The 57,671-nt window shown below is 36.4% G+C and carries 55 protein-coding genes, 5 tRNA genes and 1 CRISPR repeat array (1 of these 61 running past the window's edge); of the genes, 16 read left to right on the top strand and 44 right to left on the bottom strand.

From position 1 onward, the window contains the following. From rpoB to hemB, 26 genes are all read right to left on the bottom strand, one after another. On the bottom strand, positions 1–3,914 hold the 5' portion of the coding sequence (rpoB, locus tag ACHJH3_RS07255; protein ID WP_407064237.1) for a DNA-directed RNA polymerase subunit beta. 226 nt of this gene lie to the left of the window's left edge; only the first 3,914 of its 4,140 coding nucleotides appear in the window; the start codon lies at positions 3,912–3,914; the stop codon falls past the left edge of the window. 117 nt (positions 3,915–4,031) lie between these two features. Then, the gene (gene rplL / locus ACHJH3_RS07250; RefSeq protein WP_169940612.1) at positions 4,032–4,406 is read right to left on the bottom strand and encodes a 50S ribosomal protein L7/L12; all 375 of its coding nucleotides are present in this window, start codon (positions 4,404–4,406) and stop codon (positions 4,032–4,034) included. 20 nt (positions 4,407–4,426) lie between these two features. Further along, on the bottom strand, positions 4,427–4,909 hold the full coding sequence (rplJ, locus tag ACHJH3_RS07245) for a 50S ribosomal protein L10 (RefSeq protein ID WP_407064236.1): 483 nt from the start codon (positions 4,907–4,909) through the stop codon (positions 4,427–4,429). Positions 4,910–5,012: 103 nt separating this feature from the next. Further along, on the bottom strand, positions 5,013–5,717 hold the full coding sequence (gene rplA, locus ACHJH3_RS07240) for a 50S ribosomal protein L1 (RefSeq protein WP_169940616.1): 705 nt from the start codon (positions 5,715–5,717) through the stop codon (positions 5,013–5,015). A 63-nt stretch (positions 5,718–5,780) separates the two neighbouring features. Further along, a complete protein-coding gene (rplK, locus tag ACHJH3_RS07235) occupies positions 5,781–6,206 on the bottom strand; it encodes a 50S ribosomal protein L11 (RefSeq protein ID WP_169940618.1) in 426 nt (141 codons plus the stop codon). Between the two features lie 10 nt (positions 6,207–6,216). Then, the gene (gene nusG / locus ACHJH3_RS07230) at positions 6,217–6,747 is read right to left on the bottom strand and encodes a transcription termination/antitermination protein NusG (RefSeq protein WP_169940620.1); all 531 of its coding nucleotides are present in this window, start codon (positions 6,745–6,747) and stop codon (positions 6,217–6,219) included. A 13-nt stretch (positions 6,748–6,760) separates the two neighbouring features. Next, complete coding sequence (secE, locus tag ACHJH3_RS07225) at positions 6,761–6,940, bottom strand: preprotein translocase subunit SecE (RefSeq protein WP_169940622.1); 180 nt, start codon at positions 6,938–6,940, stop codon at positions 6,761–6,763. 14 nt (positions 6,941–6,954) lie between these two features. Then, positions 6,955–7,030, bottom strand: a tRNA-Trp gene (locus ACHJH3_RS07220). 11 nt (positions 7,031–7,041) lie between these two features. Continuing rightward, positions 7,042–7,215, bottom strand: a complete 174-nt coding sequence (rpmG, locus tag ACHJH3_RS07215) for a 50S ribosomal protein L33 (RefSeq protein ID WP_172201359.1) — start codon at positions 7,213–7,215, stop codon at positions 7,042–7,044. 53 nt (positions 7,216–7,268) lie between these two features. Continuing rightward, positions 7,269–8,468: an elongation factor Tu gene (gene tuf, locus ACHJH3_RS07210; RefSeq protein WP_169940626.1), complete on the bottom strand. Its 1,200-nt coding sequence runs from the start codon at positions 8,466–8,468 to the stop codon at positions 7,269–7,271. 85 nt (positions 8,469–8,553) lie between these two features. Further along, positions 8,554–8,628, bottom strand: a tRNA-Thr gene (locus tag ACHJH3_RS07205). 132 nt (positions 8,629–8,760) lie between these two features. Then, a tRNA-Gly gene (locus ACHJH3_RS07200) sits at positions 8,761–8,837 on the bottom strand. 8 nt (positions 8,838–8,845) lie between these two features. Then, positions 8,846–8,930: transfer RNA gene (locus tag ACHJH3_RS07195), tRNA-Tyr, on the bottom strand. A gap of 54 nt (positions 8,931–8,984) precedes the next feature. Next, positions 8,985–9,060, bottom strand: a tRNA-Thr gene (locus tag ACHJH3_RS07190). An 85-nt stretch (positions 9,061–9,145) separates the two neighbouring features. Further along, positions 9,146–9,757: a response regulator transcription factor gene (locus ACHJH3_RS07185; RefSeq protein ID WP_407064235.1), complete on the bottom strand. Its 612-nt coding sequence runs from the start codon at positions 9,755–9,757 to the stop codon at positions 9,146–9,148. 10 nt (positions 9,758–9,767) lie between these two features. Further along, positions 9,768–10,424 carry a DUF5416 family protein gene (locus ACHJH3_RS07180; RefSeq protein ID WP_407064234.1) on the bottom strand — a complete coding sequence of 219 codons (657 nt, stop codon included), beginning with the start codon at positions 10,422–10,424 and terminating at the stop codon, positions 9,768–9,770. Next, positions 10,424–11,842 carry an HlyD family type I secretion periplasmic adaptor subunit gene (locus ACHJH3_RS07175; RefSeq protein ID WP_169940630.1) on the bottom strand — a complete coding sequence of 473 codons (1,419 nt, stop codon included), beginning with the start codon at positions 11,840–11,842 and terminating at the stop codon, positions 10,424–10,426. Before ACHJH3_RS07175 ends, ACHJH3_RS07180 begins: the two co-directional genes overlap by 1 nt. An 11-nt stretch (positions 11,843–11,853) precedes the next feature. Further along, positions 11,854–13,986 carry a type I secretion system permease/ATPase gene (locus tag ACHJH3_RS07170; protein WP_407064233.1) on the bottom strand — a complete coding sequence of 711 codons (2,133 nt, stop codon included), beginning with the start codon at positions 13,984–13,986 and terminating at the stop codon, positions 11,854–11,856. A gap of 4 nt (positions 13,987–13,990) precedes the next feature. Further along, on the bottom strand, positions 13,991–15,922 hold the full coding sequence (locus ACHJH3_RS07165; RefSeq protein WP_407064232.1) for a bifunctional diguanylate cyclase/phosphodiesterase: 1,932 nt from the start codon (positions 15,920–15,922) through the stop codon (positions 13,991–13,993). Further along, positions 15,922–16,542, bottom strand: coding sequence for a transglutaminase-like cysteine peptidase (locus tag ACHJH3_RS07160; RefSeq protein WP_169940637.1), 621 nt, complete (start codon positions 16,540–16,542; stop codon positions 15,922–15,924). Before ACHJH3_RS07160 ends, ACHJH3_RS07165 begins: the two co-directional genes overlap by 1 nt. 82 nt (positions 16,543–16,624) lie before the next feature. After that, complete coding sequence (locus ACHJH3_RS07155; protein WP_407064231.1) at positions 16,625–17,983, bottom strand: TolC family protein; 1,359 nt, start codon at positions 17,981–17,983, stop codon at positions 16,625–16,627. A gap of 135 nt (positions 17,984–18,118) precedes the next feature. Then, the gene (locus ACHJH3_RS07150) at positions 18,119–19,369 is read right to left on the bottom strand and encodes a (Fe-S)-binding protein (RefSeq protein ID WP_407064230.1); all 1,251 of its coding nucleotides are present in this window, start codon (positions 19,367–19,369) and stop codon (positions 18,119–18,121) included. Continuing rightward, on the bottom strand, positions 19,369–20,730 hold the full coding sequence (gene hemN / locus ACHJH3_RS07145) for an oxygen-independent coproporphyrinogen III oxidase (RefSeq protein WP_407064229.1): 1,362 nt from the start codon (positions 20,728–20,730) through the stop codon (positions 19,369–19,371). The genes ACHJH3_RS07150 and hemN overlap by 1 nt, the downstream gene beginning before the upstream one ends. Next, positions 20,730–21,221: a DUF2603 domain-containing protein gene (locus ACHJH3_RS07140; RefSeq protein ID WP_172201377.1), complete on the bottom strand. Its 492-nt coding sequence runs from the start codon at positions 21,219–21,221 to the stop codon at positions 20,730–20,732. Before ACHJH3_RS07140 ends, hemN begins: the two co-directional genes overlap by 1 nt. A 1-nt stretch (position 21,222) precedes the next feature. After that, complete coding sequence (locus tag ACHJH3_RS07135) at positions 21,223–22,275, bottom strand: ornithine carbamoyltransferase (RefSeq protein ID WP_407064228.1); 1,053 nt, start codon at positions 22,273–22,275, stop codon at positions 21,223–21,225. 63 nt (positions 22,276–22,338) lie between these two features. Then, positions 22,339–23,316 (bottom strand): porphobilinogen synthase, encoded by a 978-nt coding sequence (gene hemB, locus ACHJH3_RS07130; protein ID WP_407064227.1) that lies wholly within the window; start codon positions 23,314–23,316, stop codon positions 22,339–22,341. Positions 23,317–23,379: 63 nt separating this feature from the next. On the opposite strand from hemB, the gene ribA reads away from it, so the two are divergent. The 5 genes from ribA to htpX are packed head-to-tail and all read left to right on the top strand — an operon-like array spanning position 23,380 to position 25,903. Next, positions 23,380–23,949: a GTP cyclohydrolase II gene (gene ribA / locus ACHJH3_RS07125; protein WP_407064226.1), complete on the top strand. Its 570-nt coding sequence runs from the start codon at positions 23,380–23,382 to the stop codon at positions 23,947–23,949. Beyond that, a complete protein-coding gene (gene rsmG, locus ACHJH3_RS07120) occupies positions 23,942–24,490 on the top strand; it encodes a 16S rRNA (guanine(527)-N(7))-methyltransferase RsmG (RefSeq protein ID WP_407064225.1) in 549 nt (182 codons plus the stop codon). Before ribA ends, rsmG begins: the two co-directional genes overlap by 8 nt. After that, a complete protein-coding gene (locus tag ACHJH3_RS07115) occupies positions 24,484–24,684 on the top strand; it encodes a PP0621 family protein (RefSeq protein ID WP_407064224.1) in 201 nt (66 codons plus the stop codon). Before rsmG ends, ACHJH3_RS07115 begins: the two co-directional genes overlap by 7 nt. Positions 24,685–24,690: 6 nt before the next feature. Beyond that, complete coding sequence (locus ACHJH3_RS07110; RefSeq protein ID WP_407064223.1) at positions 24,691–25,065, top strand: hypothetical protein; 375 nt, start codon at positions 24,691–24,693, stop codon at positions 25,063–25,065. Further along, entirely contained in the window at positions 25,052–25,903 is an 852-nt protein-coding gene (htpX, locus tag ACHJH3_RS07105) for a zinc metalloprotease HtpX (protein ID WP_407064222.1), read from the top strand. The genes ACHJH3_RS07110 and htpX overlap by 14 nt, the downstream gene beginning before the upstream one ends. A gap of 44 nt (positions 25,904–25,947) precedes the next feature. On the opposite strand, the gene ACHJH3_RS07100 is transcribed toward htpX, so the two are convergent. The 4 genes from ACHJH3_RS07100 to ACHJH3_RS07085 all read right to left on the bottom strand — a co-directional run bounded on the left by ACHJH3_RS07100 (position 25,948) and on the right by ACHJH3_RS07085 (position 28,633). Then, a complete protein-coding gene (locus ACHJH3_RS07100; RefSeq protein WP_407064221.1) occupies positions 25,948–26,388 on the bottom strand; it encodes a hypothetical protein in 441 nt (146 codons plus the stop codon). Positions 26,389–26,480: 92 nt separating this feature from the next. Beyond that, positions 26,481–27,491 carry an alanine racemase gene (locus ACHJH3_RS07095; protein WP_407064220.1) on the bottom strand — a complete coding sequence of 337 codons (1,011 nt, stop codon included), beginning with the start codon at positions 27,489–27,491 and terminating at the stop codon, positions 26,481–26,483. Next, positions 27,484–27,726, bottom strand: coding sequence for a CmeU family protein (gene cmeU / locus ACHJH3_RS07090; RefSeq protein WP_407064219.1), 243 nt, complete (start codon positions 27,724–27,726; stop codon positions 27,484–27,486). Before cmeU ends, ACHJH3_RS07095 begins: the two co-directional genes overlap by 8 nt. A gap of 1 nt (position 27,727) precedes the next feature. Continuing rightward, positions 27,728–28,633: a L,D-transpeptidase Cds6 family protein gene (locus ACHJH3_RS07085; RefSeq protein ID WP_407064218.1), complete on the bottom strand. Its 906-nt coding sequence runs from the start codon at positions 28,631–28,633 to the stop codon at positions 27,728–27,730. Between the two features lie 133 nt (positions 28,634–28,766). On the opposite strand from ACHJH3_RS07085, the gene ACHJH3_RS07080 reads away from it, so the two are divergent. From ACHJH3_RS07080 to ACHJH3_RS07065, 4 genes are all read left to right on the top strand, one after another. Then, a complete protein-coding gene (locus ACHJH3_RS07080) occupies positions 28,767–29,216 on the top strand; it encodes a copper chaperone PCu(A)C (protein ID WP_407064217.1) in 450 nt (149 codons plus the stop codon). A gap of 1 nt (position 29,217) precedes the next feature. Next, complete coding sequence (locus ACHJH3_RS07075; RefSeq protein ID WP_407064216.1) at positions 29,218–29,685, top strand: hypothetical protein; 468 nt, start codon at positions 29,218–29,220, stop codon at positions 29,683–29,685. Between the two features lie 9 nt (positions 29,686–29,694). Then, positions 29,695–30,240, top strand: coding sequence for an SCO family protein (locus ACHJH3_RS07070; protein WP_407064215.1), 546 nt, complete (start codon positions 29,695–29,697; stop codon positions 30,238–30,240). Positions 30,241–30,471: 231 nt separating this feature from the next. Next, a complete protein-coding gene (locus ACHJH3_RS07065) occupies positions 30,472–31,041 on the top strand; it encodes a gluzincin family metallopeptidase (RefSeq protein WP_407064214.1) in 570 nt (189 codons plus the stop codon). A gap of 82 nt (positions 31,042–31,123) precedes the next feature. Here the strand turns inward: ACHJH3_RS07065 and ACHJH3_RS07060 are convergent, their stop codons facing one another. Next, positions 31,124–33,751, bottom strand: a complete 2,628-nt coding sequence (locus tag ACHJH3_RS07060) for a TonB-dependent receptor plug domain-containing protein (RefSeq protein ID WP_407064213.1) — start codon at positions 33,749–33,751, stop codon at positions 31,124–31,126. Positions 33,752–34,010: 259 nt separating this feature from the next. Between ACHJH3_RS07060 and ACHJH3_RS07055 the strand changes: the two genes are divergently transcribed. The 7 genes from ACHJH3_RS07055 (at position 34,011) to ACHJH3_RS07025 (ending at position 41,672) form a co-directional block, all read left to right on the top strand. Next, a complete protein-coding gene (locus tag ACHJH3_RS07055) occupies positions 34,011–35,000 on the top strand; it encodes a putative transporter (RefSeq protein ID WP_407064212.1) in 990 nt (329 codons plus the stop codon). 241 nt (positions 35,001–35,241) lie between these two features. Further along, a complete protein-coding gene (locus ACHJH3_RS07050) occupies positions 35,242–35,880 on the top strand; it encodes a nucleoside recognition domain-containing protein (RefSeq protein WP_407064211.1) in 639 nt (212 codons plus the stop codon). Beyond that, complete coding sequence (locus ACHJH3_RS07045; protein ID WP_169940683.1) at positions 35,877–36,341, top strand: YjiG family protein; 465 nt, start codon at positions 35,877–35,879, stop codon at positions 36,339–36,341. Before ACHJH3_RS07050 ends, ACHJH3_RS07045 begins: the two co-directional genes overlap by 4 nt. 12 nt (positions 36,342–36,353) lie before the next feature. Further along, a complete protein-coding gene (locus ACHJH3_RS07040) occupies positions 36,354–37,472 on the top strand; it encodes a M20/M25/M40 family metallo-hydrolase (RefSeq protein WP_407064210.1) in 1,119 nt (372 codons plus the stop codon). 178 nt (positions 37,473–37,650) lie between these two features. Beyond that, on the top strand, positions 37,651–38,730 hold the full coding sequence (locus tag ACHJH3_RS07035; protein WP_407064209.1) for a GGDEF domain-containing protein: 1,080 nt from the start codon (positions 37,651–37,653) through the stop codon (positions 38,728–38,730). 70 nt (positions 38,731–38,800) lie between these two features. After that, entirely contained in the window at positions 38,801–40,426 is a 1,626-nt protein-coding gene (locus ACHJH3_RS07030) for a tetratricopeptide repeat protein (protein ID WP_407064208.1), read from the top strand. Positions 40,427–40,706: 280 nt separating this feature from the next. Next, complete coding sequence (locus ACHJH3_RS07025; protein ID WP_407064207.1) at positions 40,707–41,672, top strand: WYL domain-containing protein; 966 nt, start codon at positions 40,707–40,709, stop codon at positions 41,670–41,672. 10 nt (positions 41,673–41,682) lie between these two features. On the opposite strand, the gene csx20 is transcribed toward ACHJH3_RS07025, so the two are convergent. From csx20 to cas6, 13 genes are all read right to left on the bottom strand, one after another. Continuing rightward, complete coding sequence (gene csx20 / locus ACHJH3_RS07020; protein ID WP_407064206.1) at positions 41,683–42,057, bottom strand: CRISPR-associated protein Csx20; 375 nt, start codon at positions 42,055–42,057, stop codon at positions 41,683–41,685. A 6-nt stretch (positions 42,058–42,063) separates the two neighbouring features. Next, on the bottom strand, positions 42,064–43,317 hold the full coding sequence (csx2, locus tag ACHJH3_RS07015) for a TIGR02221 family CRISPR-associated protein (protein WP_407064205.1): 1,254 nt from the start codon (positions 43,315–43,317) through the stop codon (positions 42,064–42,066). A 17-nt stretch (positions 43,318–43,334) separates the two neighbouring features. Beyond that, on the bottom strand, positions 43,335–44,123 hold the full coding sequence (locus ACHJH3_RS07010; RefSeq protein ID WP_407064204.1) for a hypothetical protein: 789 nt from the start codon (positions 44,121–44,123) through the stop codon (positions 43,335–43,337). Then, positions 44,120–45,976, bottom strand: a complete 1,857-nt coding sequence (locus ACHJH3_RS07005) for a TIGR03986 family type III CRISPR-associated RAMP protein (RefSeq protein WP_407064203.1) — start codon at positions 45,974–45,976, stop codon at positions 44,120–44,122. Before ACHJH3_RS07005 ends, ACHJH3_RS07010 begins: the two co-directional genes overlap by 4 nt. Beyond that, positions 45,973–46,395 (bottom strand): TIGR04423 family type III CRISPR-associated protein, encoded by a 423-nt coding sequence (locus ACHJH3_RS07000; RefSeq protein WP_407064202.1) that lies wholly within the window; start codon positions 46,393–46,395, stop codon positions 45,973–45,975. Before ACHJH3_RS07000 ends, ACHJH3_RS07005 begins: the two co-directional genes overlap by 4 nt. Continuing rightward, positions 46,382–47,719 (bottom strand): RAMP superfamily CRISPR-associated protein, encoded by a 1,338-nt coding sequence (locus ACHJH3_RS06995; RefSeq protein ID WP_407064201.1) that lies wholly within the window; start codon positions 47,717–47,719, stop codon positions 46,382–46,384. Before ACHJH3_RS06995 ends, ACHJH3_RS07000 begins: the two co-directional genes overlap by 14 nt. Beyond that, complete coding sequence (locus ACHJH3_RS06990) at positions 47,719–49,101, bottom strand: hypothetical protein (RefSeq protein ID WP_407064200.1); 1,383 nt, start codon at positions 49,099–49,101, stop codon at positions 47,719–47,721. Before ACHJH3_RS06990 ends, ACHJH3_RS06995 begins: the two co-directional genes overlap by 1 nt. A 2-nt stretch (positions 49,102–49,103) precedes the next feature. After that, a complete protein-coding gene (locus tag ACHJH3_RS06985; protein ID WP_407064199.1) occupies positions 49,104–49,646 on the bottom strand; it encodes an RAMP superfamily CRISPR-associated protein in 543 nt (180 codons plus the stop codon). Next, positions 49,643–51,160, bottom strand: a complete 1,518-nt coding sequence (locus tag ACHJH3_RS06980) for a Cas10/Cmr2 second palm domain-containing protein (RefSeq protein WP_407064198.1) — start codon at positions 51,158–51,160, stop codon at positions 49,643–49,645. The genes ACHJH3_RS06985 and ACHJH3_RS06980 overlap by 4 nt, the downstream gene beginning before the upstream one ends. A gap of 176 nt (positions 51,161–51,336) precedes the next feature. Further along, positions 51,337–51,666 carry a hypothetical protein gene (locus tag ACHJH3_RS06975; protein WP_407064197.1) on the bottom strand — a complete coding sequence of 110 codons (330 nt, stop codon included), beginning with the start codon at positions 51,664–51,666 and terminating at the stop codon, positions 51,337–51,339. Positions 51,667–51,933: 267 nt separating this feature from the next. Beyond that, a CRISPR array of direct repeats spans positions 51,934–53,353; the repeat unit is 37 nt; unit sequence GTTTCAATCCCCTAAAACGGGGAAGCTCGAGCGAAAT. Positions 53,354–53,782: 429 nt separating this feature from the next. Continuing rightward, positions 53,783–54,055, bottom strand: coding sequence for a CRISPR-associated endonuclease Cas2 (gene cas2, locus ACHJH3_RS06970; RefSeq protein ID WP_407064196.1), 273 nt, complete (start codon positions 54,053–54,055; stop codon positions 53,783–53,785). After that, positions 54,052–56,247, bottom strand: coding sequence for a CRISPR-associated endonuclease Cas1 (gene cas1 / locus ACHJH3_RS06965; protein WP_407064195.1), 2,196 nt, complete (start codon positions 56,245–56,247; stop codon positions 54,052–54,054). Before cas1 ends, cas2 begins: the two co-directional genes overlap by 4 nt. A 39-nt stretch (positions 56,248–56,286) precedes the next feature. Continuing rightward, positions 56,287–57,099: a CRISPR system precrRNA processing endoribonuclease RAMP protein Cas6 gene (cas6, locus tag ACHJH3_RS06960; RefSeq protein ID WP_407064194.1), complete on the bottom strand. Its 813-nt coding sequence runs from the start codon at positions 57,097–57,099 to the stop codon at positions 56,287–56,289. Between the last annotated feature and the right edge of the window lie 572 nt (positions 57,100–57,671).

The raw sequence follows: 57,671 nt of genomic DNA, 5'->3' as shown, positions 1-57,671 counted from the left end.
ATCTCACCAAATCTTTGACCGCCAAATAGCGCCTTACCGCCGACAGGTTGCTGTGTAACAAGGCTATATGGTCCGGTACTTCTTGCGTGAACTTTTTCATCGACAAGGTGGTGAAGCTTAAGCATATACATGCAGCCGACATTTACTCTCTCTTTTATTTTTGAACCGGTGCGTCCGTCATAAAGCTCGGTTTTACCGTCCATATCTACTTTCGCCATCTCAAAGAGCTTGGCAAATTCTTCAACTCTAACACCTTCAAATATAGGAGTGGCAAATTTTACGCCACTTGCCCAATCTCTTGCGTATTCGATAAGTTGCTCATCATCTATTTTGGCAAGAGTTTTTTTAGCATCCATAAATTTAGAAACCGAAGCGATCTCTATCATTTTAGCGCGAAGCTCTTTAACCCACTCGCCTTTTTTCTCTTCGAAAATTTGATTTATTTGCTCGCCTAAACGATATCCGACAAGACCAAGGTGGCTTTCTAAAATTTGACCTATATTCATACGGCTTGGAACACCTAGCGGATTTAATACTATATCCACAGGCTGCCCGCTAGGAAGGTATGGCATATCAACTTCAGGAACGATGTTTGAAACGATACCTTTGTTACCGTGACGTCCAGCCATCTTATCGCCCACTTTTAGTTTGCGCTTGGTCGCCACATATACTTTTACTAGCTTTACAACACCGCTTGGCAATATATCGTCTTTTTCTAAAATTTCGATTTTGTTATCGTGCTCTTCTTTTAGCTTTTTCTTCTCATTTTGGAAATAGACTTTTAGCTCATCGTATTTTTTCTGAATGTCTTTTGAAAAGCCTTTTACTATGCTGTTTAGGGTAAAACGATTGATATTTTCAAGCTCGGCCTTATCTATCTTTGCACCTTTTTTATACTCTTTTTTGCCTATGGTTTGAGCTGATGTAAGAGTGTTTTTAGAAAGAAGAGAAGTAACCTTTAGCATCTCTTCTCTATCCATCATAAGAAGTCTATCGTGATGCTCTTTTTCTAAAGCCGCTTTTTCCTCTTCGTAAGTTTTATTAGTTCTGCTATCTTTTTCGTGACCTTTTTTGGTAAAAATTTTAACATCTACCACAACTCCTTCCATAGAAGCCGTTGCATATAGTGATTTATTTACCACATGACCCGCTTTTTCACCAAATATCGCTCTTAAAAGTCTCTCTTCAGGAGTTGGTTTAACCTCGCCCTTTGGAGATACTTTTCCTACTAGTATCATGCCGGGTTTTACATGTGTTCCGATCTTGATAATTCCGCTTTCGTCAAGATGCATAAGATCTTCTTCTTTTATGTTAGGAATATCTTTTGTAATCTCTTCAACGCCGTCTTTTAACTCGCGAGCTTCTATTTCTTTTTCATAGATATGCACGCTTGTAAAAGCATCTTCACGTATCATTTTTTCACTGATTACGATCGCATCTTCGTAGTTGTATCCGTTCCAAGGCATAAACGCGATAAGTGCGTTTTTGCCTATGGCAAGCTCGCCACGCTCCATACTAGAGCCATCGGCTATAACTTGCCCTGATTCAACCACATCGCCTTTTTTTACTATCGGATGTTGAGAGAAAGTTGTATTTTGGTTAGTTCTTAAATTTTTCTCCATAGAGTAATGGTCTATGTAAGGACCTACTTCATCTTCACCCAAAATGAAAATATTTTTATTATCAACTTTTTCAACAACGCCCGAGCGTTTTGCCTTGATAGCCTCCCAAGCATCGCGCGCTACGATTCTTTCCATGCCCGTTCCTACGATAGGAGCAGATGAGCGAAGAAGCGGTACTGCTTGACGTTGCATGTTTGAGCCCATGAGGGCACGGTTAGCATCATCATGCTCTAAAAACGGAATAAGCGAAGCAGCAACACCAGCTATCATGCCGGAACAAAGGTCGATTAGCTTAACGTCTTCACGCTTGGCAAGTATCATCTCGCCATCTTGTCTAGCCTCGATCAAGTCTTCAACTATATATCCATTATCATCTATCAAAGTTGAAGCCGGAGCTATAACGCTATTTTCCTCTTGAGTAGCCGTTAGATAAACAATCTCATCGGTTACTTTGCCGTCAACTACTTTTTTATACGGCGCTTCAACAAAGCCAAGGTTATTTACTTTAGCATAAGTTGAAAGTGTGTTTATAAGACCGATGTTTTGACCTTCCGGAGTCTCAACCGGACAAATTCTGCCGTAGTGAGTAGGATGAACGTCACGCACTTCAAATCCTGCGCGCTCTTTTACAAGTCCGCCCTCACCGAGTGCCGATAAGCGGCGCTTATGCGTAACTTCGCTTAGCGGGTTTGTCTGATCCATGAACTGGCTTAGCTGTCCGCCCGTAAAAAATTCTGTTATAGTCGTAGTGATCATCTTTGGATTTACAAGATCATAAGGCATTATCTCTTCGATATTACTGCTTAGGCTTGTAAATTTATCACGGATTGCCTTTTGCATTTTCACAAAGCCAAGGTGAAGCTCGTTGGCTAAAAGCTCGCCGATAGAGCGGATACGTCTATTTCCGAGGTGATCTCTATCATCTATATGTCCTTGTCCGTTTTTAACTTTTATAAGATATTTTGCCGTTTTTATAATGTCTTCGTTTGTTAAAACTGTTACGTATTCAGGAACGTCAAGACCTAGCTTGTGATTCATCTTCATACGACCGACTTGCGTTAGATCATATCTTTCAGGATTAAAGAAGAGATCGTTTACAAATGTTTTTGCAGCTTCCTTTACGACAGGCTCGCCGGGTCGCATAACTTTGTAAATTCTAATCGCCGCAAGGTCGTTTTCATCTTCAACATTTTCAGTTTGCTTAAGAAGCTTTAGAGTCTCGCTATCTGCAATAAATGAGTTTATAATCGCGTCATCAACGCCAGCTGCCAAGTCGTTTGCTATCTCTATACTATCTTGCTCGGCTAAAATTTTGACCAGTTTATTTTCATCAAGCTGCGCAAGAGTATCATAAAGCACCTCTCCGCTCTCTTTATCGATAACAGGAGAAGCTAAAAATCTATTAACCAAAATTTCGGTCGGATACTCAACCCACTTTACGCCCTCGCTTATTATCTTGTCTGCTTTTTTCTTAGTTAGTCTTTTGCCTGCTTCATGAAGCACATTTCCGTCTTCATCTTTTATATCGTATTCGATTCTGCCGACATAATCTTCAGGATTAAACGGAGTTAAAAATTTATTATTTTTAATCGATAGGGTTTGAATAGGGTAAAATAGCTTTATAATATCTTGTTTTTTATATCCAAGCGCTCTAAATAGTATAGTTACAGGAACCTTTCTGCGTTTATTGATACGAACGTATAAAACGTCTTTTGTGTCATATTCAAAATATAGCCAAGAGCCACGATCAGGGATAATCTGAGCCGTGTAAATTAGTTTATTTACTACAGTCGGGCTTTCCTCTTCTTTAAATATAACACCCGGGCTTCTATGGAGTTGGTTTACGACAACTCTTTCAACACCGTTTATAATAAATGAAATTCTATCTGTCATAAGAGGAATTTCGCGTATAAAAATTTCTTGCTCTTTTATATCTTTTACACCGATCTTTTCACCGGTTTTCTCATCTTTTTCATGAACTATGAGGCGAATTTTCATCTTCAAATTTACAGAGTATGTAAGACCTCTTTCCATACACTCTCTGATAGTATATTTCGGTTTGCCGATCTCTGAGCTTACGTATTCAAGCGAAAGTCTATTTTGCGGATCATGTATAGGAAATATTGATTTAAAAACTTTTTCGATACCGCTTTCGCCTTGATTTTCGCTCAAATTTAAAAAATGATCAAAGCTCTTTTTTTGTAATTGTAGTAGGTTAGGAACATCTATCTCTTTAGCAACATTTGAAAAATCAACTCTAAGACGATTTCCTGAGTATAAGCTGTTTAACATGCATCTACCTCGTGGTATAAGTTTGAAAGAAAAGTATTGAGCCACAAATTTGCGGCATCTAAAATTTAATTAAGGAAGCCCGAGAGCTTCCTTCCAAAAATAACAAAATAATAAATATTATTTAAGCTCGACTTTAGCGCCTGCTTCTTCAAGTTGTTTTTTAGCTTCTTCAGCTTCAGCTTTGCTGATTCCTTCTTTAAGAACTGAAGGGGTTTGCTCAACTGCATCTTTAGCCTCTTTAAGACCAAGACCGGTAAGAGCTCTAACAACTTTAATAACGTTGATTTTCTTATCTCCGCCGTCAAGTAAAACAACGTTAAATTCAGTTTTCTCTTCAACTTCTGCCGCTGCTGCGCCGCCTGCTGCGCCTGCTACCATAACCGGAGCTGCGCTTACGCCAAATTTCTCTTCAAATTCTTTTACTAATTCGCTTAGCTCTAATACTGAAAGATTAGAGATAAATTCTAGTACATCTTCTTTAGTAATTGCCATTTTTAAATTCTCCTAAATTTTTATGCTGATTGTTCTTTTTTCTCTTTAAGCGCATTTAATCCAATTGTAAAATTTTGGATAGGCGCATTCCAAACTTGCAATAACATTGCAATAAGCTCATCACGACTTGGCATTTTAGATAGTGCTTTAACTTTTTCAACACTAGCAACTTCGCCATCAATGTGCGCTGTTTTAATCTTAAACAACTCACTGTTAGTCTCTTCAAATTTAGCCGCAACTTTAGTAGCCGAAAGCTGGTCACCCCAAATGAATATATTGGTATCTTTAAGAGCCATACCGTCTTTATCCGCATTCTTAAGTGCTATATTTGCAAGAGTATTTTTTACTACTTGAACTTTTACGTTTTGCTCTCTTGCGGCATTTCTTAGCACTTCAAGTTTTTTAACGTTAAGTCCGCGGTAATCGCATACTATAATCGCTTCATTCTCTTTAAATTCGGCTTCAAGCTTAGCTATTATTTCAGATTTTTCGCTTCTTGTCATTCATTCTCCTTTCCGACCGGTGATTTCAAGCAGAGCGGGTCGTCCAATTAAGTCTATTGACCTCGGCTATCTCCAATCTAAGATATAAATTTATAAAATTTAATTAACGTAAATCTATAAGCTCTTGAGTCTCAAGTGAAATAGACGGACTCATAGTTAATGACAACGCTGCATTTTTGATATATCTTCCTTTTGCAGCCGCCGGCTTATGTTTGTTTATAGCTTTAATAAAAGTTGAGATGTTATCGTTAAGTTGTTCTTTTGAAAAACTTACTTTACCAAGTCCGGCATGGATATTTCCTTGTTTATCTACACGGAAATTTACCTGACCGCTTTTTGCATTATTAACAGCTTGAGCAACGTCCATTGTAACGGTTCCCGTTTTAGGATTTGGCATAAGACCTTTTGGTCCAAGTATACGACCTACTTTACCTACAAGACCCATTAAATTTGGAGTGGCTATGAGGACATCAAAATTCATTACGCCTTTTTGGATATCTTCAATCAAATCATCGCTTCCGACGATATCCGCACCCGCCGCTTTAGCTTCATCAGCCTTAACGTCTTTTGCGATAACCGCTACACGAACAGTTTTACCTGTTCCTGCAGGAAGAACAACCGAACCTCTTACCATCTGATCGGCATGTCTTGGATCAACGTTAAGTTTAAGTGCTATTTCAACTGTTTCATCAAATTTTGCAGAAGCAAGAGTTTTAACAGTATCGATTGCTTCATCTAGTGCATAAATTTTATTTGCATCTACTTTTTTAAGTAGTTCGCTAAATCTTTTTGTAGTTTTTTTTGACATTAATTTCTCCGCATTTTAAAGTGCTTCCGCCTTAAAATTTAAATCCTTGGCGGTTTAAGGATTTTAATCAATGATATCTATACCCATTGAGCGAGCAGAACCTGCAATAATTTTAGCGGCTTGCTCTTTATCGTTGGTGTTTAAATCAACGATTTTTCTATCTACGATTTCAAGTATTTGAGCCTTAGTAAGCTTTCCTACTTTATTTTTTAGCGGATTATCCGCACCTTTTGATATGCCGGCCGCTTTTTTGATCAAATCCGTAGCAGGCGGTTGCTTTGTGATAAATGTAAAGCTTCTATCTGCATAAACAGTGATAACTACAGGAATATTATATCCTGCCATATCTTTTGTTCTTTCGTTAAACGCCTTACAAAACTCCATAATATTTACACCTTGCTGACCTAGAGCAGGACCTACCGGTGGGCTTGGATTTGCTTTAGCCGCTGCAATTTGTAATTTAATTTCGCCTATAACTTTCTTAGCCATAAACTTCTCCTTATACTATCTTCTCAACTTGTGAATATAAAATTTCAACCGGTGTACTTCTGCCAAAAATAGAGACATTAAGTCTTAACTTACCATGTATCATATCATACTCTTCGACTATACCGGTAAAATTCGCAAAAGGTCCATCTATAATGCGAACACTCTCACCGTTATCAAATGAAATTTTAGGCTTAGGTGCTCCGCGTTTTTGAACTTTTTCTAATATTAAATTTATATCTTTATCACTTAAAGGGGTAGGTTTTTTTGATTCACCTATAAATCTTCCAACTTTTGGCAATGATTGAATTTTATGCCAAAGCGCAGTGTCCAAATCAAGATGTGCAAAAGCATAGCCCGGATAAAGGCTTCTTTCGTTTATTTTTTTCTTGCCGTTTTTAATCTCAATCACATCTTCGGTAGGAACAACAACTTCTTTAAGCTGATCTTCTATATTATGATCTCTTACTAAATTTTCAATAGCTCTCTTAACACTCATCTCGCTGCCGGCGTAAGTTTGAATCGCATACCATTTATGTGCCATAACCTACAACCTTTTAAATTAATTTTGAAAGAGAATAAGACATCACCACATCAACAAGTGCTAGAAACAGTGAAACTACTGCCACAACTGCAAAAACAGTTATAAACGCATTTCTTACTTGCTCTTTCGTAGGGAATATAACCTTTTTTATTTCTGCACTAGAGAGTTTTAAATAGTTTGTTAATTTTTCCATTTTCAACCTTATGATGGCAGGGCAAGAGGGATTCGAACCCCCAACCATTGGATTTGGAATCCAGCGCTCTACCGTTGGAGCTATTGCCCTAAGTGAGCATATTAGCTCTTTAGTTTAACTTCTTTATGAACTGTGTGTTTTTTTAATCTTGGACAATATTTTTTAATTTCCAACTTTTCAGTAGTTGTCTTACTGTTTTTTGTCGTAGTGTAATTAATATCACCAGACTCTGAACACTTAAGACCAATCTTTACTCTACTATTATTTTTTGCCATAAATTTCCTTTAAAAAGCGGAGAAAAATCTCCGCTAAAAATCAAAATATTAAATTAAGCTAATATTTTAGAAACAACACCTGAGCCAACTGTTCTACCACCCTCACGGATCGCAAAACGTGTTCCCTCTTCAAGAGCAACAGGCGCTATAAGCTCAACTGTAATTTTTAGGTTATCGCCAGGCATAACCATCTCTGTTCCCTCAGGAAGTGTGATAGAACCTGTAACGTCAGTTGTTCTTACATAAAATTGTGGTCTATAGTTGTTAAAGAATGGAGTGTGGCGTCCACCTTCTTCTTTTGTAAGGATATAAACTTCACCCTCAAATTTTGTGTGTGGAGTAATTGATTTTGGTTTACATAGAACCATACCGCGCTCAACGTCCTCTTTCTTAGTGCCTCTTAGAAGTACACCAACGTTGTCGCCTGCTTCACCTTGCTCCATCTCTTTTCTAAACATCTCAACACCAGTAACTGTTGTTGTTTGCGTATCTCTAATACCAACGATTTCGATTGTGTCGCCAACTTTTACAAGACCTTTTTCAATTCTACCTGTAACAACCGTACCACGACCAGAAATTGAGAATACGTCTTCGATTGGCATCAAGAAATCTTTATCTGTAGCGCGAACCGGAGTTGGGATATAACTATCAACAGCAGCCATAAGCTCCATAACTTTTGCTGACCACTCGCCGTCTTTACCTTCTTTAGCTTCATTTAGAGCTTGAAGAGCAGAACCAGCTACGATCGGAGTGTCGTCTCCTGGGAAGTCATACTCACTAAGAAGTTCGCGAATTTCCATCTCTACTAGCTCAAGAAGTTCGGCATCATCAACCATATCAGCTTTGTTCATGAAAACGACTATATATGGAACACCAACTTGGCGAGATAGAAGGATGTGCTCTCTAGTTTGTGGCATTGGGCCGTCCGCTGCAGAAACAACTAGGATAGCGCCGTCCATTTGAGCAGCACCTGTAATCATGTTTTTAACGTAGTCGGCGTGGCCCGGGCAGTCAACGTGAGCATAGTGGCGATTGTCTGTCTCATACTCAATGTGTGAAGTTGCAATCGTAATACCGCGCTCTTTTTCCTCTGGAGCATTATCGATATTGTCATAATCTTTAAGCTCAGCAAGACCTTTTCTTGAAAGAACAGCAGAGATAGCAGCTGTTAGAGTTGTTTTACCATGGTCAACGTGACCGATAGTACCTATATTTACGTGTGGCTTGTTACGTGAAAATTTTTCTTTTGCCATATCTTCCTCCGTAATGATATTTGTTACTTTAAAATTAAAAATTCATGCTTGTTTTATACTTTATCTATATTTTTAGTAAAATCCGTGGAGCTCATAGCGGGACTTGAACCCGCGACCTCTTCCTTACCAAGGAAGTGCTCTACCTCTGAGCCATATGAGCGTTACAAACGCTTGGCAATACAGAATTTCATAAAACAAACATAAACAACTCTATGGAATAAATTTGGCAGACTGTATAAATGTATAAAAATTTTACAGCTCCCAGTTTCACTCCAAATTCTTACCCAAATCTTGGAGCGGGAAACGGGACTCGAACCCGCGACCCTCAGCTTGGAAGGCTGATGCTCTAGCCAACTGAGCTACTCCCGCGTATAGCATGGTGGTGAGACGTGGATTCGAACCACGGAAGACATAGTCAGCAGATTTACAGTCTGCCCTCGTTGGCCACTTGAGTATCTCACCCTATTTAACATTAATAATTTTATTTGGTATTTCTGGTCAAACACTGTTACAAAATGGAGCTGGTGAACGGATTTGAACCGCCGACCTACTGCTTACAAGGCAGTTGCTCTACCAACTGAGCTACACCAGCACTTAATTTGTGAAAGCTGAATTATATCTCAAAAAATTTTTAAAGTCAAGGATTTTGGAGTCAAATTTCACTTTATCAAGTGATTTTAACCACTTTTTCTCATAAGAACAACTAAATTTATCCTATCTTTCACGCCTGTCTTTTCAAAAATCGCAGAGATATGCGCTTTAACAGTTCGTAAGCTTATGTTTGCTACTTCGGCTATCTCTTGATTACTAAGTCCTTGATATATAAAATTCGCTACTTCTTTTTCTTTTGGAGTTAGCCTCTCAAGAGCCGCTAAAGATTTTTCGTTTGAGCTGTCTTTAGTCATCATCATTATCATGCTTTGGATAAATTCAGGATACAGCCAGACATTTCCCGCTTCAATACTTTTAACGGCATCGTTTAGATGAATTTCTAGCATGTGGGCGTTACCGTATCCTTTGATTCCATACGCTAGAAATTCCTTGCCTTCGCTAAAATTTGGTTCTTTTGACAACAAAAACACTTTTAGCTCAGGATAAATTTGCAAAATTTCAAGGATAAGATCTCTTACGCCTGCAAAAAATTCCACACAAAGCACGGCGCATTCGCTTGTGTCTATATTTATTAAAAGATCAGACTCCGAAGCAAAGGCTATCACTTCACGCTCTTGCAGCTTGCTTTTCCACTCTTTTACAAGAGAGTCGCTAGATGCGTATAGTCCGACTTTCACTGTAACTCTTTTAAATTTTTATATCAAATTTATACAAAAGTTTATCATTAACTATAATATAAATTTCTTTTGCTTTTTTTGGCGCTAAAGACATTTTCGTATAGGCAAACGTCTTTAAAAACTCACTTATAATCTCAGCTTGCATATGTGTAGATATTGAAATTTCGATAGTATCGTTTGTGATTTTATACTTATACACACTTTTACTATCAAGAATTTGCAGATCAAGATATACGCTTTCACTGCTTTCGTCATATCCGTTTATAAAAATTTTAACGCTTCTTACGATATCGTCTAAAATTTTTATATCCTCTTCAAATTTATACACACAAGAGTCGCTTTTACATTCATCAAAGGGCTCTTCTATAATCTCAAATTTAAAATTTTCATCTGTATTTAGATGGTTCTTTAGGCTTACTTCATTTAAAACTTGATCAAATTTCTTAACGCAATCGCTAAAGATAAGCTCTTTGATAGATGAGTTAATCACATCTACACCGTCTCTTTCGTTTATCATATCAGTAACCACAAGAGTATCTACAAGCAGATGCGATCTAGCAATGATATATTCCTCAAATTTTCCGCTATAAACGGCTTTATTTATATCATCTTTTACTATTTTGTGAGAATTATTACTCTCTTCTATCGCAAATGCTCTTGTTTGCACTATCGCTCCCTTAGAGCGTTTTGTTTAGCTTTTAAAATCGGTTTTAAAAGATAATCAAGAACTGTTTTTTTACCCGTAATAATATCGGCACTGGCTATCATACCAACTTTTATACGAAGGGGCTTATCTTCGCTACCTAAGAAATTCTTTTCGGTTTGAATTCTAACTAGATAGTAGCTTTCGCCACTTTTTTCATTTGTTTCGGTGTCGGCTGAAATTTGCACAACTTCACCGTTAAGCCCGCCGTAAATAGAAAAATCATAAGCCGTAAGTTTTACTACCGCTTTAAGTCCCGGGCGCAAAAACGCCACATCTGCCGGCTTAACTTTAACTTCGGCTATGAGAGTATCTTCTATAGGAACGATCTCCGCTATATCCATTCCGGGTTTTATAACGCCCGAAACGGTATTTACCATAAGCTTACTCACGATACCGTCAACCGGCGAACGCACAAGGGTTCTATCAACCCTATCGCTTAAATTTATCTGGCTTTCATTTAGTCTTGAAATTTCGGCAGATACTTCATTTAGCTCTTTTTTGACATTGTTTTTAAAAGCAAGCCTAGTTTCGGTTATCTTGTTTTCAACCTCTTTTATGGTGGATTCTATCCTAGGCACCGAAAGAGTTGCGGCATTTAAATCACCCTTTAAATCATTAACTCTTCGTTGCAGCTGCAAGTATTCAACTTCACTTACAAGCCCTTTTCTAAAAAGCGGTTCGGTAATATTTTTCTCTTTAAGCATTAGATTGTAGCTATTTTGCGTTTGAGATATCTTATTTTTAAGCTCGACAAGTTCATTTCTGCGCTGTTTTATCTGCTCTTCAAAGATGCTTACTTGCTCTCTTAGTCTTGCCTTATTTGTCTCAAAAAGACTCTTTTCAAACAGAACAAATTGAGCCATATCCTTATCTCTAGTCTCGTTATAGTCAAATTCTTTATCATTTGCTTCGGCAAAAAGACGCATGTACTTAGCCTGAAGCTCGTCCATTCTTAGCTTTGACTCGCCATAGCTACTTGAGAAGGTCTTATTATCTATCTTCAGTATCACTTGACCCTTTTTAACCTCATCTCCTGTTTGAATTAAAATTTCTTCGATTATACCGCCCTCAAGGTTTTGAACGATCTGGTTTTTACCAGAAGGAATGATCTTGCCTGCACCTCTGGTTATCTCATCTACTTCCGCCCAAGATGCCCAGATGATGAGCCAAGCGATAGTGATAAAAACTGCATATAAAATTCCCCTAGAAGCCGATGGCGCCTTAGCAAGCACGGCTTCAGACAAGCTTGACATAAAGCGAAGATCGTGAGCGTCATAATTTTTTGACTGAACCGTTTTTTTGATACTATCAACGGAGTCGTTTAAATTTGAACCTATGTTCTTTTGTTTTTGTATATCGTTTTTTAAATTATTATCCATCTTCTTGCCGCCTATTTACCGCTTAATTTAGCCAAAACTTCATCTTTTGGACCGTCAAGCAAAATTTTGCCCCCATCAACGACTATAAGCCTATCAACCAGATCAAGCAAGGAGGTCTTATGGGTTATTAACATCACGGTTTTTTCTTTGGTATTGTATTTCAGATTATTTTTAAGTTTATTTTCCACGCTGCTATCAAGAGAATTTGTAGGCTCGTCAAGCAGTATAATAGGACTATCAAGCAAAAACGCCCTTGCAACGGCAATAGCCTGACGCTGGCCGCCGCTTATGCCCTCGCCTCTTTCAAAAACAGGCATATCAAAGCCAAGCGGATGCGCATCGACATACTCGTCTACTCCGCTTACTTTGGCGGCTTTTATTATCTGCATATCATCGACATGCGGCGCTTTATAAACTATATTTGCCCTAACCGTTCCTTTAAATAACATAACATCTTGCGGCACGTAGCCGATATTGCGGCGAAGGTCGGCAGGATCTATCTGATTTATATCTATGCCGTCTATCAAGACAGAGCCCTCAGTCGGAGAGTAAAGTCCCAAAATAAGCTTTTCTATAGTTGTTTTTCCTGAGCCGTTTCTACCTATAAGACCTACCTTTTCGCCAGCATTTATAGTGAAATTTACCCTATCAAGAGAGGCTTTTGTACTTTCAGGATATGTAAAACTTACGTTTTTAAACTCTATCTTTCCTGCAAAATTTGTTCTTCTTACAAATTTCTTTCCGTCAGGCCTCTCAACAGGCATTTCCATTATCTTTTGCAAGCTCTCATAAGCAGTCTTAGTCTGCTCGAAATTTGCCAAAAGCGAAGCAACTTGTCCCATAGGAGCAATCGCCCGCGAAGAGAGCATAACAGATGCTATAAGCCCACCCATTGTTAAATTCATATCCTGTATCATATATACGCCGCATACAACTACGGCTATAGTATTAAGCTGAACAAGAAAAGATGTAACGGTGCTAATTGAGGCTGAAATTAGCTTTGATTTTATGCTTTTGTTGGCAATTTCTCCCGTCGCCTCCTCCCAGTTCCACTGTGCATGGCCCGTAGCGCCCATAGTTTTTATCGTTTCAAGCCCATTTAGAGTTTCAATCAAAATTCCGTTTTTCTTGGCACTTGCCTCAAAGGTGCTTTTAATGCTAGCTTGCAGAGGATCTTTGATAAGCAAAGTATAAATTACGATAATAATGATAAACACCAAAGGCACAAGCACCATGAGTCCACCGATAAAATAAATCACAAACAAAAATAAAAGCGCAAAAGGCAGATCCACAAGCACAGTTAGAGTGCTTGAAGTAAAGAAATTTCTAACTGTATCAAATTCCCGCAAGTTGTTTGCAAAAGAGCCTACTGATTTTGGTTTAACCGACAACTTGATATCCATAACTCGCTCAAAAAGCAAAGAGCTCATGATGATGTCGCTTTTTTTACCCGCTATATCAAGAAAATAGGTTCGTATAAATTTCAAAAATAGATCAAGCATATACACAACGCCTACGCCAAGAGCAAGCACCCAAAGCGTCTCAACGGCGTTATTTGGCACAACCCTATCATATACGTTCATCGTAAACAAAGGACTTGCAAGCACAAATAAATTTATCACTATACTAGCAACTATAACATCTATATAAATTTTCTTAGAGCGCTTTAAAGTACCCCAAAACCAGTGGCTTGACTGACTATCAATCAGATGGGTTTTATTATCTTCAGGCACAAATTCGCGCTTAAGCAGATAAGCGTATCCCAAATACTCTTTTTTAAGTTTGCTAATCTCAATACTGCTTGAGCCGTTTGGCATCTCGGGAGTTATTATCTTAGCGTGCGTTTTGCCTTCAAAACTCTCTAAGATGCAAGCCTTTTTACCGCGCAATATAAGTATGCAAGGCAGCACAAGAGGAGAAATTTTCTCCAGATCTTTATTAACTAAGGTTGAAACAAATCCTGCACGTTTAGCAGCCCTTGTGAATAATGATTTAGAGCCTTTTAAAGAAAACAGCTCCACGCTTTCGTTTTCGCTTACCGGAAGCCCCGTAATAAGCGCATCAGCGCTGTATGGATTGTTATGAAGTTTGGTAAATATAACCAGACAGTCTAAGAGTTCGTCATTTTTTGATTTTTCTTGCATATTCTCATCCAATATTTTGTATATCGTAAATAAACATTCCTTGCATCGAATCTATACCGATGTTTTCAAGTTTGGCTTTTTGTTCGCCGTTTTCAACCCCGATTACGATGATCTTTATCTCTTTACTTCTCATTATAAAGTCAAAAGATTGCTTTTGCTCGGAGCTGCTCTCGCCGAGAAAATCTATCAAATTTCTAGCCGGAATTTTAACATAATTCGGACTTATATCCTTAAGTCTTTCAATACTTTTGGCATCAAATCCAAAGTGATCAAGCCCAAGTCCAAAGTCAAATTCGCGAAGTTTTTGATGAAACTTAAGCATTATTGACATATCCATATCGTCTTTATTTGGAATTTCTATAAAAATTTTGCATTTAGCGTGCTGTTTTATCCTGCGTAAAATAAGCTCAATCTCCGCAAAATACTGAGTCGATGAAAGAACATCCTTGCCTAAATTTATAGATATAGCCGAATTTGGCAAGCTGTCTTCTCTAAGCATATTTGCAACTTTGTTTAACACGTATAAATCAAGTTTAGCGGATAAATTCAGCTCATTAACCATCGGCATAAAATAGCTTGCCATTTGCCATTTGCCGCTATCATCGACAAGCCTTAAAAATAGCTCACAGTGCTCAAGCTCAGGAGCGCTTGAGACGATCTTTTGTCCTGCAAATTTAAACATATTGTTTTCAAGGGAGCTTGTTATAAGCGATCTATACTGATCTTTACCAAGCAAAATTTCGCTATTGCTCTCATAAATTTTGATACTGAAATTCCCGCTTCCTTTAGCTCTTGCAAGAGTTATATCGGATGTTATCAAGATAGTTTTAAGGTCGCTGCTTGGAGCATAATCTACAACCGAGCCGTTAGCAAAGCAGTCATCTCCTCTGATATTAAATTTAGCGAATTCCTGTCTTATATCAAGCAAAATTTCCTTGCCAAGCTCTGCGGTTTTAAATGTCGTAAAGCTTGGAGCCACAACGATAAAGTCATTTTCATTAAGTCTAGCGCAAAGCATATCTTTAGAGTGAGATGATATCGCGTTTGCAACGCCGACTACCAAATTCTGCCATTTTTCAAAGCCTAAATCCTTTTTAAGCTCTCTTAAATCCTTGCATGAAATCATCATCACAGAGCCGCTTGAATACTCTTCGCTAGATAAAAAATCACCGAATTTGTTCTGAAAATACCTTCTGTTAAACAGTCCCGTCTGATCGTCTTTATAGAGCAGGTCTTCATATCTGCTAAGAGTCTTTGCTCCTTGTTCAAATATATCTTTTACTTTGCCGACCATGCTATTCATGGCTAAAACCATACGTTTTATATCAATAGTAAACGGAACTTTATCCTGAATAATAAATCTATTTTCAAGGATAGCTTCAGCCTGAGCTTGAACTTTTCTAAGAGGAGTAAATATAAATTTAAGCCCAAAATAGCTTAATAAAAGCGCTAAAAGCATCATTGAAAATAGTATATAAAATACGTTTTTAACGATGTTATATAGTTCGTAATACGCGATGCCGGTATTGCTTTGCACGTAAAGAGTGCCGAATTTACTCCAGCCAAGCATTATCTCGCTACTTTCAATCGGAGCATCAAGCTTTACGTTTTTAACAAACCAGCTAGGAACGCCTCTTACTACGGTAGGCTGAGAGCTTTCTACAAGAGTGTTGCCATCCACATCAACAAGCTTTATCATTGAGTAGTATCCGCTGTCAAATATCGAATTTATCATAACTTCTACGCTTGATATGTCCTCCAAATCGCTAACGGACTTTATCGCAAGCCCAAGAGAGTTGGCGGTGTGCCTTGCATTTGTGCTAAGCTGAGTTGCGATGTAGTTGTTTATAGTAGTAAAATTTAATATACCCACAGCAATAAATAGCAACAACCCAAACGATATAATCGCCAACATAATCTGTTTAAAAAGTGTCATTAACCATCCTCTTTCATTCTATCAATCAAATTTAGCCATTTTGGATTTTGCTTTTTATTTCCCCCGGGAACTGCCTGTCCCAAGCCCTCTTGCTTAGATAAAAATAGCGAATCACCGTTAAAGCTATAAACAGGGATTAGATCTTTTCTCTGTGTGGCTATTTTAATCTTTGAAACTATATTATCTAAAACTAGAGGAATTGATTTTGGACTATCATAATAAGACAAGACCATATGAGCTTGGTTAAACTCAACGGCTTTAACATAAGTAAAATAAAGCTTTTGGGTAGGAACTCCGAGTTGTTTTAAAGTAAAATATTTTGCCGTAACGAAATCTTCGCAATCTCCTGCGCCTTTACCTAAAAATTCCATTCTCGTAGCCCAATAGTCCTTCTGATTCCAAACCTCTTTATCGTCTTTCCACATAAGCTGATTAAAAAAATCATTAACCTTAACCAGCTTCTCTTGCTCGCTAGCGTCTTTTAACTCAACCATAAGCTTGTTTAGTCTGATTACTCTTTGTTTTGCATTATCGCCGTAAATTTTAGCGATCTTTTCATAAGTGGCGGCTTTGATAAATTCATTTTCAGCCAGAAGTGTAAATAAAAAAAAGGCACTCATTAAGAGTGCCGTATATATAGTTTTCTTAAAAAGCAAACTATGAATCATCCATGACTCTTCTTGCCTTAATACTCACAAAAAATTATTTCAGGTCATCTTGTATAGAGCAGGCACCTTGGATATATTTTTTAGCAAATCCAGGCTCGAAGCTATCGGTTAGCATACCCATATTATCAAGCAATCTATACTTAGAGTATAAAAGTGCGCTTTTTGTATTTACAATCTCTTCAAGAGCGTTGTTGTACTCGCTTTCAGCATCAAGAAGATTGATAAGATCGCGTCTTCCTATCCTAAACTCGTCCCTATATGAATCAAGAGTCTGTTTGGCATATTCAACATGTTTATTTAAATGCTTCATCTTTTCTTGACTAAAAATATAAGTCTGCCATGAAAATTTTAAACTCTCAGCCAAATCCCTTTTAACAGTATCAATACTATGAGTTGACTCCGCAAGAGCCAATCTACTCTTTTCTTTCTCTAATTTATCAATATTTTTATTAAATAGATTATAAGACATTCTAAGCATCACGTTGTATTTTTTATCGCTATAATCATTAAAGAAAATATCATTTTGCTCATAACCTGCAGATGCTTCAAGGTCAAGCTTTGGTCTAAAAGGAGCATTTTTTTCTTTTGTTACAGATTGAGCCATTTTTATATTTGCATCTTTTAAAAGAACGGTAGGATTACATCTCATAGCCGTTGCGTAAACTATCTCTTCTGTTTGGGGAAGCATTTGCTCAAATACCGGATTAATTAAATTTTTGGCTTCAAGTCTCACACCATAAAGTTTTTCAAGAGTTGTAACGGAATCCATATAGTTATTTTGCTGAGACACTAAGTTTGATTCAGCTAAAGCAAGGCGAGAGCCAGCCTGTCTTTCTTCGGAACCTCGAGCGAAGCCGGATTGCGTTCTGTCTTTAATTTGAGCATAAATTTCTTGGTGAGTCTTTACGTTGGCTTTTGAAATATCAAGAAGCTCTTGATTTCTAAGCACGCTTATATAAGCATCTACAAGCTGAAGTACCAATCTATCAGCCTTTTGAGCCACACTGTAAGCAGCCGCATCAAGCCTGTGACTTTGAGATTTAATTCTGTTTTTATCGGCTCCACCGTTATATAAATTTTCAACCAATGTAACACCTGCGGTTGCTTTTTTGCCACTTCCCTTTCTTATCCCATTATCATCTTTAATTCTCTCTTTCTCATAGCCGTATGTGCCATAAATATCAAGAGTAGGATAATATGCATTATTAGCAATATTTAAATCTTTTCCGACCTGCATATATACATATTGAGTCTCTTTTAGATTAGGGTTATATTGCAATACAACTTTTACGGTATCCAAGAGAGAAATTGTATCTGTAGCCAAAAGAGTAGGAGTTTGGTGTCCAAACAGTGTAGCTGAGGCTACCAAGCTAACCAAAGCGATTTTTTTCATGTTAGAATCCTTGCTATAAAATTTTATTTATCACTAAAAACAAATTGAAGATTTTTGCCTTTATTTAAAAATCATATCTAAATTAACTTAATATTTTTTTAACTTATATGATCTACATCTTGATTACTATGTGTTTTAAAGCGCCCTAGCTATCAAATCTATCGGGTTTTCAAATTTAACATTTGAGCCGTGGATATGAAGCGAATTTGAAATTTGCATCTTGCACGCGCTACACTCCGCACTTACGAATTTCACGTTAAGCTCATCTATCATGCCTACTTTTTTAAGACCTGCAGCACGGCTTAAGTGGTATTTTTCAGCCTGCATGGTAACTCCGCCAAATCCGCAACACTCATTTGGGTCGCTCATCTCTACTATATCGTAATTTTGCGCCAAAAGTTTACGTGGCTCTTTAAAAACTCCTTGCATTTTTCTTGCGTGACAAGGATCGTGGTAGGTTATATTCTCAAGCTTCTTGCCCTTGCTTGCTAAAATTTCAGCCAAATTTGTCCGGTTTTCAAGATATTCGGTGGCAAGGAAAATTTTCTCGCTTATCTTTTTTGCTCGTTCTCTCCACTCGTCGTTATCGTGAAAAAAGTGCTCATAGTCGATCTTAACCATCGCCGAACAGGTCGCTTCCGGTATGATTATCGCATCAAGCTTATCAGATAAGCTCTCAAAATACTCGATATTTCTTTTTGCAAGCACCTCAACAGTGTCAAAATCACCTGTAAAATATGCAGGAGCACCGCAACAGGCTTGCTTTTTCATCAAATTTACATTTAGCTTTAGCTCGCGAGCTATCTTTAACAAACTCTCGCCGATACTTGTATAAGCATAATTCCCCATGCAACCGATAAAAATTCCTATCGTTTTTTCTCCGCCGTTATCTATAAATTCAGGATGCGAGTTTAAAAAGCTCTTATTTGAAGCAGTAGGAAAAAGTCTCTCTTTTTTTACCATAGGAAGGCTAAAACGCGGTGTCATAGTGTTTTCTTTGATCTTAAACGCACAGCTTTGAAACACATAGCCAAGCCTAGCGCAAACATCCATGATAAAGCGATGTCTAAGTAGCCAAAAAAACATCTTTTTATACCAAGCTATGCCAAATTTCTGCGCTAAATTTCTGCGCACGTTTTCTATAGCGGTATCTACCCTAAGCGAATTTGGGCAGACATCAACGCAATTCGTGCACAAAAAACAGCTCTCAAAGATATTTTTAGCATTCTTATCAAGCTCCAGCTCGCCTCTTTCATAAGCCCCAAGCAGATCCAAAAACCCGCGCGGAGAGGTAACCTCGTCGCTATTTATGTTGTGTATCGTGCATACTTGGATACACTTGCCGCACTTTACGCACTTATCTGCAATTTCACTAAACTTATACATCATACGGTCTTTGAAAAACGTCTTAAATTCTCAGGAATTTGCTTTAAATAAGCATCAAAGCACATCGCGATGTTACGAATTATAAGAGTTCCCGTCTCATTTACGCTGATTTTTTCAGGTGTTACAGTTACGAATTCGCTTAAATTTTCAAGCTCTTTTAAATCATCCTTAAAATACTCGAAAAATTTCACGCCGAATTCAGCTTCAATCGCCTTTATATCAAGCGCAAAGTTGCTCATCAAGCTCATTATCACAGCCTTTCTAATCAAGTCATCTTCGCTTAGATAAATTCCCTTCATATAAGGCAAAACTCCTCTATCAATCGCAGCTTCATACTCTGGCATATCTTTGAAATTTTGCGCATAGTGGCGCTTGCACTCGCCGATACTTGTTAGACCGATGCCTATAAGATCGGCTCCGCCTTTGGTCGTATATCCTTGGAAATTTCTATGCAAAGTTCCGTTAGCAAGTGCGGTAAATAGCTCATCATCAGGCTTTGCAAAGTGATCCATACCTATCATTTTATAGCCGTTTTTGATAAAAAATTCAGCCGTGTATTTTAAAATTTCAAGCTTGGTTTTAGGGCTTGGCAGAGTCGCTTCATCAAATTTACGCATCGTCTTTTTAAGCCAAGGCACGTGAGCGTAATTAAACACCGCAAGGCGATCAGGATCAAGAGTTAGCGTCATATCAAGCGTGCGCTTAAAGCTATCTAAAGTCTGAAGCGGCAAGCCGTAAATAAGATCCATGTTTATGGATTTTATACCCATTGCGCGCGCCATTTCAATGGCTTTTTTAGTAACTTCATAAGGCTGAATTCGATGAATTTCTTTTTGAACCCTATCGTCAAAATCCTGCACGCCGTAACTAATGCGATTAAATCCATGTCCAACAAGCACGTCAAGCTGAGCTTGAGATAAAAACCTAGGGTCTATCTCGCAGCTTATCTCAGCCTCTTTTGAGTAATTTTTAAATTTCGCCTTTATCGCGCGAATGATCCTATCAAGCTGCTTGTCGTCAAAAAACGTAGGCGTTCCGCCACCAAAGTGCATCTGCAAAACTTCCGAGCTTGTATCAAGGTGGCGAGATAAAATTTCAAGCTCTTTTTCGACATAGTCAATATATCTTTCCTTTTTATCCTCTTTGCTCGTATAAACTACGTTACAGCCGCAAAAATAACAGGCCGAACGGCAAAAAGGCAGATGCAGATATAGCGAAAGCGGGCGAGTTTTATCGCGATTTTTAAGCTCTCTTATATAGTCATCATAAGTGAATTTATCGCTAAATTCGGGTGCAGTCGGATAACTCGTGTATCTTGGTCCGGGGCGTGAATACTTCACATATGCGTCAAAATCTACCATTAGGCTCTGTTCCTTTTCTCCATCAAATCCTCCATATCCACAAACAAATTCGGATGCTCTTTTTTGATATTTTTTACTAAATTTTCTAAATTTACATCTAGGCTTCTCTTGCCGTTTTCTTTGGCTGCGATCTTGCGAATTTCATCCATTACGACAACCCAAACGTCGCTAAAATCAACGGGCACGTTTTGCCAAATCGTCTTTTCAAGTTTAAGCTCGAAATTCTCTTTTTGCAGCTTGCGGTGGCTCTCGATTAGCTCGGTTAGGGATTTTACCGAAACCATGGTGTGTAAATTTTGATTTTCGTCTATGCCAAACCACGGCTCAACCCCGTTCCAAGTGCCGCTTTTTAAGCTCAGGCTCATTTGATTAGGGTTGCTTGTAGGGATTATCTCAAATACCGTCTTTTCGCTCTCATCGATTCCAAGCTCGCTGCTTATCTCATCGATTTTTTTATAAGTATCTTTTAATTTTTCATCTTTGTTGTTCATATTATTTCCTGTTCTTATCAAGCCAGACCATTATGCCTTTTTGTGCATGAAGGCGGTTTTCCGCCTCGGCAAAAATTTCATCCGCATGCGCTTCAAAGACAGCTTCACTCACCTCATATCCTCTGTAAGCAGGCAAGCAGTGAAGGAAAATAGCACCGTTTTTGGCTAGCTTCATCAAATTTTCATCCACGCAAAATCCCTCAAAGTCTTTTATGCGTCTATCCTTTTCGTCCTCTTGACCCATTGATACCCAAGTATCGGTCGTAACGACATCCGCGCCGCCAACGGCTTCTTTGATATCTTCGGTTAGATAAATTTTAGCTCCTGAAATTTTAGCGTTTTGAATGGCTTTTTCTAAAATTTGCGCATCAGGTTCGTAGCCTTTTGGCGTGGCTATCCTAAGCTCAAACCCAAGCTTGCTTGCAAGCATAAGCCACGAATGAGTTATGTTGTTGCCATCACCCACGTAAGCTACGCAAAGCTCCGAGATATCAAAATCTTTATTTTTTTTATCTTTATTTAGCGCATTGCCAATACCTATAAAAAAACCGCCGAATTCGTCTTTTGCATTTTGCAATTCTTGCTCCCGCTCCTGCAAAATACGCCTTCTTTCACGTTCGTCTTTAATCTCTAAAATAGTCATCAAATCAGCCATAAGCTGCACGGGATGAAATTTATCGCTAAGCCCATTTATAACGGGAACTTTACTAAATTTTGCAAACTCTTCAAGCGTTTCGTGGCGATTTACCCTAAGCATCGCCATATCAGTCATAGAGCTAATAACTCTCGCCGTATCTTTTATCGGCTCGCCGCGACCTATCTGAAGGTCGTTCGCGCTTAAAAACATTCCATTGCCACCAAGCTGATGCATGCCCACTTCAAAGCTGACTCGCGTTCTGGTCGAGCTTTTTTCAAATATCATGGCTAGAATTTGATCTTTTAGATAGGGCTTATAAATTTTAGCCTTAGCTTCGCTTTTTATCTCGCGAGCCAAATTTATCATCTGTAAAATTTCATCTTTGCTAAAATCATCAAGTGTTAAAAAATGTCTCATTCATTATCCCTTTCGCACTTAAATTTATCAAATTTCAAATGCCGCCGATCTTAAATTCATCTTTTAAAAATTTCGCCTTAAAATTTCAGCCGCCTCTTTTGCATGATAGCTGATGATAAGGCTTGCGCCTGCTCTTTTAAACCCTAGCAAAGTCTCCATCATCACGCGTTCATAGTCGATAACTCCGGCCTTAGCGCCCGCTTTTAACAAAGCATATTCGCCGCTTACGTTATAAACGCAAACGGGAAGCAAAGTGGCGTTTTTGATCTCACGAATCACGTCAAGATAGGCAAGTGCGGGCTTAACCATGAGTATATCAGCCCCCTGAGCCTCGTCTTCAAGGCTTTCGTTTATCGCTTCAAGGCGATTTGCAGGATCCATTTGATAGCTTCTTCTATCGCCAAAGCTCGGTGCGCTCTCTGCTACATCGCGAAACGGTCCATAGTAAGCCGAAGCAAATTTAGTCGAATACGCCATAATCGGTAAATTTTCAAACCCCTCTTCATCAAGTGCGCCGCGAAGAGTAGTGATGATACCGTCCATCATACCGCTTGGAGCGATCATATCGGCACCGTTTTTAGCATGTATTATCGCTTGTTTGGCTGAAATTTCAAGCGTTGCGTCGTTATCTACCGTTTCATGAACGTGATCTAAAATTCCGCAATGTCCGTGATCGGTATATTCGCAAAAGCAAAGATCGGTTACCACTACAAGATGCGGAAATTTATCCTTTATAGCTCTTAAAGCCGTGGCTATAATACCGTCGTTGCTTAGCGCGTCGCTTCCTATGCTGTCTTTTACGCTTGGAATTCCAAATAAAATAATTGATTTTATGCCTAAATTTAAAACTTCGGCGCACTCTTTTAAAATTTCATCCAAACTCATCTGAAAAACGCCCGGCATCGAAGCTATCTCTTTTTTTATGCCGCTACCAGGCACCACAAAAAGCGGATATATAAAATCACTTACATTTAGCCTGCTTTCTCTTACCATATCGCGCATTGCAGGGGCTAGTCTTAGTCTTCTGAAGCGTTTAAACATAATTTTCCTTTTCTTTGATACAATATCGTTTTATAAGTGTAACATATTAGGAGTTAAATTTCGATGAATATAGAATTATCCGAAGCCGCAAATCTTCCTTCGCGTTTTGGAATGTTTCAAATCAAAACATTTAAAGAGGGCGAAAAGGAGCATTTGGCGATATTTAAAACGCCTTTTAAAGAGATTGTAGATGTGAGAATTCATTCAGAGTGCCTAACCGGAGATGCGATAGGAAGCCTTAAATGCGACTGTAGAGATCAGCTTGAAGCAAGCCTTAAACATATAGAAGAGCATGGCGGCATGGTTATATACTTGCGCCAAGAAGGGCGTAATATAGGGCTTTTAAATAAAGTAAACGCTTACCATCTGCAAGATTTGGGATTTGACACGATAGAGGCAAACCACCAGCTTGGATTTAAAGCCGATGAGCGTACTTACGAGATGGTTGATTTTATCCTTAAGCACTTTGGTATAAGCAAGATAAATTTGCTTACAAACAATCCTGAAAAGCTAGCCGGTCTTACGAGTGTTCAGATCGTTGAAAGGCTGCCTATCGTCATTCACGCCAACAAATTTAACGAAGGCTATTTGAAAGTCAAAAAAGAGCAAATGGGGCATATGCTGGATGAGTAAATTTGAAATTCCGTCAAATTTCAACGAACAAATAGATGAATTTGAGCGAATTTTACATAAATTTAATAAAATCCACAGCCTAACAAACTATAAAAACATCAAAGAGATCGTAGCAGATAGCATAAAACCGCTTGAATTTATGAAATTTTATCCGCGCGTTGCTATTGATGTGGGAAGCGGTGCGGGATTTCCCGCGATATTTTTAGCTCTTATTTTAAAAGATTGTGCTTGGACACTCTTTGAGCCAAATTTAAAAAAAGCTTCGTTTTTAAGCTACGTAAAAGCCGCTCTTGATATCTCAAATTTAAACATTAAAAGCGAGAAAATAGAAGCTTCACAGCCCTTTATAGCAGATCTCATCACTTCGCGCGCATTAATGAAAACAAAGGATCTCATAAATTTATGCGAAGGTTTTTACGATAAAAACACTCAATTTTTGATATACAAAGGAAGTAGCGTAGAGAGCGAGCTTGATGGCGTTAAAGCCAAAATTTATAACAACAAAAATAGAAATTACGTATGCATAGGTGAAAAATGGTAACAAAAATTTTAGCTCTAGCAGTCGTTTTGCTGCTGGTTTATATAGTATTTTTTAAAAATAGAAAAAAAGACGCAAGCGATACAAAAGAGATAGAAAATTTCGTAGAATGCAAGGAGTGTGGCACCTTCATAGAGGTAAAAGAGGCTGTTTTAAGCAGCGGAAAATATATCTGCAAAGATTGCATAAAAGGCTAGTTAGCAATGAAAATCATAGGGCACGAACTGATAAAATTTGAGCCGTTTTTTGAGTGCTTAAAAGAGCAAGACATCGGCTCTGATCGCGAGAATTTATTTGCCTATAACAAGCTCATGATAAAGCACGCACAAAAAATGGGGGCGAATTTTAGTTTAAAAACAGATGATATAGTAGAGGCCGTCCTTGCCAATGCGGCCGGGGCTAAATTTATCATCGTGCCGTGCGAACTTGCAAGCAAAGCCGCTAAAATAGCGCAAAACTATCTGTTTGACGCGCAAATAGCAGTCATCATCAAAGATGAGCGCGAGATAGAAGCTTTAAGCGAAGTAGGCGTGGACGCGGTGATATTTGAGAAGGGAATTTACAATGGAGATATTTAAAACTACATTTTTAATGGTTGCACTAATGCTGCTTTTTGTCTTCGTAGGCGGCATGATAGGCGGGCAGCAGGGCATGCTCATAGCCTTTGTCGTGGCTGTCGGAATGAATTTTTTTAGCTATTTTTTCTCAGACAAGCTTGTGCTTAAGCGCTATAGAGCGGTAGAGGTTCACGAAAACGACGCTCAGGGGCTATTTGAGATAGTTCGCAAATTAACCGCAAAGGCAAATTTACCGATGCCAAAGGTCTATATCATACCAGAGCAGGTTCCAAATGCATTTGCCACTGGCAGAAATCCCAAAAACGCTGCCGTTGCGGTAACTGAGGGGCTTTTAAATTTACTTGATAAAAACGAGATAGAAGGAGTTTTAGCTCATGAGCTCTGTCACGTTCGCCACTACGACATCCTAACAGGCTCGATCGCCGCAACGATAGCGGGCGCGATTGCCATACTTGCAAATTTTGCCAAATTTGGGGCAATAAGCGGAAACAACAGATCAAATAACGCAAACGGAATTTTGATGATTGTAGCGGCGGTTGTAATGCCAATAGCCGCAAGCGTCATACAAATGGCGATCTCAAGAGAGCGTGAATACAAAGCGGACAAAGGTGCCGCTCTGCTTACCGAAAACCCGCAGTGGCTGGCAAGTGCGCTAAGAAAGCTTGAAAACTACTCCAAAAACTACGTGATGAGAGATGCCGCGCCTCAAAGCGCACATATGTTTATAGTAAATCCGTTTGGAAGTATAAAAAACACGCTCGGTTCGCTATTTCGCACACATCCAAGCACGGCTGATCGCATAGCAAGACTTGAAGAGCTTGAAAGAAATTTGCGCTAGATTTTTAAAAAAGTAATCAAATTTGGGCTAGAACAAGCCCAAATTTAAAATTTATTGCGCTCGCAATCTTCCTTGCTTACTTTGAATTGATAGAAGAAATTTCCGTTTTCAAGAGTGTAGCGATACTCCATCACGACACCTAAATTTAGCATCGCTCTAGTATCTTCAGCAGCACATGCAGATCTCATAACGCCTTCGTGTCTGATTTTCTTCTCTTGCTCGATAGCTTGCCAACTAAATTTGCTAAATTCGGCCTTTGGCGTATCAAAAACCTGATAGCTGTAAACAAGCTTATTTCCAAAGGCTTGGATATTTTTAAAAGTGATAGAATCGCTTAGTTTTTTCGGCAAATTCGGCGATATCTCAACCTCTATGCTTTTTGCGATTTGCTCAGGCGAGTGATCGCTCTCGGTAGGTGTCTCGCTTGGCGGCATAGCCATAGCCAAAACCCCGCAAATTGACGCAACTAAAATCTTTTTAATCATATTTTCCCTTTATTTTTGAAATTAATCTTTGTATTTTAGCCTTAAAATTTAAAAAATACGATTAATTAAGCCAAGCTTGATCATATTTTTCATTAAACAAATCGCCTATTAATACTCGGCGAAAGCTTTACTAAGATTTCATACTCTATCGTATCAAAAAATTTCGCCCAAATTCGCGCGTCTTTTATCACGCAAACTCGCTCTCCGCCGTTTTGAGCAGAAAAGTTATCCATAGACATCTTGCCTAAAATTCGCTCGCCGCTTGCTAAATTTAGCTCTCCCACTCCGTCGTATCGTAAAAGCCCATCGCCATAACCAAGGTCGTAAGTTGCGATTTGCATATCCTCTTTAGCGCAAAATTTGCCGCCGTAGCCAACGCCCTGCCCTGCTTTTAGCACACGAGAGCTAATCCTATCGGCATAAAGGCTTAAAACTCGCTCAAGCTTTAAACTATCATCAAACTGAGCGTAGCCGTATTGAGCAATGCCTACTCTTACGAGCTCATCGTCAAGCTTGCTAAATCTCTCAAGTCCTGCGGAATTATGCGAATGAAAAGTTAATTTTTCCTTACTTTCGCCGCTAAATTTCATGATAAGTTCTTTTGCGGTTTTGAAATTTTCTCTTTGCACGAAATAATCGCTACTCACCTCATCCGCCGAGCGAAAATGCGTATAAGCTCCGCATACTCTAAGTCCTCTTTGGCAAGCCGTTTTACAGGCGAGCTCTATCTCGTCTATGGCGATACCGTTTCTGTGCATGAGCGTATCGATAGCAAAATGAACTCTTGTGCCGTGTTTTAAGAAATTTAAATTTGAAACGTCATTTACGGCATAGATAAATTTTTCGCTCTCTTGTCCCGTAGGAAGGTGCGAAAGGATAAGGATTTGTTTAAAATAATTCTCTATCTGTCTTGCTTCCGTTTCGTTTTTAACGGCTGCAAATTTCACACCGAATTTTGCAGCTTCACAAGCTATTAAATCCACTCCATGCCCGTAAGCATTGTCTTTAAGCACCAGTATGACACGCTCTTTTCCGCCCGCTTTGGCGCAAATTTTAGAAAGATTATTAAGATATGCGGTGCGATTTAATAAAATTTCAGACATTAAATTTCACGCCGTAAGCTTCATACACATCGGGCAAAAGCTTTCGCACACCGTAATCATAAGCGTAAAATTTCGCATAAATCACCTTTAAATCGCCATTTTCGCACTTGCTAAAATCAAATACGTCAGTGCATTCTATCTTTGGCACCTGTTTATCAAGCTCGGCGAAAAACTCGCCGCGAGCCTTTAAGATCGCTTCTATCTTAGACTTTACAATTTCACTTTTTTCTTGCATTTTATCTCTCTATTATGATTTTGACTTCACCGTCATCAAATCTTACGTAAAGCTCTTTATTTCCTTTGAATTTATGAGAAGGCGAACTATAATCCTCATGAAAAATAACTCGATAAATTTTTAAATCGTTTACATTTGGATATGGCGTGATTGAAAAATTAGAAAATTTAATACTTTTTTTCTCATTTTTAGCAAAAATTCTCTTTTTAAGCTTGGAAAATTTTTTAAATTTCATACCATCAAATCTAATAAAATCATTTGCATAAAATTTTAAATATTCATTTATATCGTTTTGTCTCCATGCTTTCTTCCACTTAAAAATAGTAGCAAATATTATAGCTATGTCTTCCATATTTGATATCGTGTCGTTTTTTTCGTCTATAAGAACTACACCGCTTACGCCTATAATCTCTCCAAATTTTAAAAGCATATCGTTGTCTATAGCAACACAACCTCTTGTTCTGAAATCATTATCTCTTTTCCCATCCATAGGAAAACCGTGTATCCAGATGCCGTATCCTGTTTTCTTAGAAACTTTATCCATAAGGTTAGGATACGAAAGCTCAAAAGCAACCGGTCCATAGTAAGCCGAAGGAGGAGTAAACCTGCTTGTAATATCATATACACCTACGGGAGTTTTAAGATCTCCTTGCACTTTCTTATCTCCATTTTTTCCTGTTATGACACTTTGAGAAAACTCTTGACTCAATGTTCCTCCATCATACAAAAATGCCTTCAGATCATTTTTGTCTTTATTGACGGTTACAATTTTTGTCTTGGATTCATAATAGCCAAATTTCAAATCTTTATCAGATAGTTTATTTTTCCAATAGTCGATATTTCTTAAATCTTCATTACCTGCAAACAAAAAAATAGTTAAGGTAAAAAATAGAATTATTTTTTTCAAGCCAAACCTCGTAGAATAATAAAAAATGAAAAATTAAAATTATAACATAGTCAATATAAATTTTTAAAAAATATTTTCTGGTATAATTTCATACATTGTATTTTAAATTAACCTCATCATCTAAGGAATAATTATGAAAAAAATGGCGTTATTCTGTGCTTTCACCTTGACTTTTTGCATAGCAAATGCAGCAGATATCGAAGTTTCAAACGCTTTTGCAAAAGCCACTCCTCCGCATGTGAAAAATAGCGCGGCTTTTATGGATATTAAAAACAATACGGACAAAAACATAAAACTGATCGCGGCAAGCTCAAACATCTCCAAAACCGCCGAACTGCACACTCATAAGCACGCAGAAGGCATGATGCAGATGATTCAGGTCGATGATATAGAAATTCCTGCCAAAAGCGAGGTAAGCCTCAAACCCGGCGGACTTCACGTGATGTTTATGAATATATTTTCGCCCGTAAAAGACGGTGACAAGATAGATATAACGCTTGAGTTTGACAACGGCTCAAAAATTGAGCTTAAAGATGTGATTGCCAAACCGGTTATGAAAAAAGAAAATATGAGCAAGCACTAAGATGAATAAAAAAATTATAGCCGCACTCATTTTTGCCGTAGCCTTTGTGGCGGGTGGATTTTATCTGTTTAGCGAGAAATCACAAAATCAAGAGAGCGAATTTGCCGAGGTCGATACGAATTTAACTCCGCTTGAATGCGATATGAACTCAAATTTCTCATGCCCTGTCAATTTTAAAGGCAAAACGATAAATTTCAGCCTCTCGCCAAGACCTGTTTATGTGATGCAGCCCGTATCCATGTGGGTAGAAGGACTTAATGAGCTAAATTTCAAAGAACCAAGCCTGGAAATTCACGGTGTAAATATGGAAATGGGCGTGATAAAAGCCAAACTCGAAAAAAGAGAAAACGAATATAAGGCGGATGTCGTGCTAAGCGCATGTATAATAAGCCTGATGAGATACCGCTTTGAAGTGCTTGACGAGGGCAAAAAAACAGGGCTTTACATAGATTTTGATTTAAAGCAATAAGGAGCCAAGATGAAGCTTTTTTCTTCGATCGTCGTGTTTATAATGATCATCTCCGCAGGAGTATTTTTGGGCATCAAATACGCAAACGGAGGAGTTTACAACTTCAGCGCCAAGAGCGTTAACGGCGATGTAACTCTAAAAAGCTTTGACGGTAAATATAAAATCATCTACTTTGGCTTTGGCTCCTGTCCCGATGTCTGCCCTGCTACGCTTGGGCTCGTTAGCAGCGTGCTTGGGGAGCTTAAAAGAGATGATATCGTAGTGCTTTTTATCACGCTTGATCCCGAGCGCGACACGCCACAGGCGATGGATGAATACGCCAAATACTTCTATCCCAACTCCTACGGACTTGTCGTGGATAATCTAAAAAAAGTAACTCAAACTTACGGAGCTAAATATAAAAAGATAAAGCTTGAAAAATCGGCTATGGACTACTCTGTAGCTCATAGCTCGTCGATATATCTGCTTGATAAAAAAGGTAAGCTCGTAAACGAAGTTTCAAATTTAACCATAGAAAACATAAGAGATAGCATTAAAGAGCTGGTAAAAAACTAATAATCCTCATCATGCATTTCATCTGATATAACGTATATAATACCCACTAAAAGCAGAGCAAGAAGTGCGGCTAAAATAATCTGAAGCATTTAATCCCTTAAATATAATCGGCTAATTATATCACAATTATTTTTCCTAAAAATAAGCTATAAAATTTGGCATATTTATTTAATGAACGATAAAGATTTTATTTATAATACGCGATATGTCAAGCATTAAGACGGAATTCCTATGAGTTTAGCCGAAATCGCAAGCACGTTTAACGAGGCTGTACTAAGAGAATACATAAAGAAAAATGCAGATGAAAATTTGCTATTTGATATCCTTTGGCAAGAGCTTAAATCGGCTGCAAATTTCATGCTTCATATTTCGGTTAGATATAGCTTTGAGACTGATTTTATAAAGGCTAGAAGCAAATGCTTGGTAACGCCACAAGAGGCAAAAGAGATGATGAAAAACGCTTGGCAAAAGTGGTATAGCGACAGCACACAAGACATGGAGGAGTTTTTGCCATATTTTAAGCTGCATTTTTATAAAACCGATCAATACATCTACAACTACCCTTACACGGTCGGATATCTCATATCGCAGTTTTTGATAGAGAAATTTAGAGCAAAAGAGCCAAATTTTTTTGAAATTTACAAAGCGTTTTTAAGAGATAGCGGCAAAATGAGCGTAGATGATATCATCAAAAAACACTTTGGTAAAGATATAAAAAACAGCGAATTTTGGCTTGAATGTATCGATAGCGCGCTTGGTTATGTTGAGGAATTTAAGGGACTAAAGGATCATATAAAATAAAAAGACAATACAAAAATAAACAGCCTCATAGCATATCTTATCTTCCTTGCAATAGAGGCTGTTTAATATTATTGTTTAATAACTACCACCTAATTCCTGCTTCTAGCCAAAACTGCCTACCTGAATCATAAACCAAGTTAGACAAATTCTCTTTTAGAGTTTTTGCTTTATTTTTCTTGTTTAATACGTTGTAAATATCTAAATTTGTAAATATTTCAATATTTTTAGGCAATTTTTTGGCATATCCTATGCGAGCATCCCATGTGTAGCTATTTCCCAAATCAACTCTCTCGTATATATCATAAGGCCTTCCTCTTCTAGGGTTAGCCGATGCGGTTTTTACTATAGCGTCTTGCTTGCCTTTGTATGAAAAGAAGTTATTTACGCTTAGTCCATAATTTGGAATTTTAGTTATTATATTTAGGCTTGCCATCCAAGGTCTGGCGTAGTTTTGAGCAGGCAAGTCGTAATAACTGATGACGCGTCCGTCATATTGCACCAGCTTCTGATCTTTTAAAATATCTTTATCAAGAGTTATGTCGTATAAGGTATTATTTGACTTTGTTTTTAAATGCTCAAAATTTAGCTCAAATCCATTTTTTGTTCCCCATATGTTAAAATCCTCTATACTTCTTAGACTAAATGTTAAAATTTTACTCTCGCTTCTACCGTCATTTGTAAAAGTTTGATAATTGGTATTGCGAGGATTCGCTGAATCTCCGCCATATCCCGGAACTATAGGAAGTCCCAGCTTATCTCTTGTAGATTTTATTATCTGATCTTTGCCTTTTCTATTGATATATTTTGCTCCAAATTCAAAATTTCCAAATTTTTGCTTTATGCCAAATGAAAGCTCATCATCATAAGGGATCTTGAGTTCAGTAAATTTAGTAAGCGATGTAGGTTCTTTTGATTTTATCCAATTTTGATCATAGATAGTTCTTGATCTTGTATATGTAGTAGTAAGTTTTTCTCTTCCGTCTCTTAATTTATATGCAAATATATTTCTTCCGTAGTAGCGATTAGCTCCAAAGCTGATTATAGAGCTTGCATCGCCAAATATATCATAGCTTGAGCTAAAGCGCGGTGCGATAGTCTTTCTTTTCATATAATCATCTCCGCCGAATCTAACTCCGGGTCTAAGAGTCAAATTTCCAAGCTTCATCTCATCTTCTAGAAAAAACGCATATGAAAGCATATCAACATTAGTGCTTCCTTTGTAATATGTCTTTGATGTTAAGTATTGACCATTTCTGCCAAAACGGTCATAAGAATCATCTATAGAGCATAACTCATCATTAGGATCGCAAGACACTACTCCTGCGGACAATGGCTGGGCCGAACCTGCGGTCATAAACTCATTTTTAACATCAAATTTAGCCTTTTGCTTTTTAAGCTCAAGTCCAGCTAAAAATTTATGCTCTATTCCCCATAATTCAACTTCATTGAATTTAAAATCGGCATTATATGAAATAGTATTTTGTGTATGACCTATATCTCCATACCCACCTTCTAAAGAACCGAGTAATTTCCAGCCCCAATTTTTTACATTTGAAAATTTCCACTCCTTAAAATACTCATGCTCTGCATCACGGGAGGTTTCTAACTGATTGTAGGCCAAAACCTGATTTATTTCCATAAAATCAAGATCATAATCAGCCTTTAGAGCCAAATTTAAACCTCCTGATTTCATTTCAGAGTATGAATTTTTAACGTGATCGTTAAAGACTTTACTGCTTGAAGGAGCGTAAGTAATGCTAGGAGTTAGTGTAAGCCTATCTGTAGCATACCATAGTGCTTTTAAAAAGTAGTTGTCTATATTTCTTCTTTGAACACGCCTTTTAAGTTCTTTTTCTCCTTCAAATCTGCTATCATAAGCTTGCAACGGGATTTTTGATCTTGTATTTGTATAGCCAAACATAACGCCTAAATCTTGCGTCAAAAATCCTTCTAAATTCAGACTGGTTTTCCATTTATCAAATTTAGGTTGATTTTGAAGATCGCTTGAGTTTAAAAATTCTTCTTCGTTATTGCCGTATAGGTGAAATTTTGTCCATTCATCTTGCGTGTGTTGGACGGAAAATTTGCCGTGAAATCCGGCTCGCGGATTTCTAGTTTTTGCGCTCACAACTCCGCCTGTAAAACTACCGTATTTTGCACTAACATCACTATCGTAAACATCTATGCTTTCAATAAAATCGCTATCGATAGCCATGCCTTGAGAAACTGAATTTAATGAGGTGTCAAAGGCAGAATAGCGCCCCGGATTACCGCCTGGATTTCTTGCAGGATCAAGGTCGTTATTTATATTTACTCCATCTATTATAAAGCTGTTTTGCCAATACTTTGAGCCATTTATGCTAATATTTGCGGGGTCAATCTCTCCCATTGTAGTTGATTGACGATTTGTATTACTAAACTGCACATTTGGATTTGTACGAAGAAGTTGCACAAAATCTCCATTACCGCTTGGCATAGACTCTATCATAGCTCGGTTTATAGTTTTTATGCCTTGAAAATTATCGCTATTGGTTACAAGACTTGATTTCGTTTTTGTCAAATTTGCATCTACAACAATCTGCTCTATTTGATACTTTACTACATTATCTGTAGCATGCAAGCTAGTGATATATAGCAAAGCAATTACTGAACAGGTAATCTTATTGCCAATAAAATCTGAGTAGTTGGACAAACAGTCATATTTTGTCATAAAATTTCCTTTTAGCTTAAAATTATATCTTGTTTTGTTAATTAATTTAATCATTTTAACCGAAAAAATTTAAATTATAATTAAATTGATAGCGGTTATCTATTTAAATAGTATACTATAAATTCTTAATTTATCTAGCAATACTTGCATTTTTTATTACAAATAAAATTTTATACAAATAAATACTTCTTTATAATAATTTTTATGAAATATTTAAACTTTTTTTAGTTATCATTATCCGTTTTTCAAAGGAGATAAATTGTTTTCATCGTTTTTTAAGAGCAGAAAATGGGCATGGTGGGCGTATCTTGGAGTTTTATTTTTACTCATTTCGCTTTATATACAAACAGATATAAACGTAAAGATAAACAACTGGTACAAAGAATTTTACGATATGCTTCAAAAGATAAAAGATCATAATATAAACGATTTTTGGAGCAGTATCAAAGATTTTTGCTATCTTGCGTTTCCGTATATTTTTATCATCACGATCACAAATTATTTTACTAGAATTTGGACGTTTAAATGGCGCGAAGCTATGACTTTTGACTACTTGAAGTATTGGAGAAGCGTAGAAAAAGATATAGAAGGTAGCTCGCAACGTATCCAAGAAGATATTTATAGATTTGCAAGGATAGTAGAAAGCCTGGGACTTCAAGTAGCTAGAGCCATCATGAAGCTAATTGCCTTCATACCGATACTTTGGGGTCTTAGCAAGGGCGTTGATATACCTTATTTAAAAGACATTCCCGGCTCTCTTGTGTGGATAGCGCTTATAGTTAGCGTGGGCGGCCTTGTCATATCTTGGTTTGTGGGTATTATGCTACCGGGACTTGAATACAACAACCAAAAAGTCGAAGCGGCTTTTAGAAAAGAGCTCGTTTATGGAGAAGACGATAAGAAAAACTACGCGCACACGGAAACTCTAGCGGAGCTTTTTACGGGTCTTAAATTTAACTACAACAAGCTATTTTTGCACTACGGATATTTTGATGTGTGGATCAACTTCTTTAGGCAACTTATGGTTATAGTTCCGCTTATCATTATGGGACCTGGACTCTTTTCAGGGCTTATCACGCTTGGCATTATGATGCAGGTAAATAACGCATTCTCGCAAGTTAGAAATTCGTTTTCGGTCTTTATAAACAATTGGACTACCATCACCGAACTTCGCTCGATACACAAGCGTCTAAAAGAATTTGAAACAAATATCGGATATAGACATCAGCAAACTGCAGGCGGCGAGTAAAATTCTTGCCGCTTTAACTTAAATTTAAGCGAAATTTGACTTATTTAAAAGCCTAACTAAATTTATCGGCATCATAAATCTCATTGCGCATTGATATTAAATTTAATGAAGACTATTTTAAATCCAATCTTAAAATATAAATTTAAAAAATATTTTTATTATTGACTGCTATTTTTAACTCTTTATTAAGTCTTTTAAATGTATATTTGTATTACATTTACTTATATACCAAGGAGGCTTAATGCAAGAGGCAAGAGATACAAAAAAGCTGATTATCGGCACCGTCGCTTTGATAGCGGCTATAGTTTTCTTTGGCGGCTTCACCAAAGATATTGCGGGCGGAATTTTTGACTTCAGTAAGCTCACGGGTCAATTCCCCGAGTGGTTTAAGACTGCGGGCGGAACTAGCGCAAAAGGTGGATTTTTATTTGCATTAAGCCTCGTTCCTAGCGTTATGCTTGCACTTGGATTTGTTGCGATATTTGAAAGATACTACGCTTTATATGCAGCTTCAGCTTGGCTTACTCCTATCTTAAAGCCTATGATGGGAATCCCCGGAGCTTGCTCGATATCGCTTATGGCAAGCACTCAAAGCACCGATGCCGGTAGCTCTACGGCGAAATTTTTGCGCCAAGAGGGCAAGATGACACACAAGGAGCTTTTGATATTTGCGGCGTTTCAATTTAGCGCAGGAGCTATGATTACGAATTTCTTGGCATCTTTTGCGCCGTTACTTGTGATACCTGATAAAAACGGGGCTTTAGCGCCTGCTTCTATCGCGCTTTGCCTCGGTATAATCTTTGTTTTTAAAGTTTTTGGTGCAAATTTAATGAGACTTTACGTCAAAAAATTCGTAAAAGACGACGAGGATGAAGTATGAGTGATAAAACAAACAATAAACTACTAACGGACGTATTCGTAGAAGGCGCAAGAAAAGGTTGGGATATCGCTATACACAACACTATCCCAAACGTTTTGATGGCGTTTGTCATCATATATATACTAAACGTATCCGGAGCTCTTAAAATCATAGGAAACTACCTTGGCTTTATCATGGTGCCGCTTGGGCTTCCCGGCGAATCCATAGCCGTATTTATGGCTGCGTTTTTAAGCTGGGGCGGCTCTGCAGGTGTACTTGTAGCCTTGGTTCAAGCAGGCACGTTAACCGCAGGCGACATAGCCGTATTGCTTCCAGGAATGGCGCTTGTAGGCTCAACCGTGCAGTATATGGGTAGAGTTTTGGGCGTGCTTGGAATTCCGGGCAGACACTATGCGGTGCTTTTTGGAATTTGCATACTGAATGCCTATCTTGCGATGTTTGTGATGAGCATCATCGTCTAAAAAGGAGTCATGATGAAACAAGAGGAGTTGGCTCAATTTTTAGACGAGCTTAAACAGCTAACGCAGATAGAAAGCCCTACTTCGCATATAGAGGGCGTAAATTCGGTCGCAAAATGGTTCATAGATAAAGCAAATTCGCTAGGGTTAAAGCATAAGATAATCAAGCTTTACAGCGACAAAGTAGCCGATTGCTTGCTGATATCAAACGATCCTGAAGCGCAAAATTTCGACATACTTTTTGTGGGGCATATGGATACGGTTTTCCCTGTTGGCTGGGGCAAAGATGTGCCTTTTAAAGAAAATGACGGCAAGATAAACGCTCTTGGCGTGATAGACGATAAGGCGGGCGCTTTGCTATCTTTATACGTCATAAAGGATCTTGATCTAAGCAAACTCAATGTGGCGGTATTTTTAAATTCCCACGAAGAAACGGGTTCAAATTTCACGAAAGATCAGATAAGAGAGTATGCCAAGAAGTCAAAATATTGCCTTGTGATGGAGCCTGCCAGAGAAGACGGCTCGATGGTAGCAACCAGAAAGGGTATGCTTGCTTACACGGTTGAGTTTCACGGAGTCTCGGCGCACGCAGGAAATCACCCTGAGCGGGGTCGCTCGGCGGTAGTTGAAGCGGCAAATTTCATAGTTGAGCTTTCTAAATTAACCGACTTTAGCGCGGGACATACCTTTAACGCCATAATGACAAACGGCGGAACGGCGCAAAACGTAGTACCTGATTTTGCTTCGGTAAATTTTGAGATGAGATATAAATTTGCCTCTTCGGTTGAGTTTTGTAAGCAAAAGCTGGATGAAATTCTAAGCAAACCCTTTGTGCAAGGCGTAACGCATAAGATAACCTTAACCAACGACGAAGGTCCTATGATAGATGAGGTAAATTTGCCAAAGATCAAAGCAGTGTTTGACGAAGTCGCAAAAGAAAGCGGAGTCAAAGTAAGCTGGGTCGATGCGGGAGGATTAAGCGACGGTAATATCGCATCTTCGGCGGGTTGCCCTACCATAGACGGACTTGGGCCAACAGGCGGCAATATGCACTCAAAGAGCGAGTATCTGGTCGTGGATTCGGTAGTGCCAAAATGCAATCTTATCTTAGACATCATTAAAAAGATAGTATAAATTTACTTTAGTAAAAGGGCTAAAATTTAAACGCTCTTTTACTAAAATTTCTTGCAATTTCATACAAAAAAATAATTAATAATTAATAAAATAGCTTGTATAATAATTTTAACGGATTTTATACAGTATGCAAACCAAAGGTATATGACTTTAAATTTATACTTAGCGGAACACGAAAATGATAGCTTATGATAAATTAAAAAAATCTCTACATCATACATCAAAAGCGCCATTTTATTTCTGGCTTATTCTAGTCGGATTTCTTATACATATAGTGTTTGAGTTTATATTTGTATATAACGGCAATAAGCTGATGATGACTTATAATATCATTAGTATAATCGTATTTGGCGGGTCTTTGAAATTTTTACAGCGGCACCAAAAGATAGCCGTACTTACCTGTTTTATAGAAGCGACCGTTTTTATAACCATTTCAACGATAAATCTAGGCTGGCATATGGGCTTTCAAACTTGGTTCGTGCCGTTTATAATCCTTTCCATAACCGTTCCTTTTAAAGAGCGCGGAGTTTTTTATTCGCTAGGAATTATTCAATCGATCTTATACATATACTTATACTTTTCAGCCAATCTTAAAATTCCTATCCTGCAGATAAATTCAGCCGATGATCTGCTGGTTAGGCTTAATATAATCTTTGCATTCATACTTATATTTTTCGTAGAGAGGGTACTTAAAATTTCAAAAGCAATGGAGATGGTATTTTTAAAAAACAAGATCGAGCATATAAAAAATATCGTAAAAACAGATGAGCTTACAGGACTTACGACAAGAAGACAGATGAACGACATACTAAAAAACATCGATATGACTCAAGAGAAAAACGAGGGAAATTTCTATCTAATTTTTGGCGATATAGATCACTTTAAAGCAGTCAATGATACTTACGGACATGAGTGCGGAGATGTCGCACTGGCCGAGATATCGGCTATTTTGAAAAACGAGTGCAGGATAAATGACATAATCTCTCGATGGGGCGGAGAGGAGTTTTTGATACTGATTAAAAGTGCGGGCAAAGAGGACAAGCTAAGTAAAGAAAAAGTCGAGAAAATTTTAAATCGTATCCGCAAAAAAATAGAGCAAAAAATCATAAAATACGAGGATATAAGATTTTCGGTAACTATCACTTTCGGCGGAGTGAGCTCTTTAAATTTTAACAACATCCAAGATATGATTAGAGCCGCTGACGAACAGATGTATATAGGTAAGAAAAGCGGCAGGAATAGAGTCGTCATACAATAATCTATTATAAAAAGATAGATTACAATGTGAGAATTTTAGACAAAAACAGTAATTCTTTAAAAGGGCTATGATGATAAATTATACTCTACAGCAAATTTTTGGCAAAAATAAAATTTGGGCGGGCGTTCTTGCTACGGTGATGGGGTTTTTCTCGGACGTATGCCAACCGCTTGCTCCTTTTAGCAAGTATCTGTTTTTTGCAAGCATTATCGTAACTTGCGTGCTGTTTTTGGCATATATAGCTCTATCAAGCCTTCGAGAAAGAGTATTGCCCGTTATAGTTTTTTCGGTATTTTCCGCACTTGCGACAGGAGCCATGTATGGACTGCAAAAGATTGACGATCAGGGAGACGAGAAGGGATTTTTAGCGGCATATATCCCGATTTTTGAAGATATACAAAAAAAGCTTGGAATCATTAGCCAAGACATATCAAAGATAAAAAAAGACACCGCAGAGATAAAAACATCGGTTAAGACGGTTGATGAAAAGATAGATAGGCTAATTGAGGGCATAGGCAAGCCAGGCGGCATAGTTTCTGAGCCTAAAACGGCTCAAGACTTCTATCATAATGCAAGAATCTACGAACTAAAAGGGGATTACGCAAATGCTAGAAAGGCTTATATTAAGTATTTTTCATTTGATGACCCAAAGCTTGACCCGCATATAAGATTTCAAAAATTTTTAAAAATTCAAGAGGGAAAAGCCGGCGCTAAAGAGCTTTATAACGAAATGTTTGGCTCAAGCGCGAACGAAATAGACCAATACGCAAAAATACTTTTAGAAGATACAAAAGAAAAGAGCGAGCGACTTTTAAATTTCGTTAAATCAAATCCGGACTTCGCACCAGCTTACTACGAACTAGCTAGACAATATTCAAAAGCTGTTTTAGGCGAGCAAAGCCTTGCTGATAAAAAGCTAGAAAAAGAATACATCAACAAATTTTTAGAGCTAAACGACAAAGGCAAGTTGGCAAAATATTTTCTCGATAAAGAGGAGCTGGACTCTCAAATAAAATATGCAAAGGAAAGAAAGGCTGAGCTTGATAAGATAGATGAAAGCGTATTTAAAAATCCGATTTCTGTAGATAGAATACACACAAATTCATCTTGGCAGCTAAACCTTAACATAGCAGATAAGCCTGCTGAAATTTTTTATAGGATAGACGGGTTGGGCGATTTTATAAGCACCGGCTATATCGACACGGCGACATACCAAGATAGCGGCAGAAAAATACCGCAAAAGCTGGTTAGTATCTCAAATGAAGCTGATAGCGTAAAAGAATTTATAGAGTTTAAATACATAGATCAAAACGGAAAAGAGAGTGAAATTTTTAAGTATGAGTGGTTTAACAAGACCGCAGATGGAGAAACTCTAGATCCAAAAGCTCAAAACGACATAAGAGTTCTTAAACAAACTCAAGCTTATTGGTTTACTAAAGAGTCGCGCAGAGCGCCTTGGATAGAGGGCGATACAAACTATTATTTATATTTTTCGCACCTGCTTTCTTATGCGGACGGCATAGAAAAGATAGAGTACGGCATCGACTCTGACAACGTAAATACCGTATTAGAAAAACCATATAGCACAGATAGCGATAAAAATTTACTCAAAGTGAATCATAAATTTAATAAAGTTGTCGTTAGGGTGTATTTCAAAGACGGCACCGATAGTGGGGTTGTAGAGTATAAATTTTGAGGTTAGAATTTTTAATTAATAATTAAGTAATTGTGTCTAAAATTACATCCGATTTTAGACATAGTATTGTTTAAATTTATTCATTAAAAGATTCAAGATCTAGAGGCAAATAAGTATCTTGTTTATTCTAATTTTATGTTTGATTTATTTATCATAAGCACATTTCATTTTTTAAAAGCCTTGGAAAAAGAAAATTTTATACCCTAATTAACAAAAAACGATCATACTATAGACACATTATCGCATAATATATTAAAATTACACAACAAGGAGAATTTTAATGTCTAGTAAAATATATTCCGCAGAAAATATTCTTTATATTATAAAAAGGCTAAATGAAAATCAGACGATCTACATAAAAAGATTAAACGAAGAGATGAATTGGAATATGAGTGAAAGAAATATCGTTAGATATTTTGATACTATAGAGTCAGTTTTTCCAAAATTGTTTACAAAAGGAAAAGATGAAAAAGGAATTTATTATAAGCCAAATCATAGCGATTTTATAAAGCTCAATCCATCTTCTTTGGCAATTACGGCTATAACTTATAGTTTAATGTCAAAAAGAGAGATTGGTAGAATTTTTAGTATATTGGAAAATGAATCCAAAAAAGCCATAAAAAAAGAGATGAAAGAGATAGATCAGTGCTATAGATTTATCACCAGACCGTTTGAAAGCATAGATAGCGAGATCATGAAAAAAATAGAAGAATGTATTAAAAATAAGATAGAAATAGCGCTTATTTATGACAATACATTGGTAAAAGAAAAGAAGATAGTAAGACCATATAAGATAATTTTTATAGACGAGAATTTTTATTTGGCTTGCTTATGTAACGGTGAATTTAATATGCTTAGAATATCGTTTATAAAAAACCTCAAGACAGGAAGTAAGTTTAAATATATCAAAAGTAAAGTTGATGACTTTATAGAAAATGGCTTACAAACATCTTTTAGCGATTACAATAGTTTCATAGGAAATAATGTAATAACAGTAAAACTTAAAATTTCCAAAAGAGTTGCTAGATATTTTACACATAAAAAGAAATTTTTTGATAGTCAAAGGATAGAAGCCTTAGAAAGCGGAGAAAAAATAGCAACATATGAAATAACAAATTTTAAAGAGATAATGCCATTTATCAAAAAATGGATTCCTGACGTAGAGGTTATTGAACCAAAGGAACTAAGAAAACAAATTTTAAAAGATATTAAAGAGTATCAAAAAAATAATCTTTTATACAAGTAATGTTTTTTGGTTATTCATACTCCCTAAATCTCTCATGCTTAAACTCTCGCCTGATTACTATTCTACCGTTCTCTAATTGCTCGGTAACGATTCTGCTAGTGGTTGCATAGATGGGTTTTAGTCCAATATTTTTAGCAAAATTTACCATGGCATACGTAGCACCAAAATCCCCTTGCACTAATAATAAGTCACCGGCTTTTGACCTTTCTTTTAGTTTTTCTTTATAGCTTTCAATACTATTTAAAATGCTTTTATTGGAAGGATCTATATTGCCCCAATTTTCATCACTTATAACTACAAAATTATCTATATTTAAATTTTCTACGGCATCTTTTTCTTGTTCTTTTGTTAGTGAGTGGTTCATTAATATAAAAAGAGTTTTCACGCTATCTTAGCTCCTATCGATTTCAAAATGATATTGTTTCATATTTTGTATGCTTTGAATATATCCAGGAAGATTATTTATGCTGTCTCTTGGGTTAGACTTAGACCTTTGATTTTCTTGGTCAAGCTTATGTGCTATATTAACTCTAATACTATTTATTTTAAGGTATTTTTCTGCTAACTTTTTTCTACCATCTCCATATCTTTGCTTGGCGTATTTGACTAGTGTATTTTTCGCATCCTCTCTATTGTCCCTATTTAACGGATCTTTATGATTTTGCTCACAAATGATACTTAAAGCGGCCTCGGCAAGAGTTAAGTATGACATCGCATAATTTTTATTACTTGAATACCACTCTGCAAGCTCTAACTGTAAATCAGATATTTTTTCCTTTTTGAAAATATCTATAAATTCCTTTATATCCTTAGACACAATCTTTAATATTGTATTATTAGCATAATTCAAGTCAAAAATTTGACTATTTAAAGACTTGATGCTTTTTTGTATAGCACTTACATCAGACATGTTCAACGCATAAGAAAAGTCGGTATAACTATTTATTATTCTTTCGGGCTGTTGAGATTTATTCACAAGTAGCATTAGATCGTATCCATTGCCAAATTTTTTTAGATTTTTGATAGCTTTTGACCACTCTAAAAGCTCAAAAAACATTTTCAAATCTACTATGGGCGCTATATTGTCATTTTCTGACATTATGTCTATCATTCCATAATAGACACCTCCGATATTTAGATTATAATCTCTCGTATTGGCATAAAATTCACTCATAACAAAACTCATTAAAGATAAAGATCTAAAAGAATGAGTTATATCAAGATAAACTTCATCATCTTTTGTAATTTCATCAAAAATTTTTAGAAATTGATTAAAATTTGACCAAAGTTGCTCCTCATCAATGCCGTACTCTATGATAAAGCATTTTGAACCGCTTACACCTAACTTCTTATCTATCTGTTCTGTTACCACAGGAATATAGTTTATGACTTCGTTGTTTTCTTTCGCCTCGTAAATTTTAAACTCATCCTCGTCACTACCTCCAAACTCTTTATATACCGCATCCCAAATAGATTTTTTTGTTCCGATCAAAAAGAGCTTATCTATTTTAATATGTTCGCACAAAACATCCGCTATAAATTTTTTATCTTTATATATCTTTCCATCCATAGAATAATTTGATAGTCTATAGTTACCGCTTCTTTTATCTCCTGCTCCTATAGAACTTATTAAAATTTTAGACATATTTACTCCATTTATGATTAGTATTCATCTTGCGCATAAGTAAGATCATAATGTCTAACTCGATAATCCGTTGTAGAGACATATTGCAAATGTCTATTATTCGGTATAGCAAATATCGCGCCTGCTATACTAACAGCCTTTTGACCTCCCGTAACGTCAAACACTATATCTTTTTCATCTATCCCGGAACTATTTAACTCTTTATAGGTATCCTCTAGACAGCCATAAACATCTTTTGCCATTTCTAGGTTGGCAACATGTTTAACCTCAATAATCTTGACAATATTCTTGCCGAATATATTTTCAATACATTTTAAAAATTTCTCTTTTTCCTGTAAAGACTGATCAGAGCAGATTAAAATAATTTTTTCCAGCATATCTTTGTGGTAATCTATAGATATCAAAGGCATTCTGTAGTTGCTTTTAAAATCTCCTATTTCTTCCAAGTTTTTATCTTCATCGGCTCTGCTGTTTTGACTTAAGAATAGCACTAAAGCTTTGGCTTTCTTTGGTTCTTCATCAATAGAAATATCAACGTTGGCAACCTTTTTGGGAATCATTTTTATCACAATATAAAGCATTAAAACAGCACCTAAAATTTGACAAAGCATAGTTCCGTCTTTTAACTCCCACTTAAGGATATCTCCGCTAAAAATTTTATCAAATAAAGCACTAAGTCCGTCAGGAAGCCAAGCAAAAGATACAACTATCATGATAATGATAGCTATGCCCTTTGTGCTTAAAGCATTGCTTCCTAAAAAAGATACGAATATCTTATGAAGCTCTCTATTTTGGTATTTGTTCATTTTTTTGACTCCTTGAAAGAGCTTATATCTATACGGTTACTAAAACCTGTATTCTCAGGTTCTTTCTTTGAAGCCTTGCATATTTGTTGTGTTGAGTTTGTTTTAGCTTGATAAACTTTATTCTGATTGCTGCAGGAGTTTTTGTCTTTTAAAGCAGGTGTATATTTTGAGTATTGCATTAAATAACATTTCTCTTTTTTATCCTCTGAGAAGTCATTCTTCTTGTTGTCAGGATCCAGTATTTGGTATTTTAAATCACTATCGCTTTTGCATTTAGTGGAGCTTGCCATAGTCAACAACTCTTGAATTTGAGGGGAATTTTTCCAGTTAGAATGAAATTTGTCCATCTCTTGCTCAAATTCCTTTATATAATTATTCTGGCTAAAATTTAATCCTATGGAATTAACGCTTATGCTTATCTTGCCATATCCGTAAGGCTTTGCTAGACCTATATTGTGCATCTTGTCTTTTTCTCCACAAAATGTTATAGCACTTAAAAGGGCGCCTATTTCAGCCTTTTTTAGATTATGAAATACTACTTTACCTTTGAATGTAACACCTTTTTGAAGAGGCTTAAATTTTGTTTTTACATCTTGGTTTTTATCATTTCCTTTGCTTAATGCGAGCGGTTCTTTATGCAACGGATATCTTTTGTATCCTCTTATCCTAGCGTCTTGATCCATAAGAGTTTTATACCTTGGTGTCACTCCTTGTGCACCATATTGCTCCAAATAGTTAGGATAATAGCTTTCGTTTGGAGTACCGAGAATGCCTTCTACGTATTCATTTTCTTTGTATTCGTAGGTTGTCAAATTGGCTTTAAAATGTGAAAAATATACTCTACCTTTTAAAGCTTTGTCTTTTTTAACAAAACCGAATATCGCTTCAGACAAATCAACTCCATTTTCTTTAGTGTTATTTTGTCTTGCCGCTTCAAATATTGTTTTATTGTAAGCAATCTTAAAAATTTGAGTTAAGCCAATATGTGTTATTTTGCCTCCATTTTTTTCTTGTTTATAAAAAATAGGTATTTTGTTTCCTTTTTCAAATTTATCTTTCAGATACTGCCCGTCTATAGCATTTTTATTTTTAAAATAAACTTTTTCAAAATTCTCAAATACATTTTTATCTAGTGTTATTTTTTTGCCGTTTTCGCAGAAGACAAATTCATGTTTTTTGTTTTGTATATCACCAGTAAAAACTAAAAAGCCTTCTTTATCCCCTCCTAAAGAACCTCTAATGATAAATTTCTTTTTTTGATTGTAATGTTGCGAAAATTTTATCTCTTTTAAAAAACCAAACTTTTCATATTTATCTTTGCCATATTGATATTCTTTTATGTTTTTATACTCTTTTTCTTTTTGTAGATTTATGGTAACTACTTTTCCGCAATCAGCTAGTATATAATCATTGCCTTTCTTTATCAAAAATCCACAACCGCTAGCAATGCCGGCAAGAAGATCTCTATTTGTCATATCTCTAACGCTGAGATATTTTTTGTGTTTTTCTTCGTCTATGCGAATTCTAGAAAAGCTCATTATCTCTAAAACATTTCTAATTGCACCTTTGATAGTTGTGGCGGGTATATAGAATTCCTTTCCTCCTGTTTTGCTTTTAATGTGACAAAATTCAGTTGAATATTTTTTAATACCTCCATCTGTTTTTACTTCATAAAATGTATCGCCGACTGCATAATGATTTCTTATAAATATCGGACTTTGTGCCGTGATTTCAAGCTCTATAACTCCGCTTTCTCCGTCTTCAAAAGGTATATCATGACTTATTTTATCCGCCCAAGAAGGATAGAAAACCTTATCGTTTAACGGGACAAAATTATACGGTGCTGTTATCATCTCTCATCCTTTTCATCATCAGCAAAACCGGCAAAAACCGCTTTTTTTAATTTAAATACAGGCAATCCTTCACAAAGCTCGTCATTTTCCTCTTCCCAAATTTGAGCCATTTTTATCTTAAGACCGAATTTTGACCAAAATTCTTGCAAATTGTCTTCATTTTTTAAGTTGATTTTGCTCAAATCAACTTCATCCACAATCCAAGAGTCATTGATCTGCCTGATTAAGATACTTTTATTCTCATTTTTACTAAAAAAATGAGCCTCATAAATATACTCATTTGGTTGCAAATTTACATTTATACCACGTTTAAAAAATATATCGTCTTCGGATATTCTGCTACCAAGTTTTTGGATATACCCCTCATACCCGTCAAGACTTTTTATATAGTTCAAAATTTCATCTTTAGTTTTTCTCATTTTTTCGCTCCATCCTAACGCCGTTTTTTATAACTTCACCACTAAAAAATCCATGCCCTTTCGTAGTCATTCCTCCAAGAGGCAAAAGACCCTCAGCTACGTCCAAAAGAGCATTTTCAAAAGCATTTACGGCATCTTTAAACCTTTTTAAATCATCATCCATACTTTGAGGAGGTTTTACTAAAATCCTTATAGTAAATTTAACATTGTCGCTTTTTGCTCCTATTGTCTTTTCCTGAAACAAAGCTCCGTCTATAGCGCCGCCTGTAAATCTATCTATGCTTACATGATCAAATACTTTTGTGTCCATATCTTCGCAAAACTCTTTAAAACAATCGCTAATTAAAATTCTTCCCTTTCTGCCTCCATTGCCGTCTTTTTTATATCCGAAAATTTCTCTTACGGCCTTATTTTCTTCGCCCACTTTTTGATAATCACCGTTATTAGCAAGCATAAATTTATTATAATGAAAGGCGGTTCTATGTGATAAAGCACCCTTTATGCCACTTGCAGGGATTAAAATTTTTTTATCGCTCAAAGACATTTTTTCATAATCAATTGTTTTTTCCAGCATAGGCGTTTGGTCCGATTCATCATCTCCTATCCCGCTTCCAAATATGAAAAAATCATCAGGAGTAAGTGATAATTCATATTTTATAAATCTTTCATTTATGTTTTTTTGATCGGTAAAGTCATTCAATAATACATCGTCATTCAAACTGCTTGAATAACTACCTAGATAAACTTTGCCCCACTTTATGCTATCTACCGAAAATTCTCCAAATCCTTTGGAGCTTCCTCCTCCAAGTCTCAACGTATTATCAAAAAGAGTATTTAGTATCTTTTTAAAATCATCTTCAAGACCATCAAATTCAAATGAAAATTTAAATTTAGTTCCTTTAAATACAATCTCTTCGTCAAATTTGCCATGTTCTGCCGCAACACCTTTGTTGTTAATAGAGACATACTCCCTAATAGGTAAATCATCAAAAATTGATAAAAAACTTCCTTTATCAAGCAAAAGATCTTCGCAAACTTTTCCATCTTTATTTACTACAAGAAGAGCATTTGATACGATTAACCTTGAGCCAAACTGCTTATTTGTATTTTTCTCATCTTTTGAGCCAAAAATTTCATCCGCAAAGTTCTTATCCTCACTCTCTATGGCAGACCTTAAAACTCCAGCAATCGATGTGCCAAGTATCATAGGTAGACCATTCCAATCCCTTTGTACAGGTGCATCGCAAAACAAATCGCTATTGCCACCGCCAACTTTTAGAGGAGTGTTTGTCCGTATAATTACATGCGCCAAAAATCTTTCCATTACTTCTCTCCTTTTATTCGCGGAAATCTCATAGATAGCAGTTGAGTAAACTGAAGTTTGTTTTTACTACCTCTTATCCCTTTTAAAAGAATTTCACTTTTTTTATCTCTCCACTTATATTCGGCAACGCCTTTATTTATAAATTCTTTTATATCATCATAAATACTATCTTCGCAACTTGTTTTGCAAATAGCTCTAATGGCTCCCCACTGAGAATTTGGAATATCTTTTAACTTTTCACCGTCCATACCGATAAATTTTGCCACCTCTGCCGCTACATCAAGAATTTGAAGTCTTTTAATCTCTTTTTGCTTTAAGAATTTTGCCAAATCGCTTTTAATCTCAATATCTTCTTTCTTCTCGGTATCTAAAATTTCTTTAAGGATAATAGCACTATTAACGGCGCCCATATCCAAAAAATTAGGATTTATCAAAACCTCTCCAAAACCCTCGTTTAAATATGCTCCAACGCCATTTTTAACACTATCTTTTTGCTCTTTTGTTAGATTTTTTAAGGCTATTACGCTACCTTTATTTATACAAAGCCTCTCATAGTCTTTTGTTCCTCTTGTCATATTAAAAGGGGTAAAATTCGAGGTCCTTATCTGTGTTTTAGCGTAGTCGATATTTTTATCATTAAGTCCGCCGCAAAAATATTGTAAATCATAAGTCGGATTTCCATTGTCATCGACCAGAGCAAGTCTTGATTTTGCATAGATATAAGTATAGTCATCTTTAGGCTCAAATTTATCTACTTGTTGCTCACTATCGCCAATAAATTTTATACTTACGACTCCATATTCGGAACTTTTAGACTTACCAAGCCTTCTACTGTTTTCTAAAGTATCTATTATTAGCTTTTCATTATCTTTAGTGATGATATCATCTAGGCTTACTTTAAACCTCCAGACGCTACCTGCTTTTAACGCTTCATACCCATACATAGCGCTATCTTTAGAGCGTCTATTTTCCTTGTCGTATCCGCTCTTTTGAGAGTATTCGTAAGTAAGATTTAGTCTTTGTCCATCTAGGCTCATATATCCGCTTCTTATTTGTTTTAGTTGCGCGAAAACCTTAAAATCATCATCTGCTAGCATGTGGTGGTTGTAAATTTTACTACTATCTAGTTTTTCATGAAAATAAGAAAGCGGGATTTTAAAAAATTCTTTGCCGTTAATGACAGGATACGCATCGCCAAACCTTACTTTTCCGCTGTGAAATATATCAAAAGGCTTGCTAAATTCGCAGTATCTACTAGCCGTCATACCCAAAAAATTACTTCCTGGGATAAAATCAAGCACATCTATCTTGCCTTGCGTATTAGAGGTAGCTTGCAAGATAACTGCACTTTTAAACGTGATTTCAAAAACAAGCTCTCTCATAACTATCCTTTTATAACAAATTTACATCTACCAAGTCCGCGATTTCGGTTTAGTCCGGCTCTCTTGATCATATCCATTGCCTTTTTCATATCATGCACATACTCTTGGGCAATATCTATATTACCGTGCAACACAACGGGCACGACTACTTCTATATCCCTTAAAGACCTATCAATAGCAACTCCATTTTCATCTATTCTAGTAGAAGATACTACTTCAAATAGGTTATGTGCGAGATTGTTTGACACTATCTCTTTTGCTACGCCTTCTTCAAGTACGGCATTACTAAAATAGCATTCTCCCATCACAGTATCGTCACTATCTTGACCGTAATTATTACTTTGTTTACCGAAGCATTTATCGATACTATCCTGATTCCAAAACAATTCCGCCATCTCTCTTAAAAGTCCTTTTATGGTTTTGCCGGGCATATAAGGGAGCCCGCGATCATCTTTTATCACATAGCTATCAAGTGCCGCGCCGCCACTTAGTCCGCTACCCGCATGCCAATAATCAAAAAATTTAAGCTCATATCTTAAAGTCATTTTATATCTCCGCTAACAGACAAAATTTGCAAAACATCATAAATCGGAGTTTTTATTAGCCCATCCTTCTCTATTATCAAATCACTACTTGAAAGTTTCTCGTTTAAAGATTTTAGAGGCACATCAAAAACATCTCTTTTATTACCTAAAATTTCATTTATCCTATCTAACATATTGTTTGCGTATTTACCGCTTATAGCAAGCTCTTTTAACCACCCCCTAAGCTTAGTCTTTGGACTATCATCTCCGCTATAAACCTTAACAAGAGCCAGCAAATCATCGACTTTAGCTTGTGATTTTTCGTTTATATAGTATGGTCCGAAGTCAAACCTTATAAAACCATCTTCGTTTTTTACGGCAAGTTCATCTATAATAAACTTATCCCAACTTTGAAAATTTGAACTTTGTATATTATGAAACATCAAACAACTTGGAGCTATGTCTTTATTTGGATCTTTTACATAGATGTTTTTAGAGTGCTTCTTAGCTACAGAGCAAAGCGCTTCTGCAAGCTCAACAGCATAATGAAACGGATATTTTTCATTACAGTATGCTATGCCTGCACACATAGTTAGCTTACCCTCTATGGCACTATCCTGCGCCGTAAGTTTTTCAAATTCTTGAATAAAATACTTAGTAAATTCAAGAGCCACATCTGCGCTACAAACTGCCGTCATATCATCTCCGCTTAAGATGATGTTTTTTATTTTACCGCTATCTTTATAGTCTTTTTCTTTTATTTTTTCTTTTGCACTTTTAAAGACATTCTTAGTAGCTTTATCCAAAGCTTTTGAGAATTTTGTTATCTCGTCAAGGTTGCTAAAATTTATCCTATCGGAAAGCCTTTTAACCAAAACCCCAAGCCCGTTACCGTCAGCGTGTATAATAGCTATTTTATTTTTAGAATTTGAAATTTGACTAAATTCCTTTAGTTCTACAAATTTATCGTTATTTTTGCGATTTTTATCAAACCAAACTTTATGCGCTTCACGTTTTTGAGAACTCGAGATATCAATTCTCTCCTCATGCTCTATCTTATACGTAGCTCTTGCGGTTTTAGGACTAAGAAGCATTAAATTTATACTAGTATCAAGCGGGATGCTAGGTTTGTTTCTTTGTATCTTTAATCTCTTCTCGAGTTCATAAGATACATTTTTATACTCTTCGTTATCCTTGCACTCTACTGCGGCTTGCGAAACTGTAATGCCGTAAGCATTTTGCATAATATCTTTAGGTAAATTTAAAACTATTTTTTCAAGTTTATCTTTGCCGGAAACTATAGCCCTAAAATTTCCTGCCGCATTTAATAAAATTTGATCCACCAAGCCATCTTTTTTAAATTTATCAAAGATAGCATAAATCTTACTCGTATTTTGCAAAGTTTGATCTAGATCAAATTCTCTTCCAAGCCAATCCACTATCTCACTTGCGCCTATTATCTCCTGAAGCTTGTTTGTTTTATATATAAACTCTTGGATGCCTTGCACACTCACGCCGTAAAGGTATTTTGCCATCTAAGCTCCTTTGTCAATATTCACAATATTCTATCATATTTTTTAATATATTTTAAACAATAGTATTAAGCATTTTTAAAAAAAATTGAATTTTAATATCATATTATCCAAATTTGAAACATATTTATTTTATAAAGCATAATTTCAAATAATCCGATTATCATACTTGCAATTATTTATTTGCCGTTTAAAACAATGACTTTATTAAATATGCCAAGTGTTCTAAATTTTTTATCCCCTCTATCTAAACTACAAACGCTAAAAAGCTTAAACTGTTCCGTTAGTCCGTAAATTTCACATTCTATACCCTCTATCAGAGAGTTTTTGACTCCCATAGATGCACTAAGTAGAGTCATCATATTAGCAAGCATATCTTGCTCTTCTTCGCCGCTATCTTGACCAACCTGAGCCACCATATAAGGATAGTGCTCAATAGGCATAGGACATGTCTCATCCGCAAAAAATATACCGGCTATAATAGCTACTGCAACTAATATCTTATCCATACTGCACCTCTTTTGTTATTAAATTTAGACTCTGTCTTTTAGTATTAACTAAAAAACAAAATCAAGTAATTCTACAAAGAGTTTATGTCATATATTGTCATTTTAAGCTTGAATTTTATTTATTTGAAATTTTTAGCGTAAGAGGAAGTAAAATAGTATTAAAAAGCAAAACAAGTCGCTATTTTACTTTATTAATAGCTAACCATAAAATGGAAGCTTGAGTGAAATACATAGTAGCGGAATAGGTTTAATTTTAGAGTTGAGAGGGTTTCAATCCCCTAAAACGGGGAAACTCGATCGAAATAAAAATATCGATGAAATTTTAAAAGAGCTAAAGTATGTTTCAATCCCCTAAAACGGGGAAGCTCGAGCGAAATTAAGGTTAAATGTTTTAACCTTGGTTCACACCAGATTTGGTGTTTCAATCCCCTAAAACGGGGAAGCTCGAGCGAAATTAGCCCGAGAGTTGCAAGAGCCGCAAAGCACACAATTGGTTTCAATCCCCTAAAACGGGGAAGCTCGAGCGAAATTTGGGAGGAGAACGGCACATGGGTTGACACCCACATCAAGTTTCAATCCCCTAAAACGGGGAAGCTCGAGCGAAATTTCAAACGTGTTTTCGTCATGGGATGACGAAACGGAAAAAAGTTTCAATCCCCTAAAACGGGGAAGCTCGAGCGAAATCTCTATTACGAGGGAGAGATGGGCGAGGGGGTCCACGTTTCAATCCCCTAAAACGGGGAAGCTCGAGCGAAATCAGAGGACATGAGAGTTATCGCCGCTGGCGAGGGATTGGAATGTTTCAATCCCCTAAAACGGGGAAGCTCGAGCGAAATATCGCAGGTAGCCCAACAAAACGCTGTTCAAAAAGAGCAAGATATGTTTCAATCCCCTAAAACGGGGAAGCTCGAGCGAAATAAATAAAGGTAAGAGAGGTGGAGCGTAACTCAGAGTTTCAATCCCCTAAAACGGGGAAGCTCGAGCGAAATTAATGAATCTGGAGTGGGACACATACATGATTCACTCTAAGTTTCAATCCCCTAAAACGGGGAAGCTCGAGCGAAATCTTGTAAGATTATTTTTAATTAAAGGATAAAAAATGAAAATGTTTCAATCCCCTAAAACGGGGAAGCTCGAGCGAAATATGATTACGAGAGGGACTGGTTGGGTAATGTAGCCAGTGTTTCAATCCCCTAAAACGGGGAAGCTCGAGCGAAATGGTGTATATCTAGGAAGCTTTCAAGGTTTTGCAGTAAAGTTTCAATCCCCTAAAACGGGGAAGCTCGAGCGAAATTATACGCTGCTGAAAGCAGCAAGAGGAGTGGCCTTCGTCATTTCCTCAACGGTTTCAATCCCCTAAAACGGGGAAGCTCGAGCGAAATATCCAACTCCAGAAAAAGCCTTGTGACGACCCTAGAGGGGTTTCAATCCCCTAAAACGGGGAAGCTCGAGCGAAATATTCATGAGGCAGAAGGATTCGAATATTCTTGGAACTTGTCGTTTCAATCCCCTAAAACGGGGAAGCTCGAGCGAAATATACATCAATAAGATGGCTATGAATATGGGTGGAACTGTTTCAATCCCCTAAAACGGGGAAGCTCGAGCGAAATTTTTCTTCCCTTCTGACGATTGTCAGGATCAGGAGGAAGAGTTTCAATCCCCTAAAACGGGGAAGCTCGAGCGAAATAGCCATCAAAACGCATTAAAATTAACAATGAGTTTTTAAAGAGCTACTTATAAGCGGCATTATATCACAAAGAGCTAAAAAGTTCGAAAATGCGACAAAAGATATTTTTCAAATTTGAGGTATTTTGCTTATAGTTACATTAAAATATCGATAAAAAGCATATTTACAATCTCTAAAAAGTTCGAAAATCCAAAACAAAATTTAATAAAATTGTTCTTTTTCGAAATTTATAACAAATTTAGATAGCCCAAAAGCCGTGAAATGAAGTTTTTTAAAAACTAGTTTAGATAAAAATACGAAAATCTCGATTTTAAAAATATCAAATTTCTGATTTTCGAATATATTTATACTTAACCCAATATAAAATATCGATTAACACACAGGTTTGAAATTTTAAAAAGTTCGAAAATCTTTTGCGGATAGATGGCGCTAGATATAAGTATCAAGCGGGTTAAAAATTTTGCCTTCTCCCATACTTTCACTTTTAGCCAAGCAGGTTTTGCACATACGATAAAATAGAACTTTATCACTTTTTGGCTCTATGAGTTTTGCAATTTTAGACTTAATGAGATGATAATCGCCCTCTTTTATATCAAGTTCAAAAACAGAGTAATTTGCCCTTAGCCCATAGCTTTCCAGTAAATTTGAGACTTTATTTCTGCGTTTGGTCGAACGTATATCGTAGCATATTATTAAATTCATTGAAATCTCGCTATAAAGGGTTTGTATTTTACGTTTTCTAAAATAGAATGTTTGAGCGCGTATGCCTGTTTGGTTATGATGTCTTGAGTCTTTATCTCTTCGCTTCTAAATGTAGTATATGCAAATAGTTTTTCATTGACGTTTTTGGTGATATTGCGCCTAGTATCGACGCTTAATAACCCGTCTTTGATATCAAAAGGCTCATTTTTGTTTATCATGGATATGATTGCGCGATCAACAATAAACGTCCTAAATTCCTCTATTAAATCAAATACCAAAGCAGGCTTTTGCTCGTCTAATGCGTGCAGATATGAGACGTGAGGAGAAAGACCTGCTGCAACTATGGACTTTAAAACTTTAGAATAAAGGATGGCGTAAGCATAGTTAAGCGCCGAATTTACAGTATCGGTTGCACCTTTTGTGATACGCCCACAAAAGCCGAATTTATAATCAATAGCCTTTGCGATAGCCTGCCAGTATGAGTTTGCGCTTGTGCCTTCGTACCCCATAAGCTCCGCCGAAGAGGAGGATGTGGGTATAAAATTTTTTAAAATTCCCTGCATTGCTTCTATTTCGGCATCTAAAATTTTGTGATATTTATTCAAGTATTTTAAGTAGTTGATTTGATTTCTTACTTTACCGATAACGAATTGCTGGGCTATCCTGAGTGATTTTTTGGTTTTTACAACCGAAATTTGAGAGACAGCGGTTTTGGTTATAGAGCTATTTGAAGTAAATAGTGTAGCATAGCTTAAATTTGTCTTTTCATCTATAAAATCTATAGAAATTTTCCTTTTAGAGCACTCTTTGATTACGGATGAGCTTATAGAAGTGTCAGCGTTTATTATGATTTGCGAAATTTGATTAACGGGAAATTTATGCTTTATTTTGCCATGCTCCTTTAAAACAAATTTGCCCTGAGAAAGAGCTAAGAAATAAAACGGAGTAGTAATATGAATAAGGGAACTATGGGAGAAATTTTTAAGATACTCTCGTTTTTTGGCTTCTAGTGTGTCTTCGACAGACTTTATGCGAGGTTGCTTGGCGTTTTTGTAGCATGATAGGAGCTTTGATTTTTTAAGCTGTAGGGTTATAGGATATGGAAATTCCAAATTTATAAGCTCATCTACTAATGTTCGCTTATCGGTAGTTTTTATAAATTTTCTAATTAAATTTGTAATAATTTCATCAAAATGCTTTATAAGCCTATCTTGTTGAGATAGCGAAAGTAACTTTAGCTTGATGCTTTTTAAATGAAAAATATAAGAATTTAAATTTTCTATACTCTCTTTTATATTCGGCTTTTTAGCTTGAGATGAGAGCTTTTTGAGAGTAGACAGAAGCTTTTCTTCGGATATGCTTAAATTTGATCCTTTGAAATTTACACCCAAAAATGTAAATTCAGTATTTTGATCGTAAATAGCAGTTTTTATTTCATTTATAGATAGCTTAATAGTGGATAAAAAGGCTTTAAGCTCGGTTAGAATTTGTTCGGCATTATCTTTGGACGCTGAAAAGATAACAAAATCATCGGCATAGCGTACGAAGTCGATAGCTTTTGAGTGTAAAAACATATCCATTTGATTTAGATATATATTTGAAAGTAACGGACTTAAAACATCTCCTTGATGAACGCCTTTTTGATGAGGCAGATAGTCAAATTTAGAAAAAATCCCATTTTTTATCCAAAGTTCAATTAGTCTGGTGATACGAGAGTCTTTTATATGATTATTTAATATCTCAAGCAAAAAATTATGATCTATATTTTCAAAAAAGTCTTTTATATCACTTTTTATCACATATGTATAGGTTTTTAAAAAATCTCTTGCACGATAAATTGCATTAGTGTAGGACTTACCGCTTCTATAGGCATAAGAGCAGTTTGAAAAGCCTTTGTCAAAATATCTTGATAGCTCGGATACAAGTATATTTTGTATAAATTTGTCCTTTAATGACGGAATCGCCAATTTTCTAAGTTCATCCTTGTTTTCTTTGGGTATAAAAGCTCGTTTTAAAGGCTGTGGCGAATAGGAGAAGTTAAAAATTTCATCTTTTAAATCTTCATAAAAAGATGGAGTACAAATATCATCTATGCTTAAACCATCAAGCCCAAGTGATGTTTTCTTGAGTCTTTTTAGGGCTAGCTCATAAGCGTTTTGAGTAAATATATCCTCCAAACTAAGCTCAAACACAACTATTTCCTTTGTAGATTTGTTATAAATAAATATGAGTTAAATTCGCCCTACTTTAATCTTGCCAAGCCCAAATGCGGTGCTCTTGCCAACATTTATTAAAGTAGCAAGTTCTAGAAATTTAGCCGAATTTTCATCTAGCCCATAAACCTTCATATCCCCCATAAGACCACCGAATTCCATTTTTGTTTTTTGGCGATTTGAGTATCGCTCGAGATCATGAAATTTAAAATTTTGCTCCAATTTATCAAATTTCACTTCAAATTTATCTATACTAGTATCCGTTAGTTCGCCAAATCTCATAGCTATTTGCCTAATGAATGATTTAAAATCAAGCTTTGAGCGAACCAAGCCGTTTTTTTGTTTGATACGTATCGGAGTTAAGGCGGTGATTTTATAGTCGCCAGCAGAAAAGCTTGGCGAAAAAACAAGAGTGTGATCGGATGAGTTGATAGACTCTTGAGGCGATATAGTTTTGTCATTTATAGTTAAATTTTTAAAATAAAATTTCTGCCTAGATATACCAAGTCCTATCTGCTGCATATTTTCTATGGCAATAATAATATGGGTTAAATATGATACGGCATTTTCGAAAAGTAAAATTTTAAAATCAAAACTATTTGAGTTAAAATCTATATCAAGTATAAATTTGGGTGATTTGGATATATTTTCAAAAAACTCGGCATATATGCACTTGTCAAAATAACGGCAACTATCACAACTCGCATCAATATATGGACAAGCAACCTGCCTTAAACCCCTTCCAAAAACACCTCTGATAGTAGAGCCTATAAATGCGTGAGTAGGTTTTATACTGATGCCGTTTACGCCAATGGTTAGATATTTAATCATTATTATTTGCTTGTAAATTTTAACATCGATTATACTATAAAATACTTTTTCATACCAATATGTAAAAAACTAACTTTTTTAGTCATTCTTATTATGGCTGTTATCTTATTAAGCGATATATTTATTCTTGCTCATTTATTTTTAACTTATATTGTCCTTGATATATTCTTATTACTATTGCAGGACTATCCGATTGTCATCATGAGCAATCTATCTTTTAAAACATTAATGTTATTTACAGATCGGCTCGTAAATATATTTGTGGAACTACTTATATGCTTTTTATTAAAACCTGATTAAAACATTACTTTTGAATATTAAATAGATTTTAGGTTTTTTCGCATACAGCTGAGATCATTTATTATTTACAAGACTTAGCTTGTTTTGATTTGAAACTGCTATATCATAATTGCAACTATATATATGCTACGCCGCTAATATTTTAAATATCATAGAAGAACTAAAAATAAATCTTACTTAAAGATATTTTTATTTGGCTCTGTTAAAATACTTCATTGATATTTAAGCTTTGTAATACCCCTTACTTAGGATATAAATATTTTTAATTTTTA

Source organism: Campylobacter canis (genome assembly GCF_045504005.1).
Taxonomy (GTDB): Bacteria; Campylobacterota; Campylobacteria; order Campylobacterales; family Campylobacteraceae; genus Campylobacter_A; species Campylobacter_A canis.
The sequence above is the reverse complement of the archived record's forward strand: the minus strand, read 5'-3'. Positions and strand labels throughout refer to the sequence as shown.

Coding starts and splice junctions, on each gene's coding strand:
- ACHJH3_RS07095 (WP_407064220.1), bottom strand. CDS start 27,491: ATGTCTGAAATTTTATTAAATCGCACCGCATATCTTAATAATCTTTCT.
- ACHJH3_RS07115 (WP_407064224.1), top strand. CDS start 24,484: ATGGTAACAAAAATTTTAGCTCTAGCAGTCGTTTTGCTGCTGGTTTAT.
- rplJ (WP_407064236.1), bottom strand. CDS start 4,909: ATGACAAGAAGCGAAAAATCTGAAATAATAGCTAAGCTTGAAGCCGAA.
- htpX (WP_407064222.1), top strand. CDS start 25,052: ATGGAGATATTTAAAACTACATTTTTAATGGTTGCACTAATGCTGCTT.
- ACHJH3_RS07170 (WP_407064233.1), bottom strand. CDS start 13,986: ATGCAAGAAAAATCAAAAAATGACGAACTCTTAGACTGTCTGGTTATA.
- ACHJH3_RS06975 (WP_407064197.1), bottom strand. CDS start 51,666: ATGGATAAGATATTAGTTGCAGTAGCTATTATAGCCGGTATATTTTTT.
- ACHJH3_RS07135 (WP_407064228.1), bottom strand. CDS start 22,275: ATGAGACATTTTTTAACACTTGATGATTTTAGCAAAGATGAAATTTTA.
- ACHJH3_RS06985 (WP_407064199.1), bottom strand. CDS start 49,646: ATGACTTTAAGATATGAGCTTAAATTTTTTGATTATTGGCATGCGGGT.
- hemB (WP_407064227.1), bottom strand. CDS start 23,316: ATGTTTAAACGCTTCAGAAGACTAAGACTAGCCCCTGCAATGCGCGAT.
- ACHJH3_RS06990 (WP_407064200.1), bottom strand. CDS start 49,101: ATGAGAGAGCTTGTTTTTGAAATCACGTTTAAAAGTGCAGTTATCTTG.
- ACHJH3_RS06995 (WP_407064201.1), bottom strand. CDS start 47,719: ATGGAAAGATTTTTGGCGCATGTAATTATACGGACAAACACTCCTCTA.
- ACHJH3_RS07175 (WP_169940630.1), bottom strand. CDS start 11,842: ATGGATAATAATTTAAAAAACGATATACAAAAACAAAAGAACATAGGT.
- ACHJH3_RS07155 (WP_407064231.1), bottom strand. CDS start 17,983: ATGAAAAAAATCGCTTTGGTTAGCTTGGTAGCCTCAGCTACACTGTTT.
- ACHJH3_RS07025 (WP_407064207.1), top strand. CDS start 40,707: ATGTCTAGTAAAATATATTCCGCAGAAAATATTCTTTATATTATAAAA.
- ACHJH3_RS07040 (WP_407064210.1), top strand. CDS start 36,354: ATGAAACAAGAGGAGTTGGCTCAATTTTTAGACGAGCTTAAACAGCTA.
- cmeU (WP_407064219.1), bottom strand. CDS start 27,726: ATGCAAGAAAAAAGTGAAATTGTAAAGTCTAAGATAGAAGCGATCTTA.
- tuf (WP_169940626.1), bottom strand. CDS start 8,468: ATGGCAAAAGAAAAATTTTCACGTAACAAGCCACACGTAAATATAGGT.
- ACHJH3_RS07110 (WP_407064223.1), top strand. CDS start 24,691: ATGAAAATCATAGGGCACGAACTGATAAAATTTGAGCCGTTTTTTGAG.
- ACHJH3_RS07140 (WP_172201377.1), bottom strand. CDS start 21,221: ATGAACAACAAAGATGAAAAATTAAAAGATACTTATAAAAAAATCGAT.
- rsmG (WP_407064225.1), top strand. CDS start 23,942: ATGAGTAAATTTGAAATTCCGTCAAATTTCAACGAACAAATAGATGAA.
- csx2 (WP_407064205.1), bottom strand. CDS start 43,317: ATGTCTAAAATTTTAATAAGTTCTATAGGAGCAGGAGATAAAAGAAGC.
- ACHJH3_RS07075 (WP_407064216.1), top strand. CDS start 29,218: ATGAATAAAAAAATTATAGCCGCACTCATTTTTGCCGTAGCCTTTGTG.
- ACHJH3_RS07160 (WP_169940637.1), bottom strand. CDS start 16,542: ATGAGTGCCTTTTTTTTATTTACACTTCTGGCTGAAAATGAATTTATC.
- ACHJH3_RS07035 (WP_407064209.1), top strand. CDS start 37,651: ATGATAGCTTATGATAAATTAAAAAAATCTCTACATCATACATCAAAA.
- ACHJH3_RS07080 (WP_407064217.1), top strand. CDS start 28,767: ATGAAAAAAATGGCGTTATTCTGTGCTTTCACCTTGACTTTTTGCATA.
- nusG (WP_169940620.1), bottom strand. CDS start 6,747: ATGGCACATAAATGGTATGCGATTCAAACTTACGCCGGCAGCGAGATG.
- ACHJH3_RS07010 (WP_407064204.1), bottom strand. CDS start 44,123: ATGAACAAATACCAAAATAGAGAGCTTCATAAGATATTCGTATCTTTT.
- rpmG (WP_172201359.1), bottom strand. CDS start 7,215: ATGGCAAAAAATAATAGTAGAGTAAAGATTGGTCTTAAGTGTTCAGAG.
- ACHJH3_RS06980 (WP_407064198.1), bottom strand. CDS start 51,160: ATGGCAAAATACCTTTACGGCGTGAGTGTGCAAGGCATCCAAGAGTTT.
- rplL (WP_169940612.1), bottom strand. CDS start 4,406: ATGGCAATTACTAAAGAAGATGTACTAGAATTTATCTCTAATCTTTCA.
- ACHJH3_RS07070 (WP_407064215.1), top strand. CDS start 29,695: ATGAAGCTTTTTTCTTCGATCGTCGTGTTTATAATGATCATCTCCGCA.
- ribA (WP_407064226.1), top strand. CDS start 23,380: ATGAATATAGAATTATCCGAAGCCGCAAATCTTCCTTCGCGTTTTGGA.
- rplA (WP_169940616.1), bottom strand. CDS start 5,717: ATGTCAAAAAAAACTACAAAAAGATTTAGCGAACTACTTAAAAAAGTA.
- ACHJH3_RS07050 (WP_407064211.1), top strand. CDS start 35,242: ATGCAAGAGGCAAGAGATACAAAAAAGCTGATTATCGGCACCGTCGCT.
- cas2 (WP_407064196.1), bottom strand. CDS start 54,055: ATGAATTTAATAATATGCTACGATATACGTTCGACCAAACGCAGAAAT.
- ACHJH3_RS07045 (WP_169940683.1), top strand. CDS start 35,877: ATGAGTGATAAAACAAACAATAAACTACTAACGGACGTATTCGTAGAA.
- ACHJH3_RS07150 (WP_407064230.1), bottom strand. CDS start 19,369: ATGTATAAGTTTAGTGAAATTGCAGATAAGTGCGTAAAGTGCGGCAAG.
- ACHJH3_RS07100 (WP_407064221.1), bottom strand. CDS start 26,388: ATGATTAAAAAGATTTTAGTTGCGTCAATTTGCGGGGTTTTGGCTATG.
- ACHJH3_RS07060 (WP_407064213.1), bottom strand. CDS start 33,751: ATGACAAAATATGACTGTTTGTCCAACTACTCAGATTTTATTGGCAAT.
- secE (WP_169940622.1), bottom strand. CDS start 6,940: ATGGAAAAATTAACAAACTATTTAAAACTCTCTAGTGCAGAAATAAAA.
- ACHJH3_RS07030 (WP_407064208.1), top strand. CDS start 38,801: ATGATAAATTATACTCTACAGCAAATTTTTGGCAAAAATAAAATTTGG.
- hemN (WP_407064229.1), bottom strand. CDS start 20,730: ATGGTAGATTTTGACGCATATGTGAAGTATTCACGCCCCGGACCAAGA.
- cas6 (WP_407064194.1), bottom strand. CDS start 57,099: ATGATTAAATATCTAACCATTGGCGTAAACGGCATCAGTATAAAACCT.
- ACHJH3_RS07000 (WP_407064202.1), bottom strand. CDS start 46,395: ATGAGAAAAACTAAAGATGAAATTTTGAACTATATAAAAAGTCTTGAC.
- ACHJH3_RS07005 (WP_407064203.1), bottom strand. CDS start 45,976: ATGATAACAGCACCGTATAATTTTGTCCCGTTAAACGATAAGGTTTTC.
- ACHJH3_RS07065 (WP_407064214.1), top strand. CDS start 30,472: ATGAGTTTAGCCGAAATCGCAAGCACGTTTAACGAGGCTGTACTAAGA.
- ACHJH3_RS07165 (WP_407064232.1), bottom strand. CDS start 15,922: ATGACACTTTTTAAACAGATTATGTTGGCGATTATATCGTTTGGGTTG.
- rplK (WP_169940618.1), bottom strand. CDS start 6,206: ATGGCTAAGAAAGTTATAGGCGAAATTAAATTACAAATTGCAGCGGCT.